General features: G+C 56.8%; 57 protein-coding genes (1 of these 57 running past the window's edge). 20 read left to right on the top strand and 37 right to left on the bottom strand.

Going from position 1 to position 57671, the window contains the following annotated elements; translation table 11 throughout:
* The coding region (locus NI000_RS21745) for a hypothetical protein (protein ID WP_253413513.1) at positions 1–267 on the bottom strand (267 nt) is incomplete at its 3' end.
* Positions 268–1774: 1507 nt separating this feature from the next.
* Here NI000_RS21745 and NI000_RS21755 point away from each other — a divergent pair.
* Positions 1775–2020, top strand: a complete 246-nt coding sequence (locus tag NI000_RS21755; protein WP_010492983.1) for a hypothetical protein — start codon at positions 1775–1777, stop codon at positions 2018–2020.
* A gap of 75 nt (positions 2021–2095) precedes the next feature.
* Here the strand turns inward: NI000_RS21755 and rnhA are convergent, their stop codons facing one another.
* The 3 genes from rnhA to NI000_RS21770 all read right to left on the bottom strand — a co-directional run bounded on the left by rnhA (position 2096) and on the right by NI000_RS21770 (position 5720).
* On the bottom strand, positions 2096–2764 hold the full coding sequence (gene rnhA, locus NI000_RS21760) for a ribonuclease H (RefSeq protein ID WP_253413514.1): 669 nt from the start codon (positions 2762–2764) through the stop codon (positions 2096–2098).
* Between the two features lie 65 nt (positions 2765–2829).
* Positions 2830–4605 (bottom strand): DNA helicase RecQ, encoded by a 1776-nt coding sequence (recQ, locus tag NI000_RS21765; protein ID WP_253413672.1) that lies wholly within the window; start codon positions 4603–4605, stop codon positions 2830–2832.
* 275 nt (positions 4606–4880) lie between these two features.
* Positions 4881–5720, bottom strand: a complete 840-nt coding sequence (locus NI000_RS21770; RefSeq protein ID WP_253413515.1) for a glycosyltransferase family 2 protein — start codon at positions 5718–5720, stop codon at positions 4881–4883.
* 224 nt (positions 5721–5944) lie between these two features.
* Between NI000_RS21770 and NI000_RS21775 the strand changes: the two genes are divergently transcribed.
* On the top strand, positions 5945–6733 hold the full coding sequence (locus NI000_RS21775; protein WP_253413516.1) for a hypothetical protein: 789 nt from the start codon (positions 5945–5947) through the stop codon (positions 6731–6733).
* A gap of 198 nt (positions 6734–6931) precedes the next feature.
* On the opposite strand, the gene NI000_RS21780 is transcribed toward NI000_RS21775, so the two are convergent.
* The 6 genes from NI000_RS21780 to NI000_RS21805 form a co-directional block, all read right to left on the bottom strand.
* A complete protein-coding gene (locus NI000_RS21780; protein WP_253413517.1) occupies positions 6932–7606 on the bottom strand; it encodes a GNAT family N-acetyltransferase in 675 nt (224 codons plus the stop codon).
* 92 nt (positions 7607–7698) lie between these two features.
* Entirely contained in the window at positions 7699–7959 is a 261-nt protein-coding gene (locus NI000_RS21785; RefSeq protein WP_253413518.1) for a hypothetical protein, read from the bottom strand.
* 112 nt (positions 7960–8071) lie between these two features.
* On the bottom strand, positions 8072–8755 hold the full coding sequence (locus NI000_RS21790; protein ID WP_253413519.1) for a YidC/Oxa1 family membrane protein insertase: 684 nt from the start codon (positions 8753–8755) through the stop codon (positions 8072–8074).
* 65 nt (positions 8756–8820) lie between these two features.
* On the bottom strand, positions 8821–9084 hold the full coding sequence (locus tag NI000_RS21795) for a hypothetical protein (RefSeq protein WP_253413520.1): 264 nt from the start codon (positions 9082–9084) through the stop codon (positions 8821–8823).
* 66 nt (positions 9085–9150) lie between these two features.
* Complete coding sequence (locus NI000_RS21800; protein ID WP_253413521.1) at positions 9151–9636, bottom strand: cytochrome c biogenesis protein CcdC; 486 nt, start codon at positions 9634–9636, stop codon at positions 9151–9153.
* 147 nt (positions 9637–9783) lie between these two features.
* Positions 9784–10524 carry a YheC/YheD family protein gene (locus NI000_RS21805; protein WP_253413522.1) on the bottom strand — a complete coding sequence of 247 codons (741 nt, stop codon included), beginning with the start codon at positions 10522–10524 and terminating at the stop codon, positions 9784–9786.
* A 180-nt stretch (positions 10525–10704) separates the two neighbouring features.
* Between NI000_RS21805 and NI000_RS21810 the strand changes: the two genes are divergently transcribed.
* The gene (locus NI000_RS21810; RefSeq protein ID WP_253413523.1) at positions 10705–11043 is read left to right on the top strand and encodes a hypothetical protein; all 339 of its coding nucleotides are present in this window, start codon (positions 10705–10707) and stop codon (positions 11041–11043) included.
* Positions 11044–11215: 172 nt separating this feature from the next.
* Here NI000_RS21810 and NI000_RS21815 read toward each other — a convergent pair whose 3' ends face one another.
* Positions 11216–11431, bottom strand: coding sequence for a hypothetical protein (locus NI000_RS21815; RefSeq protein ID WP_054976612.1), 216 nt, complete (start codon positions 11429–11431; stop codon positions 11216–11218).
* 241 nt (positions 11432–11672) lie between these two features.
* On the opposite strand from NI000_RS21815, the gene NI000_RS21820 reads away from it, so the two are divergent.
* On the top strand, positions 11673–12164 hold the full coding sequence (locus tag NI000_RS21820) for a DUF1992 domain-containing protein (RefSeq protein WP_253413524.1): 492 nt from the start codon (positions 11673–11675) through the stop codon (positions 12162–12164).
* Positions 12165–12266: 102 nt separating this feature from the next.
* Here NI000_RS21820 and NI000_RS21825 read toward each other — a convergent pair whose 3' ends face one another.
* Positions 12267–12884 carry a nitroreductase family protein gene (locus tag NI000_RS21825; RefSeq protein WP_253413525.1) on the bottom strand — a complete coding sequence of 206 codons (618 nt, stop codon included), beginning with the start codon at positions 12882–12884 and terminating at the stop codon, positions 12267–12269.
* 274 nt (positions 12885–13158) lie between these two features.
* On the opposite strand from NI000_RS21825, the gene NI000_RS21830 reads away from it, so the two are divergent.
* A complete protein-coding gene (locus tag NI000_RS21830) occupies positions 13159–14166 on the top strand; it encodes a diguanylate cyclase domain-containing protein (RefSeq protein WP_253413526.1) in 1008 nt (335 codons plus the stop codon).
* A gap of 125 nt (positions 14167–14291) precedes the next feature.
* On the opposite strand, the gene NI000_RS21835 is transcribed toward NI000_RS21830, so the two are convergent.
* Together NI000_RS21835 and NI000_RS21840 are read right to left on the bottom strand one after the other, a co-directional pair.
* Positions 14292–15287: a glycosyltransferase family 2 protein gene (locus tag NI000_RS21835; protein ID WP_253413527.1), complete on the bottom strand. Its 996-nt coding sequence runs from the start codon at positions 15285–15287 to the stop codon at positions 14292–14294.
* Positions 15288–15373: 86 nt separating this feature from the next.
* Positions 15374–15715: a DUF4870 domain-containing protein gene (locus NI000_RS21840; protein ID WP_253413528.1), complete on the bottom strand. Its 342-nt coding sequence runs from the start codon at positions 15713–15715 to the stop codon at positions 15374–15376.
* A 260-nt stretch (positions 15716–15975) separates the two neighbouring features.
* Between NI000_RS21840 and NI000_RS21845 the strand changes: the two genes are divergently transcribed.
* The 6 genes from NI000_RS21845 to NI000_RS21870 all read left to right on the top strand — a co-directional run bounded on the left by NI000_RS21845 (position 15976) and on the right by NI000_RS21870 (position 28415).
* Positions 15976–16605, top strand: a complete 630-nt coding sequence (locus tag NI000_RS21845) for a response regulator (protein ID WP_253413673.1) — start codon at positions 15976–15978, stop codon at positions 16603–16605.
* 267 nt (positions 16606–16872) lie between these two features.
* The gene (locus NI000_RS21850; RefSeq protein ID WP_253413529.1) at positions 16873–20073 is read left to right on the top strand and encodes an ATP-binding protein; all 3201 of its coding nucleotides are present in this window, start codon (positions 16873–16875) and stop codon (positions 20071–20073) included.
* A 92-nt stretch (positions 20074–20165) separates the two neighbouring features.
* A complete protein-coding gene (gene yhfH, locus NI000_RS21855; RefSeq protein ID WP_253413674.1) occupies positions 20166–20333 on the top strand; it encodes a protein YhfH in 168 nt (55 codons plus the stop codon).
* Positions 20334–20493: 160 nt separating this feature from the next.
* A complete protein-coding gene (locus tag NI000_RS21860; protein ID WP_253413530.1) occupies positions 20494–21027 on the top strand; it encodes a fibronectin type III domain-containing protein in 534 nt (177 codons plus the stop codon).
* A gap of 42 nt (positions 21028–21069) precedes the next feature.
* Positions 21070–27156 (top strand): S-layer homology domain-containing protein, encoded by a 6087-nt coding sequence (locus tag NI000_RS21865; RefSeq protein ID WP_253413675.1) that lies wholly within the window; start codon positions 21070–21072, stop codon positions 27154–27156.
* A gap of 89 nt (positions 27157–27245) precedes the next feature.
* Complete coding sequence (locus NI000_RS21870) at positions 27246–28415, top strand: cytochrome P450 (protein WP_253413531.1); 1170 nt, start codon at positions 27246–27248, stop codon at positions 28413–28415.
* A gap of 77 nt (positions 28416–28492) precedes the next feature.
* On the opposite strand, the gene NI000_RS21875 is transcribed toward NI000_RS21870, so the two are convergent.
* Positions 28493–29701 (bottom strand): MGDG synthase family glycosyltransferase, encoded by a 1209-nt coding sequence (locus tag NI000_RS21875; protein WP_253413532.1) that lies wholly within the window; start codon positions 29699–29701, stop codon positions 28493–28495.
* Between the two features lie 203 nt (positions 29702–29904).
* Between NI000_RS21875 and NI000_RS21880 the strand changes: the two genes are divergently transcribed.
* Positions 29905–30810 (top strand): SDR family oxidoreductase, encoded by a 906-nt coding sequence (locus NI000_RS21880; RefSeq protein ID WP_253413533.1) that lies wholly within the window; start codon positions 29905–29907, stop codon positions 30808–30810.
* Positions 30811–31163: 353 nt separating this feature from the next.
* On the opposite strand, the gene NI000_RS21885 is transcribed toward NI000_RS21880, so the two are convergent.
* Positions 31164–32042 (bottom strand): SDR family oxidoreductase, encoded by an 879-nt coding sequence (locus tag NI000_RS21885; RefSeq protein ID WP_253413534.1) that lies wholly within the window; start codon positions 32040–32042, stop codon positions 31164–31166.
* Positions 32043–32263: 221 nt separating this feature from the next.
* Here NI000_RS21885 and NI000_RS21890 point away from each other — a divergent pair, with 221 nt between their 5' ends.
* The 3 genes from NI000_RS21890 to NI000_RS21900 all read left to right on the top strand — a co-directional run bounded on the left by NI000_RS21890 (position 32264) and on the right by NI000_RS21900 (position 34956).
* Positions 32264–33214, top strand: coding sequence for a helix-turn-helix transcriptional regulator (locus NI000_RS21890; RefSeq protein WP_253413535.1), 951 nt, complete (start codon positions 32264–32266; stop codon positions 33212–33214).
* A 186-nt stretch (positions 33215–33400) separates the two neighbouring features.
* Positions 33401–33994 (top strand): sigma-70 family RNA polymerase sigma factor, encoded by a 594-nt coding sequence (locus tag NI000_RS21895; RefSeq protein WP_253413536.1) that lies wholly within the window; start codon positions 33401–33403, stop codon positions 33992–33994.
* On the top strand, positions 33973–34956 hold the full coding sequence (locus tag NI000_RS21900) for a hypothetical protein (protein ID WP_253413537.1): 984 nt from the start codon (positions 33973–33975) through the stop codon (positions 34954–34956). The genes NI000_RS21895 and NI000_RS21900 overlap by 22 nt, the downstream gene beginning before the upstream one ends.
* Positions 34957–35025: 69 nt before the next feature.
* Here the strand turns inward: NI000_RS21900 and NI000_RS21905 are convergent, their stop codons facing one another.
* From NI000_RS21905 to NI000_RS21940, 8 genes are all read right to left on the bottom strand, one after another.
* Positions 35026–35859, bottom strand: a complete 834-nt coding sequence (locus NI000_RS21905; RefSeq protein WP_253413538.1) for a protein-glutamine gamma-glutamyltransferase — start codon at positions 35857–35859, stop codon at positions 35026–35028.
* A gap of 90 nt (positions 35860–35949) precedes the next feature.
* Complete coding sequence (locus NI000_RS21910) at positions 35950–37266, bottom strand: deoxyguanosinetriphosphate triphosphohydrolase family protein (RefSeq protein WP_253413539.1); 1317 nt, start codon at positions 37264–37266, stop codon at positions 35950–35952.
* A gap of 115 nt (positions 37267–37381) precedes the next feature.
* Entirely contained in the window at positions 37382–37915 is a 534-nt protein-coding gene (locus tag NI000_RS21915; RefSeq protein ID WP_253413540.1) for a hypothetical protein, read from the bottom strand.
* A 33-nt stretch (positions 37916–37948) separates the two neighbouring features.
* Positions 37949–38389: an Hsp20/alpha crystallin family protein gene (locus NI000_RS21920; RefSeq protein ID WP_253413541.1), complete on the bottom strand. Its 441-nt coding sequence runs from the start codon at positions 38387–38389 to the stop codon at positions 37949–37951.
* A 113-nt stretch (positions 38390–38502) separates the two neighbouring features.
* Positions 38503–38751, bottom strand: a complete 249-nt coding sequence (locus NI000_RS21925) for a spore germination protein (RefSeq protein WP_253413542.1) — start codon at positions 38749–38751, stop codon at positions 38503–38505.
* 53 nt (positions 38752–38804) lie between these two features.
* Positions 38805–39032: a spore germination protein gene (locus NI000_RS21930; RefSeq protein WP_054976862.1), complete on the bottom strand. Its 228-nt coding sequence runs from the start codon at positions 39030–39032 to the stop codon at positions 38805–38807.
* Between the two features lie 156 nt (positions 39033–39188).
* Positions 39189–41045: an LTA synthase family protein gene (locus NI000_RS21935; RefSeq protein ID WP_253413543.1), complete on the bottom strand. Its 1857-nt coding sequence runs from the start codon at positions 41043–41045 to the stop codon at positions 39189–39191.
* Between the two features lie 604 nt (positions 41046–41649).
* Positions 41650–42645 carry an aldo/keto reductase gene (locus NI000_RS21940; RefSeq protein WP_253413544.1) on the bottom strand — a complete coding sequence of 332 codons (996 nt, stop codon included), beginning with the start codon at positions 42643–42645 and terminating at the stop codon, positions 41650–41652.
* A gap of 167 nt (positions 42646–42812) precedes the next feature.
* On the opposite strand from NI000_RS21940, the gene NI000_RS21945 reads away from it, so the two are divergent.
* Both NI000_RS21945 and NI000_RS21950 read left to right on the top strand, forming a co-directional pair.
* Positions 42813–43649, top strand: a complete 837-nt coding sequence (locus NI000_RS21945; protein ID WP_253413545.1) for an AraC family transcriptional regulator — start codon at positions 42813–42815, stop codon at positions 43647–43649.
* 90 nt (positions 43650–43739) lie between these two features.
* Positions 43740–43934: a hypothetical protein gene (locus NI000_RS21950; protein WP_253413546.1), complete on the top strand. Its 195-nt coding sequence runs from the start codon at positions 43740–43742 to the stop codon at positions 43932–43934.
* Here NI000_RS21950 and NI000_RS21955 read toward each other — a convergent pair.
* The 3 genes from NI000_RS21955 to NI000_RS36985 form a co-directional block, all read right to left on the bottom strand.
* The gene (locus NI000_RS21955) at positions 43919–44749 is read right to left on the bottom strand and encodes a serine/threonine protein kinase (RefSeq protein ID WP_253413547.1); all 831 of its coding nucleotides are present in this window, start codon (positions 44747–44749) and stop codon (positions 43919–43921) included. The two genes, NI000_RS21950 and NI000_RS21955, sit on opposite strands and share 16 nt — an antisense overlap.
* A gap of 156 nt (positions 44750–44905) precedes the next feature.
* Positions 44906–45850 (bottom strand): TRM11 family SAM-dependent methyltransferase, encoded by a 945-nt coding sequence (locus NI000_RS21960; RefSeq protein WP_253413548.1) that lies wholly within the window; start codon positions 45848–45850, stop codon positions 44906–44908.
* Between the two features lie 111 nt (positions 45851–45961).
* Positions 45962–46147, bottom strand: a complete 186-nt coding sequence (locus NI000_RS36985; protein ID WP_253413549.1) for a hypothetical protein — start codon at positions 46145–46147, stop codon at positions 45962–45964.
* On the opposite strand from NI000_RS36985, the gene NI000_RS21970 reads away from it, so the two are divergent.
* The gene (locus NI000_RS21970; RefSeq protein WP_309247922.1) at positions 46122–46424 is read left to right on the top strand and encodes a sensor histidine kinase; all 303 of its coding nucleotides are present in this window, start codon (positions 46122–46124) and stop codon (positions 46422–46424) included. The two genes, NI000_RS36985 and NI000_RS21970, sit on opposite strands and share 26 nt — an antisense overlap.
* Here the strand turns inward: NI000_RS21970 and NI000_RS21975 are convergent.
* On the bottom strand, positions 46346–47041 hold the full coding sequence (locus NI000_RS21975; protein ID WP_253413550.1) for an SGNH/GDSL hydrolase family protein: 696 nt from the start codon (positions 47039–47041) through the stop codon (positions 46346–46348). The genes NI000_RS21970 and NI000_RS21975 overlap by 79 nt on opposite strands.
* Positions 47042–47296: 255 nt before the next feature.
* On the opposite strand from NI000_RS21975, the gene NI000_RS21980 reads away from it, so the two are divergent.
* Positions 47297–48313 (top strand): GNAT family N-acetyltransferase, encoded by a 1017-nt coding sequence (locus NI000_RS21980; RefSeq protein WP_253413551.1) that lies wholly within the window; start codon positions 47297–47299, stop codon positions 48311–48313.
* A gap of 195 nt (positions 48314–48508) precedes the next feature.
* Positions 48509–48934, top strand: coding sequence for an NUDIX hydrolase (locus NI000_RS21985; RefSeq protein WP_309247923.1), 426 nt, complete (start codon positions 48509–48511; stop codon positions 48932–48934).
* Between the two features lie 101 nt (positions 48935–49035).
* Here the strand turns inward: NI000_RS21985 and lepB are convergent, their stop codons facing one another.
* The 9 genes from lepB to NI000_RS22030 form a co-directional block, all read right to left on the bottom strand.
* Entirely contained in the window at positions 49036–49590 is a 555-nt protein-coding gene (gene lepB, locus NI000_RS21990; protein WP_253413554.1) for a signal peptidase I, read from the bottom strand.
* Positions 49591–49765: 175 nt separating this feature from the next.
* A complete protein-coding gene (locus NI000_RS21995; RefSeq protein WP_063179239.1) occupies positions 49766–50407 on the bottom strand; it encodes a GTP pyrophosphokinase in 642 nt (213 codons plus the stop codon).
* A 189-nt stretch (positions 50408–50596) separates the two neighbouring features.
* Positions 50597–51058, bottom strand: coding sequence for a hypothetical protein (locus NI000_RS22000; protein ID WP_253413555.1), 462 nt, complete (start codon positions 51056–51058; stop codon positions 50597–50599).
* 18 nt (positions 51059–51076) lie between these two features.
* Positions 51077–53263: an MMPL family transporter gene (locus NI000_RS22005; RefSeq protein WP_253413556.1), complete on the bottom strand. Its 2187-nt coding sequence runs from the start codon at positions 53261–53263 to the stop codon at positions 51077–51079.
* A gap of 77 nt (positions 53264–53340) precedes the next feature.
* Positions 53341–54723, bottom strand: coding sequence for a sensor histidine kinase (locus NI000_RS22010; protein ID WP_253413557.1), 1383 nt, complete (start codon positions 54721–54723; stop codon positions 53341–53343).
* The gene (locus NI000_RS22015; RefSeq protein ID WP_253413558.1) at positions 54720–55400 is read right to left on the bottom strand and encodes a response regulator transcription factor; all 681 of its coding nucleotides are present in this window, start codon (positions 55398–55400) and stop codon (positions 54720–54722) included. The genes NI000_RS22010 and NI000_RS22015 overlap by 4 nt, the downstream gene beginning before the upstream one ends.
* 207 nt (positions 55401–55607) lie before the next feature.
* Positions 55608–55847 (bottom strand): hypothetical protein, encoded by a 240-nt coding sequence (locus tag NI000_RS22020; RefSeq protein WP_253413559.1) that lies wholly within the window; start codon positions 55845–55847, stop codon positions 55608–55610.
* Between the two features lie 107 nt (positions 55848–55954).
* Positions 55955–57358: an MFS transporter gene (locus NI000_RS22025; protein ID WP_253413560.1), complete on the bottom strand. Its 1404-nt coding sequence runs from the start codon at positions 57356–57358 to the stop codon at positions 55955–55957.
* A gap of 122 nt (positions 57359–57480) precedes the next feature.
* Positions 57481–57671, bottom strand: partial view of a 2-methylaconitate cis-trans isomerase PrpF family protein gene (locus NI000_RS22030; RefSeq protein WP_253413561.1) — the 3' portion only. 1000 nt of this gene lie beyond the right edge of the window; 191 of the gene's 1191 nt are visible here — the last part of the coding sequence; its start codon lies off the right edge, out of view; it ends in the stop codon at positions 57481–57483.

Genomic DNA, 57671 nt, shown 5'->3' on the forward strand with positions numbered 1-57671 from the left:
CACAATTTTATCATGTTCAACTCTTATAGATACCCAAAAATCTTTTTCACAATTTGGACAACAGACGTATCCATCTCCGAATGCACTTCCGTTGAATGGTCTTTTCTGGTGCGGAGGCTTACTCTTCCCTGTCGCCCATGTTAATGCATCACCCAAGTTATAGGTGTCTAGATTCAACATACCCATTTTAAATTCGGCTTCTGTATTAACAACCGCCCCACATCTGGCACATTCCCCGTTAAATAATAGTAGGTTATACAATCCCAATGTTAAGCTCCTGTTCTCTTTCAGGATAATATCATATTCGAATCAGAACAGGGGATATCCTTCATTTCTTAAAATGAATTGATTCGAAAAGCCATCAAACTATCCTGCTCGTTTAGCTGAAAGGTGTGGTGGGCTCTTAAGACGTCGATCAAAATACAGGTTCTTCTTTCTATTTTGGGAATGTATTAACATTTTAAAAAGATGTCCAGTAGCGCCACAAGTGCGACCATGGCACCCCCCCCTTTTCGGAAGTGCTACGCCGTGGTCGCTCCACCGCTTTTAAGTCCTTGGAACAATTATACCATGATTGATATTTAACTAAAATCTAGAAATGGGAGAGAAGACCTTGACGGTTCTAGCTCTCCTTTTTTCATTCCCCCCTCTTTCAATGTGACCTATATAGTAACAATGGAATTCGCCTTTTTTTCCAAGCGATTCTTGGGACAATCCTCTTTCTTTACGCAAATCGCGAATCTGTGTGCCTAGGTTATGCGACAATAATATTTATAACTATTAATTATCAAAAAGATAATATCCATTAACAGATGTTTAATAAGAATCCAGTTATTTATACTTATTGAATAAGAGGTGTGGTCAACGCCGAAAATTAAGAATTACAAGGGAGTCCGATAAAGATGGTTAGTTGGATAAGAGAGGCCCTGCTCATACGATTCGATGAGTTGTCCGCTCAATCGGAAAAAATCAATGAGGTCACCGTATTGAAAGAACAACTGTATAAATTAGAGAAGGATCTCTTAGCTTTATCAGGAAAAAATAGTTCCGTTCTTTCGCTTATTGACCTAAACACCCGGCTCCTATCCATTCAGAGGGAGTGGCTTTATATGAAGGGTGTCCAAGATGGGATCAAATTACGGATCGTTTTTATTGCAAGGTGAGGAAGTTCAATAGCAATCTAGCATGGCACCTAGTAGAAATTCTAAGAATAAAGAAGAAAAATGACGAATTCACGAGAAACATTAGGATTATCAACAAATAACTAACTATTCTGAATATTTACAATAATTTAATAATAGGCTATCCTAACAGTAAGCAAGATAAATGATTCACCTGATTAAGCCTACGGATATCGCCCTAATTCACACCGAAGTTTGTATCGTTTATATCTTTCAATCCGGATTTGATTTGAAGAATTCGGTAGTGCCGGATTGGAATTGATATAAAAATAAACAAGGGAAAGGGGATAGTCCATTGAAGTAAGGAAGCGAAGCATGCCCCGCCGCGCTTACCTGAAATCTGTACTGTACGCGCACCGAATGAAGGCTATACCGAGGGCATGCGGGAATCCGATAAGACCTGTTACTCGTTCGCGTACCCTAACGACAGCTTGATTGGAGTGTGTTTTTCGAAAATTGAATAAGCAACCTATACCAACATAGGGATTCTGGTTATCACGGATAAGCAGGGTCCCTATTTTCGTGCGTCATACTTCCAGGCCATCCGGGCATACTAACGGGCGAAGCTACGTTTAAGGAGGGTTATGGCAAAGATGGCAAACGACAAAAGCATGCCTCCGGTATCCGGCGAAGAAGTCGAAACGGACGGCATTTATTCGAACGAATGGGGCCGGGAGGAAACGCTCAAGCGCGGCGACGAATTTCCGTACGACGAGGCGATGGGACAGACCGAGTGGGAGCTTGTCAGCCTTCCGCTCGAAAGCCAAGAGGAAGAGATGTATAAGGACACGAAAAATAACACGAAACCGCGGCTGCATATCGACCGAGGCGATAAATGAGCTGAGCGTTGTCGTGCGAAAAGAAGAGCGCTTCCCCTGTCGCGGAGAAGCGCTTTTTGGTGTGGTTTTGATGCATTATTTCCGGCCGTAATCCGCCTTGATCTCGCCCCATGCTTTCGTGTTCCACTTGATGATTTTGTTCTTGTAGGTGTTGCTGCGCAGCCATGCTTCCGCGCGGTCCACGAGCGCCCAAATTTCCTGGGTCGAGGCGTCCCGCACCAAGGTGGAAGCAACCGTTTTGTTGCGCACCCAACTGATCGCCGTCATCGAATCGCTGTAGATCGTCATGTCGCTGCCTTTTCGCTGCAAATAAGCGAGCCCGTGGACAATCGCGAGAAATTCGCCCATGTTGTTTGTGCCTTTGGAAATCGGCTTCTGCTGAAACACGATTTCGCCGGTGCGCGTGTACACGCCTTTGTACTCGACGATGCCGGGATTGCCGCTGCAGCCTACATCGACGGATAAGCTCTCGGGCTCGTACTCGCCCGCAGCCTCCGCGCCTGCGGCCTTGGAGGTCCGTCCGCCGCTTTTGCCCGTACCGCCGGTGCCAGCCCCTGTGCGCGCCGCGGCTCCGAACGCCTTCTTCCAGCCGGCGGCGAACATCGCTTTGGCCTCCGCCTCGCTCTCGTACGACTTGAACTTGGCCTGCGGGAATCCGTTCGTCTGGGCTTGGCATTCGACCCACGATTTATAGATACCGGGCTGACGCCCTTCCCATACGACATAATACTTCGATTTTGCCACAGTGTTCCTCCTTGGTTCGGCGCGCGTTCCCTATGATAGTACCGCCGCGCCGTCCGAAATCGCCGCTACCCTTGACGCTGTTTGAAAAACTCGATAAAAAACGCTCCGTACTTGAAAAATTTCGCTTCCCCGACGCCCTTGATCTTGAGCATGGCCGCCGGATTCGTCGGCTGCACGCCGCACATCTCGCGCAGCGTGCTGTCCGGGAATACGATATACGGCGGAATGCCTTCCCGCTTCGCGATCTCCGTACGCAGCTTCCGCAGCTCGTCGAACAGCTCCGCTTCGACGTCCTGGACGACCGGCGCGGCTGGCTTCAACCGGATGCGCTGCACGACCCGTTCCTTGCCGCTGAGCACATCGGACGCCTTCGACGACAGCCGGAGCACCGGGTATTTGCCTTCCGTGAGCTGCAAATAGCCTTCGGCGACAAGGAGCTGGATGAGGTCGACGATGTCTTTTTCCGTCCGGTTCCGCATTAACCCGTAGGTGCTGAGGCTGTCAAAGCCGAAATCCAGCACCTTCTTGTTGCGCGAGCCCTTGAGCACCGAAGTGACCAGCGTCATGCCGAACCGCTCCCGCATACGCTTGACACAGGAGAAGATCTGCTGTGCTTCGAGCGTAATATCCGTCAGCTCCATATCCGGGCTGACGCAGTTGCTGCACTGTCCGCAGTCTTCTTCCGCTTCCCCGCCGAAATAGCGGACGATGTACCGCTGCAAGCACTGCGGGGTGTGGCAGTAGTCGGCCATCTGCTGCAGCCGCCGGTATTCCTGCGCCTGCCGCTCCGGGTCCGAGACGGACTGCTCGATCAGAAACTTCTGAATATGAATGTCCTGCGGGCTGAACAGCAGCATGCAGTCGCTCGGCTCGCCGTCACGTCCCGCCCGGCCGGCTTCCTGGTAATAGGCTTCCATATTTTTCGGCATATTAAAATGGACGACGTACCGCACGTTCGACTTGTCGATGCCCATCCCGAACGCGTTGCTCGCCACCATGACGCGCACCTCGTCGTACAGAAAACGCTCTTGAGCGTCCGCACGTTCCTTATCCGTCAGACCGGCGTGGTATTTGCCTGCGGCCACGCCATGGCGCAGCAAATATTCGCACAGCTGGTCAACTTCCTTGCGCGTCGCCGCGTAGACGATGCCCGCTTCCCCGGCATGCTCGCGGATGTAGCCCATCAGCACATCGCGCTTGTTTTCGCCCTTGATGACCGAAAACGACAGGTTCTCCCGCGCAAAGCCGGTCACGAACACCTGCGGCTCGCTCAGCTTCAAGTGCTTCACGATATCCTCTCGCACCTGGTCCGTCGCTGTCGCCGTAAAAGCGGCCAGCAGCGGCCGATCCGGCAGATGCGAGACCAGTTCGTTGATCCGCATGTAGCTCGGGCGGAAGTCGTGTCCCCATTGGGACACGCAGTGCGCCTCGTCCACAGCCACCATCGGCACGACGAGTCCGGCGAGCAGGTCCAGAAAGCGCTCCGATTCGAGCCGCTCCGGCGCGACATAGAGCAGCTTGTATTCGCCGCGCTCGGCCTTGCGGATACGCATCTCCACCTGCGCATAGGATAACGAGCTGTTGATATAGGCCGCGGGCACACCGATGCTGTCGAGCCCGTCGACCTGATCCTTCATCAGTGAAATCAGTGGCGAAACGACAATCGTCGTCCCGCTCATCATCAGCGCCGGAACCTGGTAGCAGATCGATTTGCCTCCGCCTGTCGGCATAATGCCAAGCGTATCCCGTCCATTGAGCAGGCTTTCGATCACCCGCTTCTGCCCATCGCGAAAATCCGGGTATCCGTAATATTTACGCAGCAGTTCCTGCGCTTCCGCCATCGTCCCGATCGGTTGCCCCGGCTGCCGCTTAACCGCCTGCGGCCGGCGGACCGGCGCTTCGAACAGATCCGTCTGTACGGGCCGCCGGTTGCGGAACTCCATGTTTCCTGCCGCCGGCCTTCCGGTTTGGCGGTCATCTCCTCCGGCACCCCAGCCTGCCTCCCGCGGGTCCCGGTAATTGAAATCGGCCGGCGGCTCGTACCAGCTATCGTCTGCCGACGGCCCTGGGTCTGCAGGTCCGGGGTCCATCGGATCGTACCAATCATCTTGTCGTTTCATGCTTCCTTACTTACTCCTCCCGCTTGTTTCGCCCGCCGCGATATGATCGGCTCCCCGTTCCAGAGCAGCTCCGTCTCCGCACGGCGCGCTTTGACCTCCGGCTCCTCGAGCAGGAGGAAAAAGTTTTTGGTCGGCAGCTCCCCAAGCCCATGCTTCGCCGACAGCCTGTCCAGGTACGGAGACATGTCCTCCAAATTGCCGGACATATTGTTCCCGCTGTCCGCAAACGCATAGAGCGCGCTGGCCGCCGGGACGCGTTTGACCCGGAACTGCTCGGCCACCCGCAGGTAAAAATCCCAGTCCCAGTAATGATACATCTCCGTATCGAACGGACCGATTCGCTCATGCAGCTCCGGACGGTACAGGCAACCCGACGAGAAGAACGTCGAGAACCTCCGCATCGCTGCAAAGTCGTGCTCGTAGGCGAATAGAAATCGCTTCGTCGCCCGGCGCACCCCGTTGTCCACGGTATAATCAAAAATTTCCACATCCGAATAGACCAGATCGCTGTCTTCGATTTCGCGCAGCATCCGTTCCACATGCGACGGCAGCAGCAAATCGTCGTCGTCGCACAACATGATATAATCGCCCCGAGCCAGCTCCAGCCCGCGATTGCGCGCATGCACGTGCTTGAGATTGCTTTCCATATTGACCACGGTCAGATCCAGCTCGGGATATAGCTCCTTAAGCTCGTCGACCGGTTCTCCGTTATCGTTGACCACAATAATCTGCAAATGACGGTACGTCTGCCGCCACAACGATTCGATCAGCTCGGCCAAAACATCCAGCCGATTATAGGTTGGAATAATGACGGATATCAGCGGCTGCCGATTCATTCCCCTTCCCCTCGCTCTCGTTTCTTCTACTGAACACTATACCGAAAAATCGGCGAAAGGGAAACTAGCCGAAAGGAAGAGTCCGCCCGGAGAAGCATGGAAAAATATTTTTCCGCCTGCTGGCCTATGGTACAATGGAAGAAAGCCATGAAACGATCGGTAAAAACTCCATCGACGAGACTGCCGAGACGGCTAAGACCGGATGAACGAAGGAGGATTCTGTCATGCCGCCAAGAAAACAAGAGCCGCCCGTCCGTTCGGACGCAGCGGAGAAGACCGACATGAACGGAAAGCTTTTGGAGGGAGCCGAAGCAGTCTCCGCCGAAACAAACACAGCCGAACGGCAGCAACCGGGCACCCGGAGGAAACGGGGCGCCAAGACAACGACGGACGCACAGCCGACGGAGACGAGCAGCGCGAACGCCGACGTGGCAGCGAAGCCGCGAGCTTCCAAGCGCAAAGGCGCTTCGAGCGCGCCAACCCAGACCAGCGGCGCAGACGGCGACGCACCGACGAAGCCACGCGCTTCCAGGCGCAAAAGCGATGCGAACACGCCAGCCGAGACGAACGGCGCGGGGGCCGACGTGGCAGCGAAGCCGCGAGCTTCTAGCCGCAAGGGCGCTGCGGGCGTTCAACCGGCAGAGCCGCAGCCTCAAGAAGCTCCCGAAGCCGCCCCGCTAGCGGAAGAGGCTACGCTAGCGGTTCCCGCAGCAGCAGAGCCGGCTGGCGAATCTGCCTTGTCCGCCGCCACGGCCGAGGTGAAGACAGCCGCGACCGAGACGACAGAGGATGCGGCTCCGGTGCTGCAGCTGCTGGAAACCCGCCTCAAGAAGAAGGAGCGCAGCGAAACCCATGACAAGGACCGGGTGTTTATCCGTAAAGATTTGAAGCTGCGTCTGGATGCCCTCGCCGAAAATCGCAGCAAAGGCTTCAAAACGCTGCTTCTGAACTACGGCTTGGAGAAGGCGCTGGACGAGTTGGAGCAAGCCGAAGCCGCGCGGCAGGAAAACTGACCGGCTCCCTTCACCCGTGTAATAGAGTTTGTCGAATCTAAGCATCTCTACCTGTAAAACGAAGCGAATTCAATCCGAGCTCCGGGACGAATTCGCTTCGTTGTTTTTATTGAAAAAAAACTCGTATAGCACAAATAAAAAACAGCCTGCACGGAAAGCAGCTTTCGCTTTTCCATGCAAGCCGTGCACAGGCTAGCTTCAAATGGGCAGCAAAGCGACGTTCTCGCGCTGCTTGAGGTTCTCGACCATCCGATACCATGAGTCCGGTTTTTGCGGGAGCACCGCATAATAACGCTCCAGAAAGCTCCAGACCAACGAGGCCGGAACCGAGGCTTGCTCCTCGTCCGCGATCGGCATGAAGCAAAGATCGAGCCCGTGTACCGCTTCGCCGTCATTGTGCCAGGACGGATGCACATAGTCCGTATCCAGCTTCCGGTAGCCGAGATGCGCCAACACCTCGCGGCGGACGAACGAATTCATCGCATTCACGCCTCCGAACTCCAGCTTGCCCGTGAGCTGAGGGTTGTAGATTTCGGCGAACATGCCAAGGAATACTCCTCCGCATGCCGCTACGACTGAACGCAGATCGGCCATTCGGCGACGCGCCAGAAACGGTCCGATGCCAAGGCCGTCCCGTCCGATAATCGTAAAATCGGTCATCGCAACTTGTAAATCTTCATAATAACGGTACTCCGTCGCGCCGACGACTTCGCCATCCTGGACAGCGACGAACACCCGGATGCCCGGATTTTGAAGCGGCTCCGCCCACAGCTCATATTCCAGTACTTCCTCCGGCGGAAACACGCGCTGCATCAGCTCGTGCATTTGGCGAAAATACGGGTCGCCGATATCGGTTATTCGATGGTACTGCACAGGCTTCACCCTCCCCTGATAGCTTGCTGCTGCTTGTAACAAGCGTCTAAGCTTTCATTATATAGAGATACGGAAGGTTCTACAACACACCGTCACTTTTGTTTGCGCCGCCCCCACGGCTTCCAAACCGACAGCACGACCATCGCGGCAAGAGATAGAACTTGCAGCACGATGCCGCCCCATAGCTGTACGTTGTTGACGACGAAATCCGGCTGCTGCCATACGTCCATACCGCTTGCCGGAATCAGCGTTACCGCCCGCAGCGACGATGTCGACAGCAGATGCATCACGGTATAGCAGGCGCTCAGCACTCCCGAATCGCCGGTGGTTGCGGATACGACGCCCAGAATCACAAATACGACCGAATTGCCGAGCCAGATGGCTGAAAATAGGATGTGCGCCGTTTATTAAAATCAAATTAAAAAAAACGGAGGCCACAAGGCACTCCGTTTCTATCTATGCATATCAGGTTGCGGCAGCTTCCGGCAATCCGCGCCGCAGCAGCCGTTTGCCGACGCTCGTCCGGTAAAACAACCGCTCCAGCAGGCTGAAGACGCTGCCCGCCAGCCAATACAGCCCCAGCGCCACCGGCGCCCGCCACGTAATGACGAGCGGGAGCAGCAGGAGGATCATCCCGAACAGCAGCCGCTTGCTTCCGCTCATCGAGACGGCAGCGGAGTCGGCCAGCGGGATCATGCCTACCGCGAACGACAGCAGCCCCGTGGCGATCGGGATCAAATGGAACGGATCAACCTCGGCCAAATGTGCGACCCAAGGGATCAAAATCGACGTCATCGTACTGCCATGCGTAAAGAACAGGCCGTACATTGCCATAAGCACCGGCATTTGAATGATGGCCGACAGCGGCGAGCTTAAAGGATTGATCCCGTATTTGCCGTAAATTTTGGTTGTTTCTTGAACCAGCTTGGCCGGGTCGTTCCCGCACGTTTCCCGCAGCTTGCTAAGCTCGGGGAAAGCGGCGGCAGAACGGACCTGCTGCCGGGCGGCCAGCAGATTGAAGCGGTACAGCGCGCCCTTCACCAGCAGCGTGAGCACGATGACCGCAGCCCCCCAGTCGCGGGTCCAGTCGAACGTCCAGGACAGCACATAAGCCAACAGATCAATAATAGGTTGAAACCATGTATACATAGAGCGCTCCTTCCGTTGCGATTGAGCCTCGATCGTCTCTCAATCGTCAACCGTGAAATTTTCGGTCAACCGACCATCTCATTCCAACGGAAAGGAGCGCTTGCTTCTTCGGATAACGCCGAGGACCGCGGCGGGCATTTTCGGCGAACGAAGACGGTACGCGGACTTTTTCTGGCCCGGTCATGACGTTTGAGCGGAAGCTTGGCAAGCTCGACGGCCGGCTCGAATGCGAAGGTCAACTGCTTCCCCGACCATCCGAACCATGGCACGACGAACAGCGAAGCCAGCCCGAGCGCCAGCAGCAGCGCCAGATCGAAAGACCACTCCATATCCGTTCACCTCCTTTGTCGCGTTTTCGCTTACTTAACGTTTTACGGGATTGACCGCAATTCGTTTCACTGCGGCGATAAGGCACTTCCTCGCTGCGCCAAAACCTTGCGGTATTTCACGAAGCTGACGATACGCCAAGGCACGATATAGGCGACCGCGATCAAGTAGAACAGCATCCCCAGCTCGGCCGGATCAAGTCCGGACAAGTAGCTGCGCAGCGCCAGCCGGATGACGATGAGTCCTATCAGGGCGAAAATAAACGCTTTGCTCTTTTTCGGATAAATCTGCCCGTCTTCGCGAAACTCGTAATTCGTTGTCATAATCATCGGAACGGATAAAATAAGACCGAACAGCAGGGACAGCGTTACCTCTTTCACGGTCAAATGAAGCTGCGGGTTGAGCAGACCGAGTATGCCGAAGCCCAAAAAAAGCAGCGGCAGCAGCAGCCGGTATCCGTTGCCTTTCACCGGCTTGGCCGCCGCACGCATTCTCCGCCAGAGTACAAGCGCTACGATGACAATCATAAAAATCACGGGAGAAATTGATTCCATACGGTACCATCCTTATAGTTTTGATATAAACTATTTTACACATAAATTATATAGTCAATCAAACAAATACAGCTTGTCCTTCTAAGCAAAATAACGGAAAAACGACAAAAAACCCTTGCCTGGCAAGCGGCAGGGGCTGAATCGGCTTTAAGTCCTCTTCTGCATCCGGGCGTAGGACAAAATGCGTCTATACATCTTTTTGTTCTTAAGGGCGTTAAAAATCGATTTGTCCGGCTTCGTGTTGACTTCGAGAATCCAGGGCTTCAGCTTGCCATCGATCGCGACATCGACGCCGAAAGCGGGAAAATGCGGATACTTTGCGCTCATATACTCGCTGATGCCTTGGCCCAGATTTTTCAGCTCTTGAACGAATCCGGCCTTGCGTTTCCCGCGAATATGAGGAGCAAGCAGCTTGTCTGCGGGCATCGGGGTTCCCCCGCTATGATAGTTCGTGACGATCTTTTTCGGTCTGGCCAGTCGGCCGACCATCCCCGTCACGTCCCAGCCCCGCTGCCGGTTGCGTTGGACCATGATTCTCAGATCGAACGGGCGTTTCTTGTAATGCAGCAGCGGGATTGCTTTTTGCACGAGATAGCCTCGCCGGGCCGTCTGTCTGGAAACTGCGGAGTACAAGCTGCCGAACGAACGAAACGTCCGGGTAGCATAGCCGCTCTTCAGCGTGTAACGCCCGCCGCCTGAACGGATGACTTTCATGATCCCGTGGCCGCCCGTGCCGTTGTTCGGCTTCAGGTAAACCGCCCCCCATCGCTTCAGCATGGAGCTGACCGCAGCCCGGCTCGCCCATTGCGTCTGCGGAAGGTACGGCTTCCAACGTGTGCCGGTTTTCAAATAACGGTATTTCCCCCACTTCGTGTTGGCATAAACCAATCGATCACCTCCCGTCTAAACCATGGTATTGTATGTACGCTTTGCGGCTTTGGGAACAGGCATATGCAACACGTCAACGGGTCGTGAGTGAATATTTTCAAAAAAACGTTGCATTCCTTATAATTCCGAGTATAATACTAGGTAAATAAGTTGATTTTACCATGCTAGGGGATGACGAACATGATTTCTTCTGCCATGAAAGCTGCAGCCGCTCTCTGGGTCGACGACTACCTGGATTTGTACAATTACGCCGGACGGATCGGAGATACGGCCTGGCAGCAAGAGATTACGGACATCCTGAAGCAAAAAGACGCGTATGTATCGGAGGCTGTGCGTACAAGAAAGCTTGAGGAGCTGTGGACGACCTTCGATTCGATCAACCGCAAAATGCTGGAGCTTTACCGGGAACTGCGGGAAACGAACGACTCGTGGGTTACGGAACGGCTTAGAGAGCAAGTGAGGGAATTGAAAACGGAACGCATTACGGTCTCGAGAAAAATCAAGGCGGAACAAGCTTAGAGGTTGTTTCATGCGCGGGAGCGTAAATATGGCATACGGGGGACCGTTCTGCCAGTGGCTTGGTGCGAACACGGCTTGCAGACAACTGCTCAGCCGGCGGTTATCTTGATGCATGCAGCAAACTGCTCTGCAGAGGGCTGAATCCATTTTGGCGAATGGATCAGGCCGGGCATTACATGGACGCTTGTTTCATCTCGCGCATCATGTTCATCATCATCGTCATCGTTTCGTCGCATTCTTGCATTTTGGACATCATCATGTCCATATCCATGGCATCCATCATCTTCATTTCCATCATCATGTTCATCATGGATTTCATGGAGTTCATTTTGCACATCATGTCATCCATACACATCGTCATCATCATGTTCATGCACATTTTTTCCACTCGGCTCACCTCCTCTATGAATCTGCTATTTAACTCCATACCCAAAATACTATAAATTCCCAGATACTTCAAGTCTTTTTTTGTTTTTCCGGTTGAAAACGGATTGTATTTGTGATAAAATTTTTCGTTTTTTCCATTAAGTTGATCGGAATGAGAGGCAAGCTTGGATAAGCGCCCTTCTTGACCCCGGCCCACGCTTCCGCTACTCTGAAAGAAAGTGATATGCGGGAGGAGAATGACCATGTCCGAACGGCCGCCCAAGCGGGATCAGACGTACGGTGTCGGAAAAGAGCCGACAGACCGCCCTATCATTCCTTTGCCGAAAGAAACGCTTGAAGACCAAGATGCCATGCTCGCAGCGCAGAAAGAACGGCAGAGCTGGATCGACGAAGCTTACGAGGATTTTGTCAAAAACGGCGGCCTGGAACATTTGCCCGGCTTCGGTAAGCCGCTGACGGTGCCGACCGGAGACGCGTGGTCGTCCTTGCTCAAGCAAGCCAAGGTTGAGCATCCCTGGGTCATGCTGCGGAAGGAAATCGGCTCGCTGATGGAGAAAACGATCAGTCGGATAGTCAAAAGCTCCGTCGATCCGGAAATCGATGCGCTGATCGAGGATGCAAACAAGCAGATCGCGGAGTTGAACCGCCAAGCCCCGAGCCTGTCCCTGCACCGCAGCCGCTTGTCCCGCGACAACCTGCATGAACAGTATGACCGCTGGTATGCGGATAAGTGACTTCGCCGATGCATAATCATAACATGAAAAACCCCCGAAGCCTTTACTCCCTGTCGAGGGAGCGCTGCCGGGGGTATTTTTGTCGATATCGGCTTTTCCGAATTAGAACGACTCGTTAACGACCACGTCGCTGAGCGGCAGACGTTCTGTCGCGCGTGCCGGGCTAGCCGCTTTACCGATCGGGAGAAGCATAACCGGAATATAGCGTTCCGGAATGTTGAACTCTTGGATCAAAGCAGCCGGATTGTACCCGCCCATCGGAACCGTGTCGTAGCCTTTCGCACGCGCAGCCAGCATAAGCTGCATAGCGGCCAGCGAGGCGTTGCGTATCGCTTCGTCGCGGCCTACCGCCGGATTGTTTGCATAGGCGCCGTTAATTTGGCCGAGCATCGTGTCGCGGACTTCCGGCGTCGCCTTTTCAAAGACGATCGGGGCGGTCAAGTTCGCTTGCAGGTCGCCGAGCACGATGACAACCGCGGATGCGTCGGATACTTGCTGTTGGCCAAACGCGATCGGAAGCAGACGGTCTTTGTTCGCTTGCTCTCGGATGACCAGAAAACGCCAGTGCTGCAAGTTCCAAGACGACGGCGCGCTTGTGGCCAGCTCCAGAATTTCATTCAGCTCCGCATCCGGGATAACGACGTCCAGTTGATATTGACGGACGGAATGACGGGACAGAATAACTTGCTCTGCGGTTTGTTGTTGTTCAACTTGGCTCATAATTTCCACTCCTTTATTGTATAACTCTATTTAGTATAATAACGCAATTAACTTACTTTTGTAAAGTACCATACAAAAAATTACGAATATAAATTTACACGGCAACGCATATAGTTTTTACCTTGAATCCGGTAAATACAGCGTAAAGGCGCTTCCTTTTCCTTCCTCGCTTCGCAGCGAGAGGAAGCCGGCAGAGAGCGTTGTATAGATTTTGTTCAGATTTATTTGTTAGAATAGGACGGATAAACAATTCAAAAAAAGGAGTTGTTGCATCGTGTTCCATCTGTCGCACGTCCTTGGACGAATCAGAAACCGCTGGTTCGCAGTGGCTTCGTTCGTCACGGGGAGCGTGTGGTCCGCGCATTTGGCCGTGCTGGTATTCCACTGGGACGACAACGTGCGTTATGATACGACTTTAACCCTCATTTCTTTACTTGCTGGCATCATGACGACGTTCCTTATCTTTCATCTGGCTCTGTTCGGAAACAAAAGCCGCCTTCGACTGGCGGGCGGCGGCTTGCTCACGATGATCGGAATGGCAACGATGTATATAACGGGCAGCGAAGCCGCCATCGCTCCGGATGACGATAGAGCTTATATCGTCCACTCCGTCCTGCGCCCGGTAGATTTGTTTTTGCTGTTCGGCGTTCTGGCCGCGATGTGTCTTGTGTATATCGTCGCTTGGCGGGCCATGCGCCTCCAGAAGCAAGCGCTCGAGAAGTTGGCGTATACCGATCCTCTGACCGGTTTGCTCAACCGGAACGCTTGGGACCGCTACGCCGAGAAAAATACCGTAAACCGGAACGCGGCGTTCTTGTTTTTGGACCTGGACGAGTTCAAATCCGTCAACGATACGCTCGGACACGACATCGGAGATCTGTTGATATGGGAAGTGGGGCAGCGTTTAAAAGCGTTCCAGAACAAGCATCGGCAAATTTTCCGGCTCGGCGGGGACGAATTTCTGCTGGTCGCCCTCCAGTGCAGCGAAGCGTCCGCCAAAAAAACGGCTTGCGAAATGCTCGAAGCGATCAAGGCCCCTTACCGCTTGGCAGGAAAGGTGGCCCACGTCTCCGGAAGCATCGGCATCTGCCTCGGCTCCGTTCCCGGGTCCAGCTGTACCACCATGCTGAAAAATGCGGATGCCGCCATGTACCGAGCCAAATTATCGGGAAGAAACCAGTTCTTCACGTCTCGCGAAGGAATGAGCGCATTTTTTTTGAGCCCGCTGCGCGGTACGGGCAAAGGCTTGCCCAAGAGCCTCACTAAAGGCAGAGGAGCCTGACTGCTTAAAAATCAAAAATTCGAAGACAGCAAAGAGCGCCACCGGGGAGGAAAACGTAGAAAATCCGCCTGCCCCGGCGGCGTTTTTAGATTGGACGCGCAATGCAGTAAACGCCCAACGGCGAATTATAAATGCATAACACCAGGATACAGTCGCTCCTCCGCCGCCCGCTTCTTTTGCTCGAAAACCGGCGCGAACCGCCCCATATATTCCGGGACCTGCAGGCCCCGTCCGCTCTTCTGCGCCCAGCGGCGGTACGCCTTCAGCGCCTCTTCCCAATCCTCCAACGCCCATAAAATTTCAAATTGCACTGCGTACGAATCGGGATAATCGGGAATTTCGTTGGCGGCCAACCTTGCGGCATCCAGCGCCAGCCCCTGCTCATGGGCATCCAGCAGCGCCATCATCAAATAGTAATATGCGTGCGCCCTTGCGTAATAGTGCCTGTGCGGGATTCGGCGAAGCGCGCGGGCCGCGTAGAAGGAAGCCAGCGTCGGCTCGCCGGTATGGTAATACGCGTTGGCCAAATGGCTGCAGACCAAGCCGTCGTCCGGCTTTCGTTGCAGCTCCTGCAGCAGCAGTGGAATGTTGCGGCGCGACTTCCGCTCCATTTCGCTCCGCGTACAGCCGTAATGCAGTAGCCGGCAGCCGTAAAACAGCTTGCCCGACGCGCGACGCGGGCCGCTGATCACGCGAAGCCGCTCGTGGACGGCGCCCGTATAGGTATAGCATCCCTTGCGAAACAAGCGCTCCACATGGTTGACGAGCACCGTCTGTCCGTTCCGGCCGTCCAAATGGCGGCATAGCAACGAGAGCAGGCCGGTGTTGTCTGCTTCGCGGACAAGCAGGCTTTTGAATTCCCGGACCGGCATGTCCCATACGAGCTCTTCGTCCGCATCGATGAACCAGACCCATTCGCCGGACGCCAGCGTGATCGCGTAATTGCGCGCCTCCGCAAAGCTGCCGGTCCACGAAAAGCGGTGAACCTTGGCGCCCATGGCCGCCGCCGTCTCCGCGCTGCCGTCCGTCGAGCCCGTATCGACAACGACGATCTCGTCGGCCCATGGGTGGACGCTGCGGATCGCGGCAGGGAGCGAAGCTCTCGCGTCTTTTACAATCAAGCATGCCGAAATGGAAGGAATTGTTTTCACGGGGAATCACCTCAAGGGATTGCGGTATAGCTAAGCGATAAGCTCTTCGCTGTCAGTTACGACGGCGCCTTGATTAATTCGAGGCCGCCGATGAGCGGCATCGGTTTACGCTCGCCACGGGCGGCACTCACCATTCCCAGAATGGCCAGAACGAAGACGGCCAGATTCGCTACCGGCAGCAGCAGCCAGCCGATGACGGGAATGAGCCCGAGCACGACGTTCGCAACGAGGCCCGTGAGCAGCAGAATCAGCCCCTGATTGGCATGGTACATCGCGTAGCGGGAATCTTTGGCCACAAGCAGCGGCAGGAAAAACAAAATATAGGCCAGGACGGCAACCGTCTTATTCCGGCTGATGTCATCCTGTTCGGCAACGGACAATTCTGTGTTGTGCTGCAACTGGAACACCTCTCCTCTTTGCGGATCGAAAATCTTTTGCCGATCTCATCATAAAATCCGGTGCGTCATGTGACCAGTTACCGGCCTCACGTATTCCGTCATTTCTTAGCTATTCGCGGCCTCCCGGACGGAAAGCAATGGGAAACTTGTTCACTTCCGTCATTTAATTCCTGTATAAATTCCACTATAATAGGGGGGAATGGGGTGAGGACGTGGGAGCAAGCTCGATTACAATCATCATCGCCGACGATCAGACCTTGATGCGGGACGGGTTGCATACGATCCTGTCGCTGGAAGAGGACATGGAGGTCGTCGGGGTCGCGGAGAACGGGGTCCAGGCGCTGGAGCTGACGGAACGGCTGAAGCCGGACCTGGTGCTGATGGATATTCAAATGCCCGTCATGAACGGCATCGAATGTACGAAGCAGATGAAGAAGCGGTTTCCGGATACGGCTATTTTGATTTTGACGACCTTCGCGGAGGACGATTACATTGTAGAAGCGCTCGCGGGCGGCGCTTCCGGTTTCCTGCTGAAAGATATGCCCGGGGACAAGCTGATCCATTCGATCCGCGACTGCATGCGGGGACAGCTCATGATGCCTGCCGTCATCGCCTCCAAGCTGGCTGCGCGGCTGGCCGCAGGCTCGCCCCCGGCTCAGGCGGAATTTGACGCAAAGCGCCTTAGAGCGGAAGGGATCAGCTTCACGGAGCGGGAGAAGCATATTATCGCGCTGATGATGGAAGGCAAGAACAACCGTCAAATTGCCGGATTGCTATTTATGAGCGAAGGTACGGTCAAAAATTACGTCAGCGTCATCTATAACAAGATCGGAACGAACGACCGGACAAAGGCGATTCTCGTACTGAAGGAATGGCTGCAGAACGGTTGAATCGGACCGGCTGCTGCGCTTGGTGGAATGGCCGGAGTTGAAGGCGGCGGGAGGAAGCTTTGGCATCGCTCCCCCGCCTTTTTGACATGGAATGGTGCGGGGGACGGACGGAAAATGTTATGACTGCCGTCACTTTTCATATGACCGTCCGATCGTTCATGATGAATGGGAATGCTCGAATCTGTGGCGCAGTTCGAACTTTGAAGGCGGCACGTGACTGTCGTCACTCCTCGCTGTCCTTATTATCGACTTGGGAGCTGGTATGCTATGTTCGACCAAAAGCCGCTGCGCCTAGGTATGCGGATGATCGCCTTTCTCATCTTAGTCGCTGTCGGGATCGGAGGGCTCCTGGCGCCGACGATGACAACCGGGGACAGCAAACCGGTCTATCATCTGCAGGACGAACCGGGCTGGCAGATTCATCTGGGAGATTTGCCGCTTGCGCCGGACGGAAGCGTTCTGGAAGGCCCGGCAAGCTGGGCCCCGCTCAAGTCGGTGCAGCCTTTATACAGCGGCAAGCGGTATACCGGAATCATCTGGCTGAAACGCCAGCTGCCCGGCAAGATTGACCCGGCCTCGGCGCTGCACGTCGCAGGCTTGAAATCGTACGAGATGTATTTGGACAACCGCCGCCTCGCCAGCGTAAATTTTCAGCCGTACGATTTCAAAGTCAACGGCGCGTTCCAGTGGCGTCTCCTCCCGCTGCCTTCCGATGCCGGAGGGCACACGGTATACGCCCGGATCAATCATGACGACCGGGGGCTCCTTACCGGCCGGGTCACGATCGGCGGCGAGAGCGGCTACTGGGACCGCATTCTGATGCGCGATATGTATAACATCGTGCTGGGAACGCTGTTCGTTACGCTTGGGGTTGCTTCGCTTATTTTGTTTTTATTTCAACGCACTGAGAAGCTGCACTTTCATTTCTCGCTTTTTGCCCTATCGGCGGGCTACGGGTGCATTGCGCGAACCGAGCTCGCCCAGGTGTTCGTCGGCAACTCGGTCTGGATCTATCTGCATAATGTCGCCTTCCCGCTCGCCACGTTCGCTTTTCTCTCGTTTCTCGAAACGATGTACGGCAGCGGGGTGTGGGACCTGAGACGGCGGATGCGGCAAACGATGCTGGCGTTTACCGGGCTGTGTCTGGCGGCTGCGTTTTGGGACGACGTCCTGTACACGGATTTGATCAAGTTTGCGTTTCCTCCGCTATTTTTCGTCGTTTTCGCGCTGACTGCCGTCATGACCGTACGCGTCTTTATCCGCAGCCGGGACCGGGAAACGCGGTCGATTCTGGTCGGCTTCGCCGTGCTGCTTACGGTTACGCTGTTTCATGCGCTGCTCATTTTCAACCAGCGGTGGTTCTTTATCGTGTATGAACGGTATCCGGCGCTGTACCGGATCTGGACGGACCAAATTTTTATCGGTGTCTTCGTATTCATGCTTTGTCTCGGTATGGTGCTGTTTCACCGGTTCCGACAGGTGCACCGGAACATGAAGCGGTACGCCGCGGAGCTGGAGCTTAAGAACGAGCGTCTCGTGGAACTCGACAAGCTCAAAGATGCGTTTCTTGCCAATATGTCCCACGAGCTGCGTACGCCGCTTCACGGCATTCTCGGACTGACACAATCGCTGCTTGACGGCGTGGCCGGCCCAGTGAATGCCGCCGCGCGGGACAATCTGGAGCTGATCGTCTCAAGCGGGAAGCGGCTTGCCGGCCTGATCGGCGATATTCTGGATTTCTCCAAGCTGAAGCACCGCGATCTGGCTCTCCAGCTCGAACCGATCGATCTCGGGGAAACGGTCCGGCTCGTGCTGGCGGTCTTCGCGCCGCTCGCCGACAAGAAGAAGCTCCGGCTCATCCGTCAGTTGGACGAAGCTCTGCCTCCGGTTAAGGCCGACGGCAACCGGCTGGAGCAAATTTTGTACAATTTGATCGGCAACGCGATTAAATTTACGGAAAGCGGCGAAATCCGGGTCAAAGCGTCACGGCAGGACGGCTTCGTTCGCCTGTCCGTTTCGGATACCGGCATCGGGGTGCCGGAAAGCAAGCATGAGGCGATTTTTCAGGTGTTCGAGCAGGGCGAAAGCTCCGCCTCCCGGGAATACGGCGGGACGGGGCTGGGCTTGTCGATCACCCGGAAATTGGTCGAGCTGCACGGAGGCAGCATCGGCCTCGACTCCGCCCCAGGGCGCGGCTCGACGTTCACGTTCACGCTGCCGGTCTGGGAGGAAGACGCTGCCGCTCGGAATCGTACGGTGTCCGATGCTGTCGCGCCCGGCGCGGGCGCGGCGGGTTCCCTTCTTGCTGCGGCCCACACACCCTTGACTTCTCTGGCTGCAGCGGAGGAATCCGAGTCGCAGCAGTCTCGGGAGGTCAGTCCGGCACAGCGTATTAAGCCAACGATCTTAATCGTTGACGACGAGCCGGTCAACCTGCAGGTGCTCAGCAACTATTTGGCCAAGCAGCCTTACGAGCTCCGCCACGCCGGCAGCGGAGCGGAAGCGCTCCGGCTTGTTGCCGAGGCGAAGCCCGACCTGATTCTCCTCGATGTGATGATGCCGCGGATGACCGGCTACGAAGTATGCCGGGAAATCCGCCGGACCTATAGCCCCGGAGAGCTGCCGGTTTTGCTCGTAACGGCTAAAAATCAAATGGAGGATTTGCTTGAGGGCTTCAACGCCGGGGCTAACGATTATTTGACCAAGCCCGTGTCGCGCCCCGAGCTGCTGGCCCGCGTCGAGCTGCAGCTCCAGCTGCTGCAGCTCAACCACTCGCTGGAGCGGCTCGTCGAAGAGCGAACGGCGGACCTGGCGGATACGAACCGCAGGCTGCACCGTTCGATGCGGGAGACGGCCGAAGCGATGGCCGAGCTGTCCGTGCTTGAGGAGCGGAACCGGATTGCGCAGGACATTCACGATATCGTCGGACATACCCTGTCGACGACGATCGTCCAGATCGAAGCCGCCAAACGGCTGATCGAACGAAACGACGCGCTCGGATTGGAGAAGCTGAGCGTCTCGCAGGAGCTCGTCCGCAAGAGCTTGAACGAAATCCGGACGTCGGTGCGCATGCTTTCGGAAAGCGCGGCCGATTACGATCTGGCCGAAGCTTTGAAGAAGCTGCTGGCCGATACGCAGGAGGTGACGGGCATCCCGGTCGTATTCGAGCTGGATCCCCTCCCTCCGCTAAGCGCGCTGCAAAAAAAGGTGTTGTACCATGCGCTCCAGGAAGGGCTGACCAACGGCATCAAGCACGGCGACTGCCGCCGGTTCGACTTTACCTTGCGTCGGGAGGAGCATCAGCTGCGGTTCATACTGAGCAACGACGGCCGGGCCTACGAGAATACCCCGATGGGCTTCGGGCTCGCTGCCATGAAGGAGCGGGTGCAGCAGCTTGGCGGCACGATGAGCCTCTCGGCTCCGGAGACGGGCGGATGTCTGCTCCGTATCGTTTTGCCGGTGGAATAAAGGCCGGGAATCTTCGGAAAAGCGCTTACCATTTTCAGTTATTTCCTGTATAGTGAAAGTATCATGAACACAGGGAGTGATGCACTTTGTTGATGCGAACGACCGAGTTTTATGAAAACCTGCCTTCCAAATGCTGCGATACGTGCGGCGAACTCATCGAGGAGATGGCGGACTGCTACTCCTCCACCTGTACGAAATGCAAAGGCCATACGTTCTATCCGCTTAGCCCGATCCCCGGGCCGCCCGCTCATCCGGAATAGTTCAACGCCCCTGCCGAGGGGGCGTTTTTTTGTGCGCTTTTTTGGAGCGGCGCCCCGCCAAAAGATGCTACGAAGGACGCATGACCGTTCTCATGACGGCGATCACTGGTCATTATGACTTCCTCCGCCTTACGATGAGATCCGGAAGGAGGAGTTAAACATGCCAGGAAATATCGTAAAACGAAGCGTCAGCATGATGCTGGCGTTTGTCTTGTTGTGCAGCGGGGCCACCCCGCCCCCGACCGTAAAGGCCGCTTCTGCGGACCAGGCCTTCTTCGGAGACAGTCCCCTGCTCCAGGACGCGGGTGACGCCATGCCGGCCGTTTACCGCCCGCTGCTCGAATCCGGCGGGGCCTCATCGGTAACCCGCCAAGTGTATCAGACGGACGGACCGCTGCCGGTTCCGCAGGAACGGACAGCCGCCGGGCTGCCAAGCGTCGCCGCTGCCGTCTACTGGCCCGCCGGCAGCTCGATGAACGTAACCGATCGAGGCAAAAGGATGATCGTGCTGAGCTGGACTCCGGTTCCTGGCGCTGAAGGGTACCGTCTCGAGCATAACGGCATGAGCTTTGATCTGCCGTATTACACGACCTCTTATTGGGCCGATGAACTCACGCCCGGTATGAAATACCGGTTCAAGGTCGAAGCCGTCGACGAATTCGGCGTATGGACCACCGACGGACCGGCTCTCTAAGCGTCCACACTGGAAGATGTCGGACTGTCGGATTTGACCCTGGTGGACATCGAGGGCGGGCGAATCAAGCTGTATTGGGAGAAGGCTCTGCCCGGAAGCGGCATTACAGGTTTCCGGATACACCGCACGACAGGCGGCCGTGAAGAAATCATCGCCTCTCTGGACGATCCGCTCGCAGATTCCTACCTCGACATGGAGTCCGAATCCGGCGTCGGATATGTGTACCGCGTCTATGCCGTCAATGCGCAGGGTCAGGAATTTCCTTATTCCGTCGAGAAGCGATTCGGGCCGGTCGGGTTCGTCATCGGCTCCTTCGTTCACGAAGCGCCGCGTTATTACCGCAAGTATGCCGCTTCCGGCGATCCGGTTCAATTAACGCTCAAAACGGAACCGGGCGCGGACGTATTGGCCGAAGTCTCCTATTCGACGCCGGAACTCAGCGGTCAGGTTCTATCGGTCCGGCTGCAGGCCGGCGATCATTTGCAAACGTATACCGGCAGCTTTCTCATCCCGGATACGGCCGTCATGATCGAATCGATCCGCGCCACAGCAACCAAAGACGGCGCAAAGGCGGAGGCCGAAGCGCTGCAAGCCCCGCTGCCGGTCGGGGGCACGGTGCGTGTCCGCGCCACGAACAGGGAGCGGTTGGAGAATGAAACGACGCTCACGATTCGCAGCGGCAGCAGCAACGCAGCCAAAAGCATAGTCATCGGCAAGTCGCCGGAGGCCGAATTCAAGGGCCTTCCCCCCGCTGCGGATTATAAGCTGTCCATGTTCGGCTCCAACGGCATCGACCTGCTCGCCGACAATGCTTCATTGATCGACGTGCAGGCGGGCGTCAGCCGTACAGTAGAAGCGAAGCCGTCAGAGCCCGCCTACTTGGAACTCGTCATCAAGGACGAACAGCAGGAGGAAGTTGGCTTCGTGCAGGTCGTCGTAACGGATACGGACGGCCAGGTGCTGTACAGCGCGGACACCTTCAACAGCGGAAAGGTGACGACACCGGCCTTAGCCGGAATGATCGGCCGCAAGGTGCGCATTAAGGTCAGCGACCGAAAAGGCTATTACTTGCAGACGGAAGCGGAAGCGACACTCGCGCAAGGGAAGACGCCGGTCGCGGTAACGCTCGGGAAGTCGGTGACGAAGCTTACGGGCGTGGTGACCGATTGGAGCAAGCGTCCCGTCGCTCTGGCGGAAGTGTCCGCGGTGCAGAACGGCAAAAGCTACCGCATGCTGACCGATGCGGAAGGCCGCTATTCATTCGACCTGCCTACCGGTCCGGCGACCGTTCAGGCCCGCGTCGGATCGAACGTTTCGCAGCCGGCGTACAAGACGCTTGTGCCCGGAACGAATGAAGTCGGGCTGGAGATTTATGCGGCGATTCCGACCCGCGTTCAGGTGAACTTCTATACCAAAGCCATTGGCGGGGATTGGACCGGCCCGCGCGAGCTCGACTGGAGCTCCACGGGGCGTTATCGAGTTACTGCCTCCCGCTATTTGCTAAGCACGGGAAATCCGTTCCAGGTATACGCCTTCCCCGGAGAAGCCGTGCAAGTATGCATCAACGACCAGCAGCACGCTGCAGCGGACGTTTGCGGCACGACCACGATCCAGAGCAAAAACACGGGTACGGTCGAGATTCGCATGGAAGAAAAAGGAACCAAGGCTGCAGGCGACATCAGCCTGCCTAATCCTTCGCAGCCTTACTTTTATCAGCTCTTGGCTGCCGATGCAGACGGCAAACGCAGGCTGATGACGCAAGGACCGGTCAAAAACGGGAGCAACGAATGGAAGCTGCCCGGGGCGGGCGATTACCAGCTCCAGATTTCATCTTCCGGAGGCGATTACGCGTCCCGCGATTTTTCCGTCGCCGACGGAGAAGCCAAGGCATTGGGAGCCATCGCGTTCGAAAACGCGGGCGTATTTGCCGACAAGGAAGGCAACGGCGTCGTCATTCAGCCGGATACGGCGCCGGCCGGCGGGGAGCTGCCGGTCCGCGTGTCCTATCGGAACACAAGCGCCTCTGCCGTACAGGACGCGGTTCTGCTGGCCGACATCCCTGCGGGGGCGACGTTTATCGAAGGCAGCGCCGTCGTGAATGCCGCCGCAGCGCCTGCGGCTGCCCCAAGCGTCTCGCAGCGGACGATCGCCATCGGGGCGATCGCACCCGGCGCGTCGGGGACCGTGTCCTATAAGCTGCGCTTTGACGAAAAGACCGACGTCGAGCGGATTGCCATTGCGCCGAAACTGCGCTACCGGACAGATGCGGCCGAAGCAGCGGAAATCATCGGAGCGGCCCAAGCCGAACGGGTCTATGTCACCTTGTACGCTCCCGCCGTCACCAGCCGTCAGGAGATTACGGTAAGCGGGATTGCGCCTCCAGGCAGCCTCGTCCGCATCTACGACGGAAAGCTTCTGCTCGGACAGAGCCTCGCTTCCCCGTCCGGCGATTGGAAACGAAACATCCGCCTGCCGGGCGATGCGCCGCAGTCCGCTCACGCGCTCCGGGCCGAGGCGACGAAATTGGAACAAACCTGGTACGGTCCCCCGGTATTCGTCCGTTACGACGTCAATTACCCGGAGCCGGTCGAGCTGATCATCGAGCATAACCGAACAAAGTACCGGCTGGACCCGTCCCTGGGGGTGGCACAGTTTCCATACATAGTCAAACCTGGCGATCCGCTAGCCATTACGCTGAAATTTAATCATCCCAATCGCGCGCGGAACGTTAGGATTCATGTGGGTGATAGGCTTATCGATCCTTCCGTCAACGACAAGGGGGACTTTATCACCATCGTGAAAGCTGAGAAGCTGGGACCGATCGGTGTCAGCTATACGCCGCTGGAGAGCGTGCCAAGCGATACCCCGACGGAAGAAAACATACGGGAGCAGCTTCCTCCCGGTCTGAAGGCGTTCGAGAAAAAATCGCTGGAGATTTCGGAGAAAACCCCCGATGGGGCCAAACAAACCGCACGCCTGCAAGGCTCGCTCCCGGCTTCCAAGGGCAGCGCCGGTTTGGATCTGGACGTATCGTTAGAGAAAACGAGCTACTCTCCGACTCCCGCGGATCTGAACAAAGCACAGAGTACGGGCGTACCGGTGTACGGGTTGAAGGTAAGCCACTCCTTGACTCCGGAACAGTTCAGAGTCCAAATGTCAGCTTATATCCCGCTGGACGAATTCCAGACCGGCTTGAATGCGCAGGAGGCGGTGTCGCTCGTAGCCGCGGCGCTTGAACCGAAGCCGGGGGCCCGAAGCAAGCCGCAAGTACGCGCGGCCTCCGCAGGCGCGGGAGGGGCCGTACTGGTCCGCATCAGTCTGGCGCTCGCTTCGGAAGCCGGCAAATGGACCTGGACGTCGATCGATTCGGTTTATTCCGTTTACGACGGCATGGGGATTAACGATACGTTGAAGGATTTGGAAGGCTTGGTCGACGCGGCTTCGGAAACCTGCGATCCCGAGATGGCCGGCATTTATACGGACTGGGCAAAAGCCATTGCCAACGAAGCGATGATCAACGAAGCGATCAAAGCGACCTTGATGCTCGCAGGATTTTTCCTCGGTCCGGAAACGTTCGGCGTCGGCACGATCGGCGTCTGGCTTCTGACGAACGCCATCGGCAAAGTGCTGGATGCCGATATCGCCGCCAAGGTCGACAAACTCAAAGCGGACATCGCGAATAACAATTGGTGCGAAGACCCGCCTCCGAATAAGCCGACAACCACAAAGCCGGGAACTAAAAAACCGACAAAAAAGCTGGCCGATCCGAAGTGGATGTACGATCCGAGCGGCTACGTCTACGAGGTTGCGCCCAACAATCGGCTGGAAGGCGTCAAAGCGACGGCGCTTGTGAAGGATGCCGAATCGCGGCAGTGGAATGTGTGGGACGCCGAATGGTTCGGTCAGGCCAATCCGTTGACGACGGATGCCGAAGGCCGGTACGGATGGGACGTTCCGGAAGGCCAGTGGAAGGTCATGTATGAGAAGGACGGCTACCGGACGGCTTTCAGCAGCGAGCTTACGGTGCTGCCGCCGCATTTTGACGTCAACGTCCCGATGATCTCCACCCGGCCGCCGAAGGTCGTTGCGGTTCGGGCGCTTCCCGGCGGCAGCTCCGTTCTGATCGCCTTCGACCGCCACGTGACAGCCGCCAGCACGAACGATACGACGATCACGGTGATGGACAAGGAAACCGGCGCTCCCGTGATAGGAGAAACGGCGCTTGTGCAGCCCGTTACCTTCGAAGGGCAGCCCGTGTCGAAAACGGTCCGCTTTACGCCGGACGCGGCGTCGCCTCTCGTCGTCGGGCGCGTTTACGAAGTGAACGCCGACGGCGCCATTCAAGGCTACAACGGCATTCCGATGGGCAGCGGATATAAAGCCGACGTGATCGTGAAGGCGGTGGACGATACGCCTCCCGCTGCGGTAAGCGGTCTGGACGCCGTCGCCGATGCCCAAGGCTTGATGCTCCGTTGGACGGATCCGGGTGACCCGGATTTCGCCAAAGCGGCGCTCAGCTACCGGGCCGAAGGGGCCTCGGCCTTCAGCGACCCGATCGAAATCGTCAAAGGCAAGCAATGGGCGCTGCTCGAAGGGCTCAAGGCGGGAACCGCCTATGAAATCGAAGTGAAGTCGCTGGATGAAGCAGGCAATGCCGCCTCCACCCGAATCAAGACAGCAACTGCGGTTAGGCTGGCGGAGCCCGTCGATATCATTGCGCCGCGGCAAGCGGCCGGCGTCAAGATCGAAGCGGGCGAGCGTACGCTCACCGTCCGTTGGACCGATCCGGCAGATGACGACCTCCAAGCCGTCCATCTGAGGTGGAACCGGTTCGTCGGAGACCCGAACGGAGGCGAAGCCAAGGTGGAAAAAGGCGTGCAGCAGTACACGATTACCGGCCTATTGCCCGCCAAAGACTACCGCATTGCGCTCTCGTCTCAAGACGTCGCGGGCAACGAGTCGCATGCCTTGGAGATTGCAGCGCGCACGAAGCCGGTTGGCGAAAGCGGCGGCGGGAACGGCGGTGGCAGTGGAGGTGACGGCGGCAGCGGAGAAAGTGACCCGGGCCCGAGCCCCGGCGGCAGCTCCCCGTCGTCCCTCGCCAATACGCCGAAGCCGGACGATACAGCGAAGCCTGATTCCGCGAATCGCGAAAGCGTGAAGCTGGACGGAAACGCGGGGAGTTACCCGCTGTTCGGAGGAGCGCTTCACATAGCCTTGCAGGAGGGCACCTTGACGAAGCCCGCCACATTGCAAGCGGAGCGCTCGGCCAATGCCGGGTCTCCGAACGACACGGCGCTGAAGCTCCACTCGCCGGTATACTCGCTCTCGCTCGGCGGTGAAGAGGTCCTGCGCAAGCCCGTCCGGCTTACAATCCGCTACGACGCATCCGGGCTGGCCGGAGCGGACCCGCGCAAGCTTGGCCTGTACCGGCAAACGGACGGCAAATCGGGCGCTTGGACCTATGTCGGCGGAGTTACGGACGGAACCGCCGACGAGGTCACGGCCTCGATCGATCGGTTCGGCGTCTATGTGATAGGGCTCGCCGATTATCGGTTCGCCGACTTGGAAGAGCACTGGAGCCGCGCAGATGTCGAGCTGCTTGCCAGCCGCCATCTCGTCAGCGGCGTAGACGGCGGCAAGTTCGAGCCCGACCGACTGATCACCCGCGCCGAATTCGCCAAGCTGCTTGTACGGCTAAGCGACGATGGCCGGCAGGCGGTTTCGGCCGGAGAAACGTTCAGCGATGTAGCCGCCGACGCCTGGTACGCCGGCTTCGTCAACCGCGCTTCGCAGCTTGGGCTGGTGCAGGGGGCTGACGGGCGGTTCCGGTCCGACGATCCCGTGACGCGGGAGGAAATGGCCGTCATGGTGCTTCGCGCATGGGGCGAGGCCCCTGCCCTTCCGCTTGAACCGGCTTCGGTTCTTGCGGATTTCCAAGACGGGACCGACGTCTCCGTCTGGGCCCATCAAGCCGTCGCCTTCGCCGTGCGGCACGGGCTGCTCCAAGGCATGGAGGAGCGCGCGCTGAAGCCGCAGGACTCCGCCACCCGGGCGCAATCGGCCGTCCTAATGCTCCGCTTGATGGACCGGATGGGCCGGTTGACGGCCGCTCCGGCGAAGCCGTAGCAAGCAAACCTCGATGTGCCGGTCCTTCGGGGCCGGCCCGCATCGTCCTTTTAACGAGATACAACCAACTTGAAGGAGTGACCTGTTCCATGATCAACGAGCTTGATTTACGACTTGATCCCTATCCGTGGTATGAAGAAATGCTCCAAGTGAGCCCTGTCGAATACAGCCCGCAGTTTGGGGCCTATCTTATTTTCCGTTACGAAGAAGTTCGCAAGGTATTTGCCGACCATCAGACGTTTTCATCAGCGGTCTTCGACGGCCTTTCCCAAGAGTTGACCTTTGAGAATCAGCTTCAGGGGATGGACCCGCCCCGGCACACGCAGCTTCGGGCATTGGCTGTCCATGCCTTCACCCCGAAGGCGGTAGCCGACCTTGAGCCGCGCATCCGCCGCCTTGTCAGCGAGCTGCTCGATCAGGCGCTGGCGAAGGACGAGATCGATTTTGTCCGCGATTTTGCCATTCCGTTTCCCGTGACGGTCATCGCGGAAATGCTCGGGGTGCCCGAGGAGGAGCGGGACCAATTCAAGTATTGGTCGGACGTGATCGTAGAGGCCTCCGAGCATCTGCTCACCGGCAAGGCGGAAGATCCCCGGCATGTTGCCGCTTATCGGGAAATGAAAGACTATTTCGAGCAGCGGACAAGGGAGCGCAGGGAAGCTCCTCAAGACGACTTAATCAGCCGGCTGGCGCTTGCCGAGGTGGAGGGGCAGCGGCTTACGGATGCGGAGGCGGGCAATTTCTGTCTCCTTCTCATGGTAGCCGGCAATGAAACGACCACGAATCTGTTGAGCAATGCGATTCGCACGTTCATCGAACATCCCGGACAGTGGGAGCTGTTATGCCGGGAGCCCGGGCTGATTCCGCAAGCCATCGAGGAAGTGCTGCGCTTCCGCTCGCCGGTACAGCTGTTGTACCGGGTCGTGAAGCAGGACATCGAGCTTGGCGGCCGCCAGATGAAAGCCGGGGAGCGCGTCGTCGTCTTCATGGGCGCGGCCAATCGGGACGCAGGTAGATTCGAGCGTCCGGATACGTTCGATATTACGCGCCCGCTGGGTCCGCATATGTCTTTGGGCCACGGCATCCACTTTTGTCTCGGGGCGCCGCTCGCCCGGTTGGAGTCCAAAATCGCGTTTGAAGCCTTGATCGAGCGCATCCGGGAGTTTCATTTGCCCGAGGGATGCAGGCTCGAACCGCTCTCGACCTTTAATGTATTCGGGCTGCGCCAGCTGTCTTTACGGCTGGTCCGACGCAAATAAGCGCAAACGCCGTTCATCCGTTTCTCTCGGATGAGCGGCGTTTGCGCTTGTGCCCTGCCTGATTCAGCCTCGCTGACTTACCACGCCTCGCGAATCGTGGTCGTCGTCTGCCACGCTTTCCGCACGGAAGACGCCGTCTGTTGAAGATGCATAATCGCATCCCAAGCCTGCTCCGTCGGGCGCTGGCGGCGGAACTGCCGCGCCCTTCCCCGCATCGCGGCCAGCGCAAGCCGGTTGTCCGCAAGCTCCAGCAGCTGATCCTGCAGCGCCCGGGCGGCCGTCGCCCGGATGGCGACGCCGGCCTTCTCCAGCACCGCGGCGTTGTCTTCCTCCTGGCCAGGAATCGGCTTGTACAGCAGCATCGGCAAGCCCATGGCGACCGCTTCCGCCGTCGTCAGCCCGCCCGGCTTCGTCACCAGCAAATCCGCGACGGCCATCCATTCGTGAATTTCCTCTACGAAGCCTTTGACGATGACGCGGTTTGACGGATGCTCCTGCAACTCCGCTTCCAGCTCTTCCCGCACGGCCGCGTTGCTTCCGCAGATGACGACCAGCTGCAGCCGCTCCAGCAGAGATGTCGAACGGATCAGCGAACGGATGCTTTCATCCAGCATGCCGCTGCCGCCGCCCATTACGAGCACGACCGGGCGCTGCGGATCGAGACCGAACGACTGGCACAGCCGGACCCGGTCGAACGATTCGGAGAAGCGGCGGCGCACCGGAATGCCGGTCACCCGGATGCGGGAGGACGACACGCCGTGCAAACGCAGCGCTGCCGCTACTTGCTCGGACCCGACCAGATACAAATCCGTATGCGGCTGCAGCCACAGGCTGTGGTCGGTATGGTCCGTAATGACCGTAACGAGCGGCGTCGAAACCGCGCCCTTTTCTTTAAGCAAGGATACGGCCGCCGCGGCCAGCGGGAACGTGCAGACGATAATGTCCGGCCTTTTCTCCTCCAAGAGCGTCAGGAATCGGGACAGCCCCAAGCTCAAAAACGTTTTGAACGGAATCGGCATCGCCTCTTTCCGTCTTGTTTTGCGATATAAATAGCCGTAGACCGACGGCGCTTTCTCGACACCCTTCATAAAGCAGTACTTCACCATCGGATGAAGATACGGATACACTTCCTGCATAAAATCGATCACCTCGGCCCGGACACGTTCCGCCAAGCCTTCTCCGCATGTTTCCGCCAGCGCCCGCGCCGCCTGCCGGTGACCGTCACCCAAGTCGCCGGAGAGCACCAAAACGCGCGCAGCCGCGGGGATCTCGCCGTTCGTCAACATAAGTAGCCCCCCATAAACTATTCTTTGTTTGAACTTCTACTCTATATATTAAACGAAAAACCTGAAGAAATCCCATCCTCAGAGCTTAAAACTTTCTTAAGTACGCCAATGACCCGGACGTAACTCCGGAGCGCACCCATAGCGCCCAACGCGAATACACTATCGGCAAAAGCCCATATTGACGCTTGATCGGAGGTTCCTTTATGAAGCCTTACCCTGAATACCCTTACTATGCGATGGAAACGGAGTGCCACGAAAAGCCGATTGCGTTCCCGCCCCAGCATCAAGAGCGGCAGCCCGGACTCGAATATTTGATGAACCCGCGGCCGATCTTCGACAATCCCGCCTACGTCGGCAGCGGCAAGCTTCTCGGCAAAGCAGCCCTGATTACGGGCGGAGACAGCGGGATCGGACGCGCGACGGCCGTCGCCTTTGCCAAAGAAGGAGCCGACGTGGCCATCGCCTACTTATACGAGCATCCGGACGCGGCCGAAACGAAGCAGCATATCGAGCAGTTGGGCCGCCGCTGCCTGACCATCCCGGCAGATCTGCGGGATAAAGCTTCGTGCACGGGCGTCGTCGCGCAAACTCTCGCCGCGTTCGGGAAGCTGGACGTGCTAGTCAACAATATAGGGGTTCAGTACCCGCAGGAGAGCATCCTGGATATTTCGGAGGAGCAGCTGATCGAGACGTTCCGAACGAATATTTTCTCGTTCTTTTTCGTGACACAGGCCGCTCTGCCTTATATGAAGGCGGGCGACTCCATCATTAATACGGCTTCGGTCACCGCCTACCGCGGCCACCGGCAATTGATCGACTATTCATCCACTAAAGGGGCGATCGTCACCTTTACCCGGTCGCTGGCTCTATCGCTGGTCGAGCAAGGCATCCGGGTGAACAGCGTAGCTCCGGGACCCGTCTGGACACCGCTGACGGTCTCCAGCTTCCCCGCCGAGCAGGTGAAGACGTTCGGCACGGATACGCCGATGGGCCGGGCCGCCCAGCCGTTCGAGCTGGCGCCCGCCTACGTGTACCTCGCAAGCGACGATTCCAGATTCGTCACCGGCGAGACGCTGCATGTGAACGGAGGCCAGTTTATCACCTCCTGATGCGGCAACGCCAAAAAGGGACTGCGGAGATAACCTCCCGTAGTCCCTCAGAGTGTCGAGAAAGTGGTCAATTGAGGTAATAGAGGTTACGAAGGGGTGAGGTATCCACTTCCGACCGCTGTTGTCATCGGGAAATCTTGATTGGAAGCCGCTTAACAGCGGATATTTCCCGAAGACAAAGGCGGACGCTATCGCTTCTCCAGTGGACACCCCACCTCCGTTTGCATCTCTAATTTTGTAAAAGCCCACTTTCTCGACAAGCTTAGGGACTGCGGAGATAACCTCCCGTAGTCCCTTTTGGCATTTGTCCGTTACCCGGCACGGAGCTTTCCGCACTACTGCATAGCCGCAGATCACTCGGCGTAAAAGCCCTGCTCCGCCGCATAGTTGCCCCAGTGCGGCCTGCTCCCGTCTTCGTCCGTAAAGCCGTACTCGTCGGAGAGCCCCCAGCTCGTCAGCGCTTGACCGGATTTGTCCATGATGCGCGGGTCGGCAGCCAGTGCGGCAACCGCCCGTCCGACATAATGCGGCGTCTCCGACATGATGAAATGCGGGTCCTTCTCCGCCGCGGCCCGCCAATTGTCCTTCGTCACGCCGAAATGGTCAAGCATCGCTTCCGAACGCAAAAAACCCGGCGTGACCGCCACAGCCGCCACATGATGCGGGCGAAGCTCTTCGGCCATCGCCGCGGCCAGGTGAATCGCCGAAATTTTGGCGAGACTGTAGTACAGGTTGCCGCGGTACCGGTAATCCCAGCCGTCCGTAATTTCGACGATGAGTCCCCGCTTGTTCGCCATAAGGAGAGGTACGCCGTAGTAGCTGGTGATCATGTGCGAATGCACCGCCCGCCGCTGCATCAGCAGTCCGTCGGCAACCGACTGCTCCCAGAACGTCTTGCCCCATTCCATCAGCGAGTCCCCGCCCCACACGTCGTTGACGAGCAGGTCGAGCCTGCCGTCCTTCTCGCTTCGCACCCGTTCGAACAATGCCCGGACCTCTTCCTCGACCGTATGGTCCACGCGCACCGGAATGCCGCGTCCGCCCCGGGCCGTCACCAGCTCCGCCGTCTCCTCGATCGTTTCCGTCCTGCCCATGTCGGAAAGCTGCCCCCGCGAGCTGCGGCCGGTCACATAGACCGTTGCTCCCGCTTCCCCCAGCATTTCGGCGATGCCGCGGCCCGCTCCTCTTGTCGCTCCGGCAACGACCGCGATATGTCCTTCCAATGGTTTCATCGTTCATTCCTCCGCTTTTCTTCGTCGTCTGGCTGGCAATGTCATGCCATTCCCGCGCAGTACCCAACTGTTGTCGAGCCGTCTGAACTTGCTCTAAACCTATCTCCGTCTTACGCTTTCATTCTACCAGCCCTAATATGTCAACCCTTGTCATATTGCTGTGATAAAATAAAAATATCTAATGACTAAAGCGCATCTCAAAAATACAAGGAGCGATGATCATGCGTGCAGACCGGCTGTTATCGATTTTATTGCTGCTTCAGAACCGCGGCCGAATGACCTCGCGGGAGCTGGCCGAGCAGTTGGAGGTATCGGAGCGGACCATCTTCCGCGACATGGAGGCGCTCAGCGCTTCCGGCATTCCGCTTTATGCCGAGCGAGGCTCGGGCGGCGGCTGGGTGCTGCCGGAAGGCTACCGCTCTCAGCTCACGGGACTCAAAATCGATGAAATCCGCTCCCTCCTGCTCGCCCACGCTTCCGGGATGATACGTGATCTAGGCTGGCGCGAAGCTTTTGAAGCGGCCTTGTTGAAGCTGCTGGCCGCCCTGCCTCCCTCGCTGCGGCGGGATGCGGAGGCGGTCCGCGAACGCATCCACGTGGACGGAGCCGGATGGTACGGACCCTCGGAGGAGGTATCGTGCCTATCCAACGTGCAGGAGGCGGTGTGGGAGGAGCGGCTGCTGGCCATTCGCTATGGGCGAGGCGACGAGGTCGTCGAGCGCGAGGTCGGCCCGCTCGGGCTGGTCGTCAAAGGAAACGCGTGGTACTTGATCGGGCTCATAGACGGCCAGATGCGCACCTACCGGGTTTCCCGGATACGGAGCGCCATCATACGGCCGGAGAGCTTCGAGCGGCCGGCGGACTTCGAGCTGGCCCGTTACTGGGAGCAATCGACGGCCGATTTCAAGTCCCGGCTGCCCAGTTATCTCGTGACGCTGCAAGCGAATACTTCCGCTCTTGCTCTCCTGCGGGAGGAGCACTTCGTCAAAATCCGTGAAACCCGCCCGGCTGCCGACGGCCTGACCGAGCTTACCGCCGATTTTCAAACGGCGGAGTACGCACTGCGAATCATTCCGGGACACGGCGGCGGACTGCAGGTGCTGGAGCCGGAAGAGCTGCGCGCAGACCTCCTCCGGTTGGCGGAGACGATCCGTCAAATATATTCTCATTGACGATACGGTCCGATCTGCGCACATGAAGCCGCAGCAGTACGTTGGTACGTCCCTCACCCGACTCCGGCGCCGACAAGCCGGAGTTATTTCGCATGCAGCCACGACATTTTTTAGGTAAAAACGAACAAATCCGAAGCTCAGGACCAATATAGAGTGAAAAAACAACGATAGGGGGGCCGGCCGCCTATGACAGACTCCGAATGGCAGCATTGGATCAAGCAAGCGAATCACGGAGACGAAAAAGCGTTTCAAATGATTTACGAACAAAGTAAAGACCAGGTGTACCGCACGGTCACGCTTCTCATCGGCAGCAAACAGGACGCGTGCGACGTGGTTAGCGAGGTGTATGCCGAATTATTCAGATCGCTCGCAAAATACGACGGACGCAAGCCATTCCGCTCCTGGCTTACCGGCCTCGTGATCCGCCAAACCCGCAACTGGAATCGAAAGCTGTGGCGGAAATTCAGGCTGCACGAGCGCAGCAAACTGCTGGAAACGAAAGATCTGGCCCCGGATACGGAGGAGCTATTCCTGCAGCATGAGCATCAGCACGAACTGATCGCTCTTGTCCACAAGCTGCCCTACAAGTTCCGGAGCGTCGTCGTGCTGCGGTATTATCAGGAGCATACCTTTGACGAAATTGCGGAACTGCTGGGCATCCCGTCCGGTACGGTCAAATCCAGGCACCATGCCGCACTTGCCAAGCTGCGCAAGCAAGCAGGCCATTTAATCGAAACGAACGAAGGAGGACTTGCTCCATGTCCATCGAAAATCAATTGAAAACCGAGCTTCAGCAATTTGCCGGAACCCTTCACGCCCCATCGCAGCTCGACGAGCGAATCGGAGCGTTAATTCGGAAGCATTCCCGCGTGACGGCTCCGTCCCTCAGACCCGCCAAACGTAAATACGCGACCCGGGCGGCTCTTATCGCCGCATGCATCTTTCTGTTTTCCGGCATCGCCTATGCTTCCAGCCTGCTCTATACGATGCAGACAGATAAGGTTCGCGTAGAACTGACCCAGCAAGCCGCAGCCAGCCTACCCGCAAGCTTGTCCGCCGAGCTGACGCAATCGGTACGCGACATCCGCAGCCAGCTCGCTTCGGGCGAATCCGCTTACGTATACAGCGCGGAGCTTGAGAAGCAGAAGCTGCCGGCCCTGCTGAAAATTACCGCCCCCGCCGCCTATACGGACATCGACGCATGGAAAACGGAGACGAAGCAGCGCTTCGCACCGTTCAAGACGCCGACCGCGCTGCCGGCCGGATTCGCCTTCATCCGGGCGGAGCTGGAAGCTCCCGTCGGCGGCATCGACGCTGCAGCCTATGAGCAGTACCATAGCTTGCTTCGGAAAAAAGCCGGGGCAGCGAACCAAACCATCGTCTGGCAAAAGGCGCCTTCGGCAGATAAAGCCGTCTCTCCGATGGATACGCCCGGGCTAGTCTATGCCAACGGTGACGGAGAGCAAATCGAGGTACGTTACCAAGTATTCTCCGGAGACGATGCGATGACCGACATCCGCACCATAACCGGCGAATCAACGACCGCCGAGAACGTTTCCGTTTCGGGCAAAGACGGCTACTATACGTTGAACCGCAACCATATCCTCAGTGAAACGGGCGCGTTGCAAAGCTTGGCTTGGCTGGAGACGCAGGACGGCAGCACGATCCTGTACCAAGTGACGACCCCTTCGCTGAAAGTATCTCAAGACGATCTGCTGCGAATCGCAAATAGCTTACAATAACCTCTCGCAATAAAAAAGGGATCTCTCGTGCGCGATTTCGCGTATCGAAAGATCCCTTATAATCGTGTCTCAAGCGTAAATGTTGGTCCTTCCACCGATTTTGACGACAATCCGGCCGCGGGCTTCCGGCGGCAGCCAAGCAAGCGCCGCCTGGGAAATCGGAACGCGGGAAGACGCCGCTTCATACAAATAAACGAAATTCGGGTACGTCACCTGATCGATCATGTGAGCGGACTTTGTGGCGCCGGGCTTGCGGTGCTTATTGAGCTTGGCGATGATACCGGCTGCATTCGTAATGCCGATCCCATGGCCGAAATAGTTGTCGTGCCCGAGCTTCACTACGTTTTCCCCCTGCCACTCCATCCATTCCGGGTCGACGTCGGGATTTTTGAAATACAGGATATCGCCCGAATACGTCGGCATTTTCTCGGCAATCGTAATCAGCCGCAGGTCGCTGTCGACCTCCCACGAATACAAATACAGGTCGAAGAACAGCCGGTTGAACTTCTGATCTCCGATCGTCTCCAGCACCGCTTTGTACAGCACGATAATGATGGCGGTAGCGCATTCGAACGCATAGGCCCGGCCGTTTGAGAATATATCGCGGATCGCTGCGGCGGGCTGTACGTCCCGCCTCATCTTAAATCCGCCATCCTCGGTACGGGTCCAATAGGCTGCGTTGCAGCGCGATTTCTTGAAGGAAGCAAACGACGCCGCGCTGTTCTGCATATCTCTGGCCGCTTGGACAATCGCCGTCCGCAGCCTGAGCTCGAAGCGCAGCGCTCCTTCCGAATCATATTGGTACGTCGTGGGGCTCCTGTGTTTTTCCTCGTAGATGTCCCTCTCGGGCGGTTCCCAGGCGGATATATCGACCGACGTCTGGCCGTCCGCAATAACGATCATGGGGACCAGTCACCTCCTCGTCAGAGATGCGATACTAGCGCTCGCTCCCAGTATATGCCGGGGAGGGCAAGGATCAGACCCCAAAAAGCCTTAATCCATCTCGTAGATCGAGCCGGATTTGCTTGCGAACAGTTCGGCGTATACCTTCTCCGCATAGGCGTCCGTCATGCCGGAGAGATAATCGGCCACGAAACGCGGCCACGTCCAGCGGTTTTTATGCCGCTCGTAATTTTCGATCCAATCGGCCGGAATGATCAGGCGTCCTTCCTCAGGCACCTTGAAGCTGTCCCACAGCCGCCGGATCATAATTTCGCTGCGCTTCTGGAGCCGCTGCACACGGAAATCTTTGATCAGCGTCACCCAAGCCAGCTTTTTCAAAATTTCCATCGTTCGCAGCAGCTCCAAATCCTGCTGTCCGTCGCGAACGAACGTGACCCGCTTCCAGCCTTTCTTCGGATCGTCGATAATGCCGACCCGCCCGGCAAAAGCGCTCACCCAGCGGGCTTTCATCTCTCTCCGGGTCCGCGAAGCCTCGTTGTCGCACTCGGCGTAAATTTCCTCCCACTGCTCCAGATACGAAGCCAGCACGCGCTTGACCATCGCCTTGATATCGACCTGGTCCCAGCCGACCTCCAGGTTCCCCTGATCGCCTTCGATCTCTTCCACCAGATGCATAGCGAGCCGGTCGTCTTCGAAAAAGGTCCGGTTCATCTGAATTTTGCCGGCGCGGATGCCGTCCTCGATATCGTGCGTCGAATAGGCGATATCGTCGCTCAAATCCATCAATTGCGCCTCCAGCGTCGAGCAGCCGGCCGGCATGTTCCATTTGTCGCGAAGATAGCTGATGCCTTCCCATTCCATCGGATACACACCCTTAATCCGTCCGGGCGTATCCAAATTATACGGGTATTTATTAATCCCGAGCAGCACCGCCGCCGTCAAATCCAAGCCGCTGCCGCTTCCGGCGCGCTTCTCCAGAAACATCAGCAGGCGGAAATTTTGCGCGTTGCCTTCGTAAGCCAAGCCGTGCTCTTCGGCAAGCAGCCGGTCCAGCACTTCTTCCCCTTTGTGCCCGAACGGCGGATGTCCGAGATCGTGCGCGAGCGCAGCGCATTCCACAACAGCCGGGTCCATCATCAGACCGGGGTGCTCCCTGCGCTGCAAAAACTCATAGTGCTCACCCAGCCGCCGCGCCGTCTCGCGGGCAATTTGCGAAACCTCGATCGAATGCGTCAGTCTTGTCCGGTAATAGTCGCCGGACCCGGCGCCGAATACCTGCGATTTGCCCTGCAGCCGCCGAAAAGCCGGGGATTGGATGAGCCGCGCATAATCCCTCTCGTATTCATCCCGTTCTTCGCTGAACGTCCCGGCCACCGGTTCGTCCAAACGCAGTTTACGCAAGTCCATAATCATCCCCCCGCTACTCTGCTTTCCTATGTCATGAAAAATAACATCATAGGTTGTTGAGCAAATTGTAGCATATTCCTTTTGCAAAGGAAAAGGGGCGCCTCATGGGCTTGTCCTACGTCCTGCTGCCAAAGCGGATGCGGGGGCCGCCATGGTGCGGATCGCTTCCCGGCGAAGCGGAGGCAGCCTTCTTCTCCTGATCCGGATTGCCGTCCCCCCCGGGTTTGTGATCCGCCGCAGATTTGCCGTCAAAGGCGGGCTTGCCCTCCGTTGCGGGATTCCCGCCCGCCTTAGGTTTGCCCTCCGACTTGGGCTTCCCGTCGGCTGCGGGCTGGCTTGTGCCGCTCCCGCTCCCGTCAGCTTCCTTGCCGTATGTATATGCCGCTCCGATGTTCAGCTTGCCGCTCAGCTCCCGGATGCCCAATTGTCCAAGGTTGTTGTTCAAATCGATATGCTCGACGACCACTTTCTCAATAGATAACGTTTGGATCACGATGGCGGGTTGAGTCTGCTGGTCCTCCAGTTTCTCCATCAGCTGGTTCAGCCGTTCTTCCAGTAGACGGAGCCGCTGCGCTTCTTCGTGCTTGCCGCCTTGCTGCGGGGGCGCGTTGGCATTGGGCGTTGTCCCGAAAAGCGATTTCCTGTTCATCGTATCCCCACTTTTTTTAGAAATAATATCCAATCATTCGATCTCGATATGTTCGTCTTTGCGCCGCATTCTTTCGTAGTTGAGAATCAGCAGCCCCCGCTCGAAGCGGGCATGGACCGGAGACTGCTCTCCCAGCTGCGGCAGCGGGATCATACGCTCGAACGGGCCGTAAAAACGTTCCTTATGCAGCGGGACGACATTGTCCAACGGCGGCTTCGCAATCCCCCGCACGGTCAGTTCGTTGCCCGACAGCGTCAGCTCCACGTCCTCCTTGCACAGCCCGGGGAGCTCCAGCACGACCCAGTTCTCCTCCTCCCGCTCGTACAGATCGTACGCCGGATACCGGCTTGGCTTACTGCCCTCCGCGCCTTCGGAAGCCGCATCATCCTTTGCCTCGAATACAGACTTCCAAAAATCCCCTTTCTCGAGCTTCTGCGCCAGCTCCATCCACTGCTTCAGTTTATCCATGTCCATAACCCGAAGCCCCCCAACGGCCGACCGCCTCATAAACTGCTATTCAGAAAAAGTCCCGTTTCGCAGCTTCCGATACAGCCCTCTTGTCCCTTCCTCCCGCCTACCGCTGAATGTTAGATGGTATTCGTCACCGGAGAGCTCGGGCTGCCGAACGAATTCTGATTTTGATCAACAAGATCCGGGTCCACCCCGACATTGATCATCAACGAGGAAACGGGAGATAAGTCCCCGTTGGCAAAATTGGCGCCGACAACTTTCAAGTTGACCGTGTGGCCGTTTTGCACCGTCGTGCCGAAATCAATGTTCGCGTTTTTGGACAATCCGTTCGTCTTAATATTAAAAACATTAATAATGTTGGGCATCGTTGGCGCCTCCTTCTGCTTGCAAGCCCGCTGGTAAAGCTAAAGCGCATGCTTCATTTGGAAGAGAGCGTGAGCTCCCCTTGGTCGTTCAGATCGGGATCGATATAAATATTGCGCATCTCGGATCGTGGCGGGGATTCGTCCCCAAAGGACGCGTTGGTTCCTTGCGTTTTGGAACGAACCGTATGGCCGTGGTGGAACGTATCCCCGATGCTGAAGGAGCCGTTATTCGAGATGCTGTTGATTTTGATATAAAAAATATTAATCGCCGGCGTCGTCACAAGAACCCACCTGCTTTCGGCATTGATTCTATATTGTATGCGCGGAAAGGCAGTCATTTGCCCACCAAAGCAAAAAAAGCGCAAAAAGACGGCTGGACCATGGTCCAACCGTCAATTCGTTGCTGTGAGCAATCCGTTATTCAGCGTCCTGCGTAGCTAATGCCCTTCGGCATTCGGCCCGGCTCCCCCGCCTTCTGGATCTGCTGCCCCGGCGGTAGAAGGGGCTCCGGTATATTTGGCGAGATACTGCTTCCCGAACATTTCATCATATTGAAGCTCCCGGTACTTCTCCACATCGGCAGCGACCGAAGCCGGGACCGACGTAAACATCTGCCCGTCCGAATCAATCACGAGATTGCGCAGCAGGCCCGGCGTCTTCTTGGACAGCTCGGCATTGTACGCCAGCGCGGCCGGCTTCTCCATCTGCAGCCGGTCCAGCACGTAGGCGCTCAGGAACGAGTTGCTCAGCACCGGCACCTGCTCCTTCGCCATGTCGAAGTTGGACCACATCACAAAAGGCACGCTGTGCATCCGTTTTAGATCCTCGAGGGACCATTGATCCGATTTGGCCGTAGGAATGAACCCGGACTGCACATACGCGTCGTAATCATATCCAAGCATCGGCAGATGATCGCCATAGAACACGACAACCGTCGGCTCGCCGGACTTTTCGAAATGATCGATCAACAGCTGCAGGCTCCGGTCCGCATCGCGGGCGCCGTGCACGTACGTTTGCAGCGTATCGCGGGCCGTATCGTCAAGACTGCCTTGAACTTGAATAGGATTGTCGCTGCCGTAGCGATGATCGTCGTAAGGGCCGTGATTCTGCATCGTAACCGCATAGATGAACGTCGGGTTGTCGTTGGCCTCGACTTCCTTGATGATGCTCTTGGACACCTCGTCATCCGCGATGAAATCGCCGCGGTATTCGGGATTCTGGAAGCCGTCCTTGCTCAGGAAGCTGTCGAAGCCCATATGCTTGTAGACGTTCTCGCGGTTCCAGAACCAGCCTTCGTACGAATGGATGGCCGCGCTCTTGTAGCCGAGGCCCTTGAAATAGCTGGCCATGCTCGAAATCGGCTTACTGATATACTGCTGATACGGGACCGATCCGGCCGGCAGAAAACTCATGGACTGCCCGGTCAGCACCTCGAATTCCACATTGCTTGTGCCGCCGCCGAACTGCGGCGATAGCAGATAGCCCGACGTGCTCTCCTGCTGAAGCCGGTGCACCGTAGGCACCGGGTCTTCGCTGAAGGTGACGTTCGGCAGCAAGGTCGGGTCCCAGAACGCTTCGTTCATAATAAAAATGACGTTCGGCTTCACTCCGCTTGCGGCATTGGCCGTCGACGTACCGACCATATCGTTGAGGCTTTCGGCCAAACTGGCCATGGTAGGCTCACTGTAGCCCGGCGGCTTCGGTACGATTGTATTTTTTACGTTCATGGTGAACGCCAGGGACAGCCCATTCGTGCCGTAGTTTTCCTGCTGGTTCCAGACGATCTCGTTCACTCCCGCCCGGTCCAGCAGCGTTCCGGTCCAAGGAGCCCGTACGCCGAAGCTGTACAGAGCAAAAACGCACAACGCCCCTAGGACTACCCGGGTTACGGGACGCAGCGCTAACCGCGGCATCCATAGGCGGAACAGGAAGATTACTGCCACGACGGCAAAGACCAACCCGATCCGCACAAGGGCGGTATGAGTCGTGACCAGCGGCAGAATGTTCATGCTTTCCTTGTTCAGGAAAATATCCCATGGAAAGAAGGGTTCGCCGATCAGTTTTACCTTGAAATAACTGATCAGCGATACAATCGAAAGCACTAGGGCGCTAATGCCGGCAGACAGCACCAGCGACCCGATGATACAGTAAATCAACGCAAACACCAGAAACACAATCAAAGCATTCAATCCGAACAGCTTCCAATTGGCGGTTAGCCAAGTCCAGGTCTCGTGTACGGTTCCCCGTCCTATCAGTTCCATGCCAAATACCAGAAGCAGGGGAATTCCAATCATTGCGGCAACGATTAAGCTGTTCCATCCCATGCGGGCAAGCTTTGACCGTGATGACTTTGGCTGTCCTTGGGCGACCAAGGGACGCATCGCTTCTCACACTCCTATCAGCCCGCATATCATTCTTAATTGCGGAATCAAATTTTAACTTATTGTAAAGGCTAAATATTAAAGGAAAATGAATTTAAGATGAAAGGGAGAAATTGGTCCTTGCGGCTCATGACTTTATCCCCATTATCGGCAAAAAAGAGCAGGGCTCGCTCCGGAGAGGTTGCCTGCTCTTTCTTATTACCCAGATTTACAAAAGGTTAACACTTATGGGGCCTCTGGCTGCCATTTTTTTATTTTATACAGCCGCCACTCGTTGTCAAAATCATGATACAACTCGGCCCATTCGTTGCCCTTTTCGTACAAATCCTTGTATTTCGTATTAATGGCGCTTTTATCGGCGTTCGGCAGCGGCCGCGGGATCAGAATAGTGTATTGGTGAAAAGAGGTAATTCAGGAATGCGGTCTCATTGCAGGATAGCCATTCCGGTACGATGCACAAAAAAAGCCGTGCGCGACTCTTGCACTTTCCGAGTCACGCACAGCTTGTGTCGAAAGCTTACTTGCCGCCAAGCACGGCTTCGATCCGCTCCAGCTCTTCGCTGCTGAATTCGAGCTTGCTTACCGCGCCTACGGCATCCTCGATCTGGCTTACCTTGCTCGCTCCGATGAGAGCGGAGGTTACACGGCCGCCGCGGAGCACCCACGAAATCGCCATCTGTGACAGCTTCTGGCCGCGCTCCCGGGCGATGTCGTTCAGCTTGCGCACCTTGCCCATTACTTCGTCTGTTAGCTCCTCCGGCTTCAGGAAGACGCTCGAACCGGCCGCGCGGGAATCTGCCGGAATTCCGTTCAAGTAACGGTCGGTCAGGATGCCTTTGTAAAGCGGCGAGTAAGAGATGCTGCCGACGCCTTCCCGCTCCAGCAGATCCAGCAGGCCGTCCTCGACCCAGCGGTCCAACATGGAGTAGCGCGGCTGATGAATGACGCACGGCGTGCCGAGCGATTTCAGCATGGCGATCGCCTGCTCCGCCCGGTCGGCGCGGTAATTCGAGATGCCGACATACAGCGCTTTCCCTTGGCGAACGAGGTGGTCGAGCGCACCCATCGTTTCCTCCAGCGGGGTGTTCGGGTCCGGACGGTGATGGTAATAAATATCGACGTAGTCCAGTTTCATCCGTTTAAGGCTCTGATCGAGACTTGCGATCATATTTTTGCGGGAGCCCCATTCGCCATAAGGTCCCGGCCACATGTAGTAGCCCGCTTTCGTCGAAATGATCAGCTCGTCGCGGTAGTTTTGGAAATCGGAATGGAGTATTTTGCCGAACGTTTCCTCTGCCGATCCCGGAGGCGGTCCGTAGTTGTTCGCCAAATCGAAATGCGTGATGCCCAGGTCAAAGGCGCGCCGGACCATAGCCCGGCCGTTCTCATAGACGTCACCGCCGCCAAAGTTGTGCCACAAGCCCAAGGAAACGGCCGGCAGCTTCAGCCCGCTGGCCCCGAGCCGGTTATATTTCATCGTGTCATAGCGATCGCCGCTTGGTAAATAAGACATATTCGCAACTCCTCCTTAGGAAGATGATTTAACCTGCACTGCTTGTTCCATTGTAGCGCGCCCCGCTGGAAAATCGTATGTCAGCATGTTGGATAAAATATAGTATAATGTCACTTGATCCCTTTCCTAGCGAAGCGGACTTAAGGAGCGGAGGTGGCAGTCCAATCGTGTATGCCTTTAATTACGTTCACAGTCCCGGACCTCACGAGGCGGGTACGGACTTAAAGCTGTATTACTGCGGGATGGAGGACTGCGCACCCGGACACTCCTGGGGGCCCGGTCTGAAGGATCATTATAAAATTCATTACGTCCATCGCGGACGCGGCGTGTACCGGACTCCTTGGCAGACGTACGAGCTGTCGGCAGGATACGGCTTTCTCGTATCCCCGGATACGGTATCGTCCTATCAGGCGGACTTTGACGAGCCTTGGACGTATTCCTGGGCGGCTTTCAACGGGGTGCAGGCGAAGCATTATTTGCAGCGGGCCCGCCTCAGTCCGGAGCAGCCGGTCTTCGAGTGCCGCAGGCCGGAGGTCATCGAAGCCTGCCTTCAGCGCATGTTCGAGGCCGGCCGAAGGTCTCCGAGCCGGGATATGAGGCTGCTTGGCGCGCTGTATGACTTTTTGTCCGTACTGACCGACGAAGCTTATGAGGTAGAGGACATGCCGCCGGAAGCTTTTGCTCCGATGCGGGATAGATATGTAAAACAAGCGTTGGAGTTTATCGAAACGAACTATTCGAGGAATTTTACGATAGAGGAGCTGGCCCAGTCGATCGGCCTCGGCCGGAAATACTTGTCCCGGCTGTTCAAGGAAGCGCTTGGCGTATCGCCGCAGCACTTCCTCCTCCGGTATCGTATGGACAAGGCTTGCGAGCTGATGAACAACGGCGCGCTGTCGATCGGCCAGATTGCCTATTCGGTCGGCTATAAGGACCAGCTGTTGTTTTCACGCATGTTCAAAAAGATGAAGGGCCTGGCTCCCAGCCATTACAGGAACCGGTAGACTCGGCGGCGCTGCCGTCACATCGGTCCGTGAAACCTCCCTATCGTTTGTCCGTACTACCTACTACTTCACGAAACGGGAGGAATCGCGATGCTTAAACATTTGCTGAAAAAAATCGTTCACTCCGTCACGCATTCCAAACAGGGCCACTACCGGCACGGAAGCAGCTCGCACCGGTTCGTCCAGCCGCGGCGCTATTCGTCGTCAGACCACCGGCACCATTCCGGACACGGCCACGGCCACGGCTATTATAAGAACAAATACCGGCGTCACTCCAGCGCCTGATTTGCGCCTGCTGCATTTTGCAGCCTCTGCAGCGTGTTGTCCAATTCCAATCGAAACGTTTCCGTATCCGCATAAGGCGGCTCCACTTGCAGGAGCCGCCTTATCATATGCTTGACGCCGTCGGACACGGCAAGCTCCTCCTGCCAGTCGGCCGGCGGCTGCCCGGGGCGTTCTTGATACGAAGAATACAGCAGAAACAACAGCAGATGCCCTACCGCGTACAAATCGCTCTGCACCTCGGGCATTCTCCGCTTCCTGAGCTCCTCGTCCGCATACGACTCCGCCGCTTCTTCGCCGATCCGTTTGGCCAAGCCGAAATCGATCAAGTAAAGCCGCTCCTCCCGGAGGATCACGTTAGGAATCCGGATATCGAGATGGACGATGCCCCGGGCATGAACGAAGCTGACGATCTCCATCAGCTTGGCGATCCACCGCAGGCTTTCGAGCTCCGAGAACGGCCGCTCCTGTTCGAACAGCAAGTCCTCGATCGTATGCCCTTCGATCAGATCGATCGCGATGCAGAGCCGGTTCCTAAGCCGGAACGAGCCCCGGAAGCCGGGAATGCCCGGGTGCTTCAGCCCGCTCAACAGCTCCGTCTCCCGCTCCAGCAGCCGCTCGGCCAGCTCCCCCTTGCTCGGCTTGGACTGCTTGACCACCACGTGCTCGCCGGTACGGATATCGCGGCACCGGTATGCTAGCCCGTAGCTGCCGCTGCCGAGCGAGCGGACGATTTCGTAGGTACCCGCCAGCAGCCGCCCCTCCGGCTCGGGGTAATCGATCCAGGCTTGCCGGATTCCTTTAAGATAGTTTAGCATCGATGCTCCTCCAACCCGTTCGAGTCTTCTCGTGCCTTCTCGCATTTGCAATTCGCTTGCTCCTACATACGAAACGGCGCCGATTCCGGTTCCCGGAAAAACCCGGGAAACCTCCCGTACAGAAGGAAAAAAGCGCCGATCCCGGCGGGTCCGCGCTTAACGGCATATAACAATGTGCCGGGAAAACGAGCCTTTGCGCACAACGCACCGCTCCAGAACGGCGAACCCGGCCTGCCCGGCGAGCGTCTCCACCGGTTCGGTGGACACGATAACGGCCCGCTCCGCCAGCCGCCGGACATTCCCGAGCAGGCGAAGCTGTTCCTCCGGCGAAATGACCGAGCACAGGTTGTACGGCAAGTCGAGGACGGCGGCATCGTACCGCCCGCTCACGTCCCCGATCTCCGCCACGCGGACGACGTCCGGTAGTCCGAAGTGGGCGAGATTCGCGCGGGCGCCGCGGACCGCAAGCGGATTGATGTCGGAGCCGACGATGTCGATCCCCATCGAGAGCGCCTCGACCAGCACCGTGCCGATGCCGCAGCACGGATCGACCGCCCGGATGCCTGCAGGATGCGGCACGGCAAGGTTGACTACCGCCCGGGCGACCCGCGTGCTGAGGGCGGTGGAATAATTATGCGGTTTATGGCTGTGCTTCAGCCAGACCGCTTCGTTCTGCCGGCAGGGGCCGAGCACCCAGCGACCTTCGCCGGTGCAGGCGAAGCCCAGCAGCCAGTCCGGTTGGCGCATATCGGCCCGGCCGCGGATGCGTGCGCCGAGCTCCCGCTCCATGGCGCGCTGCTCCTCGTACGCGGCATGGCAGCCGGCCTTGACGAAGACGACCTTGAACGAGCCGCCGTGCAGCTCCAGCATCCGGGCCAGCTCCCCGAGCTCCTGCAGGCTGGCGGCCTCGCACAGCACATCAATACGCTGCTTGACGAACGGGCTGCGGCTCGGATCGACGTCCGCAGGACTCTCCAGCCAGCCGTCCCGCGCTTCCGCGCCAAGCAGCGTGCGCAGCTCAAGCGCGCACAGCTCCGCCTCGTCCTCGTGACAGGCGTAGGTATACAAGTATGACACCGGTCTCGTACCGGACAATTTCATGGGCAGGTCTCCCCTTATCTTTGCACAAACCTTCAAGTCTGGTTGTAATCTTATCAAAGGGGGCGGCCGTATTCAAATCGGCGCCAGTTTATTCCCAGGAACGAGCCCCTGTCAGATTTTAATGGCGCCCGAGGCCAGACCTTGGACAAATTGCTTCATGCCGAAGATGAACAGCAGCAGCAGAGGAACACTCGCAATCGCATACCCGGCCATCAATTGCCCGTAATCCCCGGATAGCTGGGAACCGCCGAAAGGAAATGACGAGGTAGGCATTCTATACCAGAGCTTCAACAACATGATGGCGCGCATCCGTAAGCTGCTGGAGGACGTGTACGAGAGCGGCGTCCGGCTCAAGGAAGCCGAGCTGCGGGCGCTGCAGGCGCAGATCAATCCGCACTTCCTGTACAATACGCTCGATTCGGTGAACTGGCTTGCTTTGGAATCGGGGGTCGATGAGATTGTGGAGATAAACTCCTCGCTATCCAGCATGTACCGCTATATCATGAAAGATGCCCATGAGATGGGGGCCGCTTCCAGCGCGGCGCTCATAAACGCTTCGAGAAGCTGTGCATAGAGCAGGTGTCCGTCGTTGTTCAGATGGACCTCATCTTCGCTGATCATGTCCCAAGTGAGCGAGCCGGAGGCCATCCGGCGGTAAATTTCGCTTGCCATATCAACAGAAGGTAGCCGGTAATGCTCGGCCACCTCCTCATGATTGCACACATTCACGTGCGGCCTGCCCATTTTGAGGAAATATGGATATCCCGACCGCTTAGCCATATAGATAAAGCAAATATCCATATGCGGGTTCAAGGTACGAGCATGTCGTACAATCCCTTCCATCGCCCGCACCGAGGGCAGCCGCCTTCCGTTATCGTTCGCTGCAAACTCGACAAATAAGAGATCCGGCACACAAGTGCGGAAAACGTGGCTCTGTAGCCGGTAAGCTCCGTAGACCGAGTCCGTTCCTCCGACCGCGGCATGAATGAAGCGAAAAGCCGTTTGCTTGAAGCTGTCCGTCAAATACTGACTAAGCCTCGCCCGGTAGCTCGTTTGCTCGGGATCGGACGCCCCGTTTCCCGCCGTCACTGAGCCTCCCAGAAAAGCAATCGTGACGCTGCCGCCGCTTTTCAGCTTCCAGGCCGTTCTCCCGATTCCTTCGCGAAGCGAATAGTGAGTTCTGCATTCCACACTTGACGACAACCTAAGCCCCCCTATGTTGTGACATACCGTAATATCGTACCTGTCAATTTTCACCCGCCATTCCACTGTACCGAAAGGAGCGCATCCGCAGCAAGGTAACAAAACTTCGATTTGGTGGAGGATTCTATGGTTAAGGGACGAAGCGAATTCACTATAACCAAATTTTCCATTCCTTACCGCAACCGCTTCATTGCATAATAAGTTGTGTAGACGATAGGTCGAACATAAAAAAGAGGTGACGGAATGTCCATTGAACTGCGGCCCTTGCGGCTGTCGGATGATTACGAAGCGTTAGCGGCACTGTTGAATACCTACCGGTCGGAGCCTTGCACGGCCCAAAGGCTGGAGGAGGACGATGCCAAGCTATATACGGTCGGCCATACGTATCTCGATGACAACGGCCTGCTGGCCGGCTATGACCGCACCCGGCGCGTTGCCGTGACGGAGCAGGATGTCATTGTCGGATACGTCTGGTCTTGGCGAGCGCCATGGACGGAGCCGGGACATCTCAATAACACGCTTATCGTGGACGGAGAATACCGCCGGCAAGGAGCCGGACAGCTGCTGTTCGAACATGTCATCGATTGGGGAACCGCTCTCGGGGCAACTACCCTCGTCACGGAGGTCTGGGACAATCACCCGGATGCGCTGCAATTTGCCGAGCGCCGGGGGTTTGCGGTCGAACGGCACGCTTTTCAATCGGTGCTGAAGCTGGATCGGGTTGACCCGGAGCGCCTGCGCGAGGCCGAAACGCTCAAGCTGTTGGAGAGCGGAGGAGTGCGGTTCCTGACGCTGGCGGACGAGCCCGACGAAGAGAGCGAGCGGAAGCTGTACGAGCTGTACAAGGAGACGCTAGTAGACATTCCGGGGTACACGGGAGAGGTTCCCGACTTTCAGGAATGGCGCAAATGGTATCTTATGGCCGAAGGTTACGCACCGGAGCGAGTGATCATTGCAGCGGACGGCGACAACTATGTCGGAGTAACCAATGTGCTTCACAATCCACAAACCAACGGGATGTATCACGAGTATACGGGCGTGAAACGGGCCTACCGCGGGCGCAAAATTGCGCTGGGCTTGAAAGTCAAAGCCATGCTCTTGGCCAAGGAACGAGATGCCGCCTATATCCGCACGGACAACGATTCCATGAACGCGCCCATTCTCCGGATCAATCGCAGTCTGGGCTATGAGCCGCTGCGGGGGACTTACAGGCTAACCGCCAAGCTGGGGGAAGTGGCGCGGATCGCGGCCCGGAATTAGCAGGATCGCTTGAGCTTGAACGGCGCGCGGACTATTGCAAGCGGAGCGATTACCCATTAAGCTATTCGAAGCGCATCCAATGCCTAAGCCCATTTCGGTGGGAGCAGTCCGGCTATCGACTGGAGCGGGCTTCGGGCTGCGCATACTTCCGGGCTATCGAAGCCGCGGCTTATAAGGGGAACTTGGTTGAAGAGAGTGAATGTTGCATCCGCTGTGATCACCGATGATAACGGGAATTTATTAATCGTGCACAATACAAGAGGCGATTCCACGTATTGGAGCCTGCCGGGCGGCGCGGTAGAAGAAGGAGAAACGTTGGAGCAAGCCGTCCTGCGCGAGGTGAAGGAAGAAACCGGCTACGATATCGCCGTTACCGGATTAAGCTCGCTGAGGGAAGTACTATTTACGGAGCGGGGAAACCATGCCTTGGTCGTTACTTTTTTTGCCAAGGTGATCGGCGGGGAAATGGGCATCCATGATCCGGATCAAGATATTTTGGAGGTAAGATGGGTCGACCTTCAGACCGCAAGGGAGCTCATGCCCGCCTTAATGGAGCAATTAAAAATAAACTCCGCTACCAGCCCATCCCCGGCGTTTTATGCGTTTGAGGGACAAGTTTGAGAACGACTGGACAAAAAAATCGGCCCTGCCGCATAAGCAAGGCCGATTTTCCATGAAGCTCCATATTCGCAATGGTCATCGAAAGGGGTTTCTCCCCTAGCTTACGGAAACTTCATAATTCCCATCACGTGATCGAGAGGAATATAGCCGATGTTGCGGCTGTCGCTGCTGTTATTCCGATTATCCCCCATCACAAAAACGTGCTTGTCGGGAACCGTCCACTTCCGGTCCGAGCTAAAAATCATAGCCTCTTTCACGTAAGGCTCCTGCAGCGCTTTCCCATTCCGGTAAACTTGATTTTCCTTGAACTCCAGAACGTCGCCCGGCTTGCCGATGACTCTTTTGACAAAAAAAACATGCTCGTTCGTGTTCCCTCTAAAGTATTGCACCAAGGGATTCTCCAGGATGCTGTCCGTCAACGTCCGTTCCCGGTTAACACGACTGTCGATCACGACGATATCGCCGTACTCCGGCAAATAAGATAAGGTATGAGATAATTTCGAAACGTAGATTCGCTGATCGTTCTGCAAAGTAGGCTCCATGGAATGCCCTTCGACCTTGAATGGCTGGAAAACAAAGATGCCGATGACCAAGGACAGTACAAAAGCCATGGAGAATGCGCCAAGCCAGTTTCCAAGTTCTTTTAGTGCTTTCATCAGGCGGCCGCTACCTCCCTATAGGCATTATTAGTTTCCATTATTTTGGAAATGATCGGAAAATGCAAGTTTTGGCTCAGCGAATAAGCGTTTTCTCTCTGAAGTGTAAGAAAGAAAGACAAGACCCTCGCGTCCTGTCTTTCTCCATCCGTGCAGCCCCGGCTTGCGTGCCGATTTACTGAATCCTCGCATACGGCGAATCCAGGTGTCCGATTTCGTCGCTGATCGCTTTCATTTTCGCATCCAGCTCGACGGTTAGATGCGCGGCAGACAGCAGCTCCTGCTTTAGGCGGTCCGGAATGTCCTTGTTGTACTTGTAAAAAATTTTATGCTCCAGGCTGGCCCAAAAATCCATCCCCAGCGTGCGCAGTTGGATTTCGGCTTTGACCAGCTGCGTGCCCTTGGAGAGCAGCACCGGAACTTCGACGATCAGATGCAGGCTCTGATACCCGTTCGGCTTCGGATTGCGGATGTAATCCTTGCATTCGATGATTTTCATATCGTGCCGGTTGTTCAGAATTTCGTACAGATCGTAAATGTCGCTCAGAAACGAGCAAATAATCCGCACGCCGATAATATCGTTCAAGTGGTCCCGCGCAGCAACAAGGCTGATCGGCAGCCCCTTGCGCTGCAGCTTGTTAATGATGCTTTCGGGCGATTTGATCCGGGTCTTGATATGCTCGATCGGGTTGTAGTTGTAAACGTGCATGGCCTCTTCGTTAATATGCCGGATCGTCGTGCTCAGCTGCTCCATCGCAAATTTGTAAGGCAGGAACATCTCTTTCCATTCGCCGGCTGCTTTCAATTTATCGATCATAATCTGGTCCCTCGTCAATTAAGTATTGGATTAGACCACCCAATGGAGTCCTCCTTTATCATAAAAAATTATGGCGCCCGAAGCAATTTTGTGAAAATAATGTGGACAAAATCCCGCCGGTTCCAACGACCCGCAAAACGGCAAAAACCTCCGGCAGGCGGCGCGGAGCCGTCTCCCGGAGGGTGCCTATTACAGCTTCAAGCTGACGATCAGCATAACAGCCAGCGTTAGCGTCATGAAGCCGGCCGTCGCTGCCACATAGCCGCCGATGCGGGCCGGAGCGGCCGCTCCTGTCCCTTGCCCGTTCTCGGCGTTCAGCCGCTTTTTCAACCGGCTGCCGAGGATACCTGTCAGCACGACGGCGATCAGGATGACCATCCCGCCGCCTTTTTCCATGACCTGCAGCCATAGCGGCTTGCTCTCCGCAGGAATATTCATTTGGACGATCATGACGACGCCCGAGATCAGAACGACGAGCGCGCTCGGATGGGCGATTGTGCTGATCACGCGAAGCGTTCTGTGGGCCAAGGCGCGCAGCTCCCCGGAACCGGGTCTTTGGTTAAGCAGCGGCAGCATGACGACCGCCGTCAGGCCCGAGCCGAGCCATAGGGACAAGCCGGTCAGGTGCAAAAACAACAGAAAGCCGAACATGAGATATCCCTCCTATATTCAGTGATTATCGCTAAGCGGCTTCCGTTTTCCGGTCAGCACCAGAATCGAGGGCAGCAGCAGCCCGCGGACGAGGAACGTATCGATCAAGATCCCGATCGTCATCGTCAGACCGAACAGAAACAGCTCCTGCAGCGGCTGGGTCATCAGCACTCCGAAGGTTGCCGCGAGAATGAGGCCCGCGGAGGAGATCACCCCGCCCGTTAACGACACGCCGCGGCTGACCGCTTCGCTCCACCCCGTCTTACGCGCCTCTTCCTTCACCCGGGAGACGAGCATGATGTTGTAATCGACGCCCAGCGCGACCAGGAAGACGAACGTATAGACCGGCAGCCGGTAGCTGATCGCGTCATAGCCGAGCAGGCTGTGTGCAATTCCCCAGCCGAGCCCCATCGTGGCCGCATAAGACAGCAGAATGGTCAGCATCATGTACACCGGCATCAGCAAGGAACGGGTCTGAAGCCCGAGCATGACGGTAATCAGCAAGCCGATCAGCGAAAACAGGACAAGCGTATCCCGCTCGTTCATCGCTCTGACGTCAAGCTGCTGCGCGGTTTGGCCGGCAAAATGCAGCGAATCGCGCAGCGGATCGAAACCGCTATCCTTCAGCATCGCCTCGGCGTTCCCCCGCCATGCGTTCAGCGCGTCCAGCGCTGCGGGATCATACGGGTTGCCCTTCACAAGCAGTTGCAGCCGGACGGACTGCCGGTCCTGCGACAACATGTTCGCGGGCCATTCGCCTCGCGCGGAGTCCGGTTTGGGTTCTACCGATTCGACGCCCGTCTGCTTGGCGAGCAAGCCGGTCAGCGAGGTCAGCTTCTCCCGGAACTGCGGCTCCTCCGTCAGCGGACGATCGGACTGCAGGATGACCGTAACCGGCGCCAATTGGCCCGGCGGATACGACTGCTCCAGAAGCTCGAACCCTTGACGGGAGGATGCCGTATCCGGGAACGACTTCAGCAGATTGAACGAATACTTCATGCCGCTGATATTTAATGAAGCGAACAACAGCAGCACGGTGAGGACGCCCGCCGTCATGCCGGGGCGTCTGGCGACCAGCGAGCCTGCCTTGGCCCACAGTCCCGCACGCCGGGTGTCCCGCTCTTCCAGCTTCGGTACGAAGGGCCAGAACGCTTTGCGCCCGACCAAGGTGAAAACGGCCGGAATCAGCGTCAGTCCACTCAGCAGAATGACGACCATGGCCACGGCGAATACTGGCGCAAAATAGTGGTACGGCTTAAAGACGGCCGCGAACAGCACAAGCACCGCAACGAGCACCGTTCCGCCGCTGAACAGAATCGGCTCCGCCACCTGATTCATCGCCAGGCGCATGGCGTCGTGCTTCGAACCGACCTTGCCGAGCTGCTCCCGGTAACGGGAGAACACGAACAAGCAGTAGTCCGTTAAGACCGCGAACAACAAAATCATCATAATGGACAGCGCCTGCTTATCCACGACAAGCCAGCCGTTCTTGGCGGATAGCCCCAATATCCGGTTCACGGCCTCGTACACGACGCCCGAGATGACCAGCGGAAGCACCGCAAGCAGCGGAGAACGGTAAATCAGAAGCAGAATGACGAGAATCAGCCCGACCGTCGCAAGCATGAGTACGAAATCGGCATTTTTGAACAGCGCTATCGTATCTGCGGCAATGCCGGCCGGCCCCGTCATTTCAAGCTGCAGCTCTCCAAGGCCGATCTTCCCGGCCTGCTCCCGGATTTGCTTCAAGGTATCGTATATCCGGTCCGACTCCAAGCCCTTCTCCAACGTTACGTTCAGGAGCAGCGTCTTGCGGTCCTCCGAGAACAGCCGGTCCTGCGCCGCTTCGGGAAGCCGGTGGAATGGCAGCGCTCCGGTGACATGCCGCGGCTTCCCATCGGAAGCGAGCCATTCGCTGAGCTCGCGGATTTTGGCCCGCTCCTCCGCGGTTATCGCCTGCTTCCCGTGCAGCACCAGCAGGGCGGTTAAGCCGTCGGCGGACGGAAACTCCTCGTCCATGATCTGCTGGGCTGCCGCGGACGGCGTATTTTCTTTGACGCTTCCTTCTCCGCTGCTGATAGCGAATTTTTTGGCAGACGGCGCCGCCGCGGCCAGCACAACGACAAGCAGAAGCCAGCCGGCGACGATGCTTTTGGCCCCTTTGGGGCTGCTCACCCACGAGGAAAATGTATGCAAAGCGCGAAGCATTTTTTCGATTCAACCTCCTGTCCTTGATCTCACTTCGGATTCTAGGACAGAAATATGAATGGAAGATGAATGAGAGATTACGATAATAAACGGGGCAGCCGGACGGTGAATACCGTTCCTTCGGAGACGCGGCTGTACACGTCGATCGTACCTTCGTGGAGCTCGACGATTTTCTTGACAATGGCGAGCCCCAGTCCGCTGCCGGAGCGGGAACGGGTTCTTGCTTTGTCCGCTTTGTAGAAGCGGCCGAAAATATGTGGCAGCTCGGACTCAGGAATACCCATACCGGTATCGGAAACCCGAACGATGATGTTTTCCTCTACCACAACGCCGATGGTCAGTACGTCGCCGGAATCCGAGAATTTGATCGCGTTCGTAATCAAATTAAGCCATACCTGATGCAGCAGCTCGCGGTCGGCATGGACGACGATCTCCGGGAGGTCCAGCTCGACAGTGATGCCTTTTTCCATCCACTGCCACTCCGTCACGAGCACCGCCTGCCGAAGCTGCTCGTCCAAGCGGAAGCTCGTTTTCTTGATAACGCCCGTTTCTTTGTCCAAGGCGGCGAGCGTCAGCAGCTGCTTGCTAAGCGACGAAAGCCGTCTGCTCTCCTCCTCGATAATGTGCAAATACCGCTGCGCTATCTCGGGCGGCAATTCCCCCGACTGGATCGCTTGGGCGAAGCCCTGGATCGACGTTAACGGGGACTGGATTTCATGGGAGACGTTGGCGACGAATTCCTGCCGCATGCTGTCGAGCTGGCGGAGCGCTTCAGCCATATGCGCGAAGTGGCGCGCCAGGTTGCCGATTTCGTCGGCGCGCGCAACGTCGAGCCCGATCTCGTAATTTCCTCCGACAATGCGGGTGGTCGCCTCCGTCAGCGCTTTGACCGGCTTGACGATATACCGCGTGCAGACAACGATGAGCAGCATGCTGAATGCAAACGTCGCCGCGAGTAGCACCGCCATGAGCAGACGGACCTCCCCGATCTGCTGCTCCAAGGCCGGCCGCAAAAATAGCGCATGGCGTTCTCCCCGGATATCGACCGGGATGCCGACCGTGTTGCGCAGGCTGCTTTCGAAAAAGCCCGTAATCGTCAGCAGGCGGGGCTCCTCCGTGATACCGCGGTAGATTTCGCCGTCCAGCACGCGGCGGATTTGATCCGGCGCGCTCTGCGTATGCCGGAACGGCTCGCCGTAGAAGACGCCTTGCCCTTTGCCGTCCACAAGGTACATCTGAAAGCCCAACTGGGCGATGCTGCGAAAATAGCCGTCCGGATCGGTATCCGGGATCCGTTCGAACAGCGTCCGGATTTCTTTGGCGACCTTCATGATCTTCTGTTCGTTATATTCCCGGATCTGGGTCCGGTAATACACGTTAGCCACCAGCAGGGCAAACACGCCGCTGACCATGGCGATCAAAATATACGTTGCGACGATCCGCACATACAGCGTCTTCATTCGCCCCGCACCTCAAGCTTGTATCCCAAGCCGCGTACGGTCGTGATGACAAAATCGTCCGTCACCGGGGAAAACCGCTCCCGCAGCCGTTTCACATGGACGTCGATCGTCCGGCTGTCGCCTTCGAAGTCGGCGCCCCAGATGAGCTGCACCAGTTGCTCCCGGGTAAAGATGCGCCCCGGATAGCTGGCCAGCTGGCACAGCAGCTCGAATTCTTTGAGCGGGAGCGTCATTGTCCGGTCGCCGACCCGGATCTCGTAGCTGCTGCGGTCAATGACCGTCTCGTTTAACCGGATTTTCGCCGACGATACCATCTGATACCGCCTCAGCAGCGCCTTGATCCGAAACAGCAGCTCCTTCGGCTCGAACGGCTTCACGACGTAATCGTCGGTTCCCGACAAGAAGCCTTTTTCCTTGTCCTCGACTTCGCCTTTGGCCGTCAGGAGAATGACGGGAATGTCATAGTGGCCGCGAATGTCATGGCACAGCTCCCAGCCGTCCTTGCCCGGCATCATAATGTCTACGACCGCCAGATGGATCTGTTCGCGCTCCATCAGCTCCGCGGCGGCCAGCCCATTGTCCGCTTCGTAGACGACATAGCCTTCCCGGCTTAGAAAAAAGCGGAGCAGCTCGCGAATATGCGCGTCGTCATCCGCCACCAGTATATGTACTCTCAAGTCGATTCACCTGCCGTTGGGAAATACGTTCCGCCATTCCGCCAATAGCTGCGAATCGTTCGACGGATCGTTTCACTCTCATCATGCCCGATTTGTTCCACGTTTTCAAACATGAGGCTGATCCGCCCGGAAAATAAAAATCGGAGCCCATAAAGGGGAGCTCCGATAATGAATGACCTGGACTTGGAGGAATGCCGGACGTCAACTTTACAATCGCGCTTTTCTTTGTTGGATAAGCCATGGTATAGACAGTAATAATAACGCAATCCCGACGGCCAAATACCGGCCTTTCCCCTCATACGAAAGGACAAGGACAAGCTCCCGCCAAGTTGAGGGGCCGGAATTGACACAACCATGACAGTAAGGATAAGCAAATATAAAGGGCAGTATTCCAATAAACGTAACAATGGTTCCGAAAAGCAGCAATACAACAGAAAGTTTTTTCATCATCAAGCCCCCTGTCTTCATTCCATTTTATCACAGCAATTGAAACCGTTTCATTCTCCAGACAAAAACAGGCCCGACCCGCTACCGCGGCCCAAGCCCATCCCTTTCTACATCACATCGGCTGTATTCGCTTTCAACTCCGGTGCGGATGAAGCTTCCTCCGTCCCGCGATATCGCGTGGACACCCCGAATACGGCAATAGCAGCCGCACACAACAGCCAACAGGCTCCGAAAAAGACAAACACGCTCAAATAACCGTACCCGGAATACAGGAAGCTGATAATAAAGGGACTGACCATATTCGCCAGCCGGCCGATGCCGTACGTCAGCCCGTTCCCCGAGCCGCGCGCTTCGGTCGGATACAATTCGGGTGTATAAATATACGCGATGGAGCTGAAGGTCCGCTCGAACATGTGCATCAAAAATCCGCATACAATAATGACCAGCGGCAGCGCCACCATGCCGTACAGCAAGCCGAGTCCCATAATAATCACGGAGAGAACGGCGATCGCCCACCTGCGCTCGACCCGGTCGGAAATACGGGAGGCGATAAAAGCGCCGAGCGGTGCTCCCAGCGTGCCCAAAGTGACGTAAGCGATCGATTTTTCAATCGTAATCCCCTGCTTGACCAGCAGCGTCGGCACCCAGGTGCCAAAACCCTGGATCGCGATGGTCGAGGTGGCCCACATAGTCATCAGCACGAGCGTTCTCCCCAGCAGCGAGCCTTTAAACAACTGGGAATACGGGACCGCTTTCTTCGCCGCATGGTGCAGCGAATCCCCGGATACCGGCTCGGGCGCCGGCAGCTTGCCTGTTTCCCGCTCGACTTCACGTTCGATTTTTGCCATAATCTCATGGGCTTTGTCCCATTGTCCGCGGGCTTCGTGCCATCGGGCCGACTCTTCCAATTTTCTTGCGATAAAGGGAAATACGATGCCGATGCCTCCGAAAATAAATACCGCCCTCCAGCCCCAAGGAGCCATCGGAATGACCGATTTGGCCACCCAACCTGCCGCAGGAATGCCGCAAATTCCGATCGTAATGCATAACGCCTGGTATTTTCCCTTGACCTTGGACGGAAAAAACTCGCTAATGTAGGTACTCGCCAAGATGGTAACGGCGCCGATGCCTACGCTGGTCAGAAAACGAAGGATACCAAGCGCTACCGGATTCCACGCCAACGCCGACAGCATGGAAAACGCCGAAAACCACGTAACCAGAAGGACCAGCCCTCTTTTTCGCCCGAAACGGTCCGAAAACCATCCGCCGAATGACGCGCCGAGAAACATGCCGAAATACGATACGGAAGTAATAAACGCGATCGTATTCGTGGTAATGTTCCACTCTTGCACAAGCGCCGGGGCAACATATGAAAAGGTGTTCAAGTCGCAGAAATCGAAGAAATAAGCAAAGGACAGGATCACAAGAACCATTTTATGAAATCTGGAAAGGGGCAGTCTGTCCAAACGATTTTTCACATTGGTCGAATTCATCGGATGCGTCGTATTCAATCGCCGTTCCTCCCTTTGGATAGTACCATCGTAATTCTAATTGAATGCGTTTTCAATATCGTTCGTGTTTTATCCCCGAGTCAGACTATGCAGACCCGGCAAAAATAGCAGAGCTGCACACCTTAGGCGCGTAGCTCCTCTTCCTGCTTCTGCAATACGGTTACGGGAACATGGGCGTAGCCCTCGATCAGCCTTCTCGCCGTCCTGCCGTTGGCGGCTCGCGTTACCGCCCAGTCGTCTCCGTTTCGTTCCACCGTCGCTTCCGCGTACAAAACCCCCGACGGGTGGCCGATCCGAATCCCCGACTCCGAGG

This window comes from Paenibacillus tyrphae (assembly GCF_024158745.1).
GTDB classification, from domain to species: Bacteria; Bacillota; Bacilli; order Paenibacillales; family NBRC-103111; genus Paenibacillus_G; species Paenibacillus_G tyrfis_A.

Bases quoted from the DNA above. Each gene is read 5' to 3' on its own strand.
- NI000_RS21850 (WP_253413529.1), top strand. From the start codon at position 16,873: ATGTTCGACCAAAAGCCGCTGCGCCTAGGTATGCGGATGATCGCCTTT.
- NI000_RS22005 (WP_253413556.1), bottom strand. From the start codon at position 53,263: ATGCTTCGCGCTTTGCATACATTTTCCTCGTGGGTGAGCAGCCCCAAA.
- NI000_RS21795 (WP_253413520.1), bottom strand. From the start codon at position 9,084: ATGGAGTGGTCTTTCGATCTGGCGCTGCTGCTGGCGCTCGGGCTGGCT.
- NI000_RS21825 (WP_253413525.1), bottom strand. From the start codon at position 12,884: ATGAGCCAAGTTGAACAACAACAAACCGCAGAGCAAGTTATTCTGTCC.
- NI000_RS21755 (WP_010492983.1), top strand. From the start codon at position 1,775: ATGGCAAACGACAAAAGCATGCCTCCGGTATCCGGCGAAGAAGTCGAA.
- NI000_RS21995 (WP_063179239.1), bottom strand. From the start codon at position 50,407: ATGATCGATAAATTGAAAGCAGCCGGCGAATGGAAAGAGATGTTCCTG.
- NI000_RS21915 (WP_253413540.1), bottom strand. From the start codon at position 37,915: ATGAACAGGAAATCGCTTTTCGGGACAACGCCCAATGCCAACGCGCCC.
- NI000_RS21800 (WP_253413521.1), bottom strand. From the start codon at position 9,636: ATGGAATCAATTTCTCCCGTGATTTTTATGATTGTCATCGTAGCGCTT.
- NI000_RS21960 (WP_253413548.1), bottom strand. From the start codon at position 45,850: ATGAAATTGTCCGGTACGAGACCGGTGTCATACTTGTATACCTACGCC.
- NI000_RS21905 (WP_253413538.1), bottom strand. From the start codon at position 35,859: ATGATCGTTATTGCGGACGGCCAGACGTCGGTCGATATATCCGCCTGG.
- NI000_RS21770 (WP_253413515.1), bottom strand. From the start codon at position 5,720: ATGAATCGGCAGCCGCTGATATCCGTCATTATTCCAACCTATAATCGG.
- recQ (WP_253413672.1), bottom strand. From the start codon at position 4,605: ATGGCGGAAGCGCAGGAACTGCTGCGTAAATATTACGGATACCCGGAT.
- NI000_RS21870 (WP_253413531.1), top strand. From the start codon at position 27,246: ATGATCAACGAGCTTGATTTACGACTTGATCCCTATCCGTGGTATGAA.
- NI000_RS21950 (WP_253413546.1), top strand. From the start codon at position 43,740: ATGCTTAAACATTTGCTGAAAAAAATCGTTCACTCCGTCACGCATTCC.
- NI000_RS21885 (WP_253413534.1), bottom strand. From the start codon at position 32,042: ATGAAACCATTGGAAGGACATATCGCGGTCGTTGCCGGAGCGACAAGA.
- NI000_RS22010 (WP_253413557.1), bottom strand. From the start codon at position 54,723: ATGAAGACGCTGTATGTGCGGATCGTCGCAACGTATATTTTGATCGCC.
- NI000_RS21845 (WP_253413673.1), top strand. From the start codon at position 15,976: ATGCGGGACGGGTTGCATACGATCCTGTCGCTGGAAGAGGACATGGAG.
- NI000_RS21900 (WP_253413537.1), top strand. From the start codon at position 33,973: ATGTCCATCGAAAATCAATTGAAAACCGAGCTTCAGCAATTTGCCGGA.
- NI000_RS21810 (WP_253413523.1), top strand. From the start codon at position 10,705: ATGATTTCTTCTGCCATGAAAGCTGCAGCCGCTCTCTGGGTCGACGAC.
- NI000_RS21910 (WP_253413539.1), bottom strand. From the start codon at position 37,266: ATGGACTTGCGTAAACTGCGTTTGGACGAACCGGTGGCCGGGACGTTC.
- NI000_RS21925 (WP_253413542.1), bottom strand. From the start codon at position 38,751: ATGCCCAACATTATTAATGTTTTTAATATTAAGACGAACGGATTGTCC.
- NI000_RS21955 (WP_253413547.1), bottom strand. From the start codon at position 44,749: ATGCTAAACTATCTTAAAGGAATCCGGCAAGCCTGGATCGATTACCCC.
- NI000_RS22020 (WP_253413559.1), bottom strand. From the start codon at position 55,847: ATGAAAAAACTTTCTGTTGTATTGCTGCTTTTCGGAACCATTGTTACG.
- NI000_RS21775 (WP_253413516.1), top strand. From the start codon at position 5,945: ATGCCGCCAAGAAAACAAGAGCCGCCCGTCCGTTCGGACGCAGCGGAG.
- lepB (WP_253413554.1), bottom strand. From the start codon at position 49,590: ATGAAAGCACTAAAAGAACTTGGAAACTGGCTTGGCGCATTCTCCATG.
- NI000_RS21935 (WP_253413543.1), bottom strand. From the start codon at position 41,045: ATGATTGGAATTCCCCTGCTTCTGGTATTTGGCATGGAACTGATAGGA.
- NI000_RS21875 (WP_253413532.1), bottom strand. From the start codon at position 29,701: ATGTTGACGAACGGCGAGATCCCCGCGGCTGCGCGCGTTTTGGTGCTC.
- NI000_RS21860 (WP_253413530.1), top strand. From the start codon at position 20,494: ATGCCAGGAAATATCGTAAAACGAAGCGTCAGCATGATGCTGGCGTTT.
- NI000_RS21940 (WP_253413544.1), bottom strand. From the start codon at position 42,645: ATGTCTTATTTACCAAGCGGCGATCGCTATGACACGATGAAATATAAC.
- NI000_RS22000 (WP_253413555.1), bottom strand. From the start codon at position 51,058: ATGTTCGGCTTTCTGTTGTTTTTGCACCTGACCGGCTTGTCCCTATGG.
- NI000_RS21890 (WP_253413535.1), top strand. From the start codon at position 32,264: ATGCGTGCAGACCGGCTGTTATCGATTTTATTGCTGCTTCAGAACCGC.
- NI000_RS21880 (WP_253413533.1), top strand. From the start codon at position 29,905: ATGAAGCCTTACCCTGAATACCCTTACTATGCGATGGAAACGGAGTGC.
- NI000_RS21820 (WP_253413524.1), top strand. From the start codon at position 11,673: ATGTCCGAACGGCCGCCCAAGCGGGATCAGACGTACGGTGTCGGAAAA.
- NI000_RS21895 (WP_253413536.1), top strand. From the start codon at position 33,401: ATGACAGACTCCGAATGGCAGCATTGGATCAAGCAAGCGAATCACGGA.
- NI000_RS21920 (WP_253413541.1), bottom strand. From the start codon at position 38,389: ATGGACATGGATAAACTGAAGCAGTGGATGGAGCTGGCGCAGAAGCTC.
- NI000_RS21790 (WP_253413519.1), bottom strand. From the start codon at position 8,755: ATGTATACATGGTTTCAACCTATTATTGATCTGTTGGCTTATGTGCTG.
- NI000_RS21980 (WP_253413551.1), top strand. From the start codon at position 47,297: ATGTCCATTGAACTGCGGCCCTTGCGGCTGTCGGATGATTACGAAGCG.
- NI000_RS36985 (WP_253413549.1), bottom strand. From the start codon at position 46,147: ATGTTGTTGAAGCTCTGGTATAGAATGCCTACCTCGTCATTTCCTTTC.
- yhfH (WP_253413674.1), top strand. From the start codon at position 20,166: ATGCGAACGACCGAGTTTTATGAAAACCTGCCTTCCAAATGCTGCGAT.